The sequence below is a fragment of the Vallicoccus soli genome (assembly GCF_003594885.1).
Taxonomy (GTDB): Bacteria; Actinomycetota; Actinomycetes; order Motilibacterales; family Motilibacteraceae; genus Vallicoccus; species Vallicoccus soli.
In genome coordinates, this window is the sequence record NZ_QZEZ01000013.1 from 1 (window position 1) to 54,133 (window position 54,133).

The following is a 54,133-nucleotide window of genomic DNA, read 5'->3' on the forward strand; positions in this document are numbered from 1 at the left end:
GGGGTCCCCGGAGGCCACCCCGAGGGTGAACGGGTCACCGACCAGCCGCCGCGAACGCGCACCAGCAGCAGCGGCTGTGGCGGGCGTGGAGGCACCGGCGCCCAGCGCGGCCGCGCCGGCGGCGCCGGCACCGGCGACCAGGAGGCCGCGACGGGACAGGGCGCCGGTCGGGGAGGGGACGGACGGGACGGGCTGCGGCATCGCGGGCTCCACCGGAGGGGGGACGGGACGGCCCGTACCGTGGCGCACCGCCCGCAACCGCAGGCCGCGGGCGGGTGTCGCGCAGGTGGACCGGGGGCGTACGGCTCGCGCCCCCGCGCCGGGCGCCGGGCGTTCACCGGCCCGCCACCCGCCCGTGGTGGACCGCGCGGGCCCGCGGCGGCAGCGTGACGGCGCCCCCACCCGCCGACGCACGCCCGACGGAGCCGCCGCCATGACCACCTACCTCGGCCGCCGCAGCCTGCTCGCCGGGGGCCTCGCCCTCGGCGGCGCCGCCCTGCTGGGCGGACCCGCGTCCGCAGCCCCCCGCGCCGGCAGCGCACCCGGCCTGCTGCGCGCCGGGCGGCCCCTGCTGACCTCGGGCGTGCAGAGCGGCGACGTGACCGCCCGCTCGGGCATCGTCTGGGCCCGCTCGGACCGCCCGGCGCGCATGTGGGTCGAGGTCGGGCGCGACCCGTCGTTCCGCCGGGCCCGGGTGGTGCGCGGCCCCGTGGTCACCCCGGCCACCGACGGCACCGGCAAGGTACGGCTCACCGGGCTGCCCTCCGGCACGCAGCTGCACTACCGCACCTGGTTCAGCGACCTCGACACCCACCTGTCGGGGCCCGCCGAGGCCGGCGCCTTCCGCACCGCGCCGACCCGCGCCCAGGACGTGCGCCTCGTCTGGTCCGGCGACCTCGCCGGGCAGGGCTGGGGCATCGACCCGTCCCGCGGCGGCTACCGCATCTTCGACGCCATGCGCCGGCGCGACCCCGACGTCTTCCTCTTCAGCGGCGACACCGTCTACGCCGACGGGCCGCTGCAGGAGAGCGTCGCGCTGCCCGACGGGACGACCTGGCGCAACATCGTCACGCCGGAGAAGTCGAAGGTCGCCGAGACGCTCGACGAGTACCGCGGCCAGTGGCGCTACAACCTGCTCGACGAGGCGTACCGCGCCTTCAACGCCCAGGTGCCGGCCATCGTCCAGTGGGACGACCACGAGGTCACCAACAACTGGTACCCCGGCGAGGTGCTCGAGGACGACCGCTACACCGAGCGCCGGGTCGACGTGCTCGCCGCCCGCGGCAAGCGGGCGTTCCACGAGTACCTGCCGATCGCGCCGCGCGTCGAGGGCGAGCGCGGGCGGGTCTACCGCAAGCTCTCGTACGGCCCCCTGCTCGACGTCTTCGTCCTCGACATGCGCTCGCAGAAGGACGCCAACGACGCCAACGACGAGCGCCGCGGGCAGGTGCTGGGCGCCGAGCAGCTGGCGTGGCTCGAGCGGGAGGCAAGCGCTTCCCGCGCGGTGTGGAAGGTGATGGCCGCCGACCTGCCCATCGGCCTCGTCGTGCCCGACGGGGAGACCGCGCAGGAGGGCGTCGCGCAGGGCCTCGGCGGGCGCCCGCGCGGGCGGGAGAGCGAGGTCGCGCGGCTGCTGCGCACCCTGCACCGCCGCGGCGTGGAGAACGTGGTGTGGCTGACCGCCGACGTGCACTACACCGCGGCGCACCACTACTCGCCCGACCGCGCGGCCTTCCAGGACTTCACGCCGTTCTGGGAGTTCGTCTCGGGGCCGCTCAACGCCGGCGCCTTCGGCCCGAACGCGCTGGACCCGACCTTCGGCCCGCGCGCCGTCTTCGTCGAGGCGCCCCCTGCCGCGGGGACGTCGCCCGCGCAGGGCTACCAGTTCTTCGGCGAGGTCGACGTCGACGCGTCGGACCGCAGCATGACGGTCAGCCTGCGCGGGATCGACGGCTCGGTCCGCTACCGGAAGACCCTGCGCCCCGCCTGAGCCCCCGCGGTGCGAGGATCGGGGCGTGGCCGACCGACCGCTCCCCGTCGTGCTCGACGTCGACACCGGCGTCGACGACGCGCTCGCCCTGCTCCTCGCCGCGCGGCACCCCGGCCTCGACCTGCGGGCGGTGTCGTGCGTCGCCGGCAACGTCGGCGTCGACCAGGTGGTGGCCAACACGCTGCGCGTGCTCGACGCCGCGGGGGCGGGGGACGTCCCCGTCGCCCGCGGCGCCGACCGCCCGCTCGTGGAGCCGGCCCGCGAGGCCCGGCACGTGCACGGCGAGGACGGGCTGGGCGACCTCGGGCTGCCCCGCTCGCACCGCCGCGCCGAGGGCGTGCACGCCGTCGAGCTGCTGCGGCGCGCGGTCCTCGACGCCCCCGAGCCGGTGACGCTCGTGGCGCTCGCGCCCCTCACGAACGTCGCGCTGCTCCTGCGCTCGCACCCGGAGGTGGGGCCCCGCCTCGCCCGGGTCGTCGTCATGGGCGGCGCGGCGACCGGCGGCAACGCCACCGCCGCCGCGGAGTTCAACGTCTGGCACGACCCCGAGGCGGCGGAGGTCGTCCTCGGGGCGGGGCTGCCGGTCACCCTCTACGGCCTCGACGTCTTCTACGAGGTCGCGCTCACCGCGGCCGAGGCGGACGCGCTCGCCGCGTCGGGCGAGCCGGCCGCCGCGCTCGCCGGGCGCCTCGTGCGGCACCAGGTCGCCCGCCTGGGCGGGGTGAGCGGCACGCTGGGCGACGCGGGGGCGGTGGCCGCCGCGCTCGACCCGGGCGGGCTGCGGACCGAGCGGCTGCCGGTGCGCGTGGAGCTGGCCGGGCGCTGGACGCGCGGGCAGACCGTCGTGGACCGCAGGGCGCCGCACGACCGCGCCGCCGACCCGCTCGGGCCGCCCGGGCCGCCGGTCGACGTCGCCCTGCAGGTCGACGCCGACCGCTACCGCCGGCTGTTCCTCGACGCGGTGACGGGGGTGCCGTCGTGGGCCGCGTAGCCGTCGTCGGCAGCCTCAACGTCGACCTCGTCACCGGGGTCGAGCGCCACCCGCGCCCGGGCGAGACCGTGCGCGGCGAGGGCCTGGAGCACCGGCCCGGAGGCAAGGGCGCCAACCAGGCCCTGGCGGCCGCGCGCGCCGGGGCCCGCACGACGCTCGTCGGCCGGGTGGGCGACGACGCGGCCGGGTCGTCGTACCTCATCGGCCTGCGGCGCGAGGACGTCGACGTCTCGCGGGTGCGCCGCACGCGCGGCACGCCGACCGGGCACGCGCTCATCGTCGTGGACGGCAGCGGCGAGAACACCATCGTCATCGCCGCCGGCGCCAACGGCGAGCTCACCCCCGACGACGTCGAGGACTGCGCGGACGTCGTGCGCGAGGCCGACGTCCTGCTGCTGCAGCTCGAGGTGCCGCTCCCGGCGGTCGAGGCGGCCGCCCGGCTGGCCCGCGGGGCCGGCACGCGGGTGCTGCTCAACCCGTCGCCCGTGACCGCCCTCGGGCCGTCCCTGCTCGACCACGTCGACCTCGTCGTCGCGAACGAGGACGAGGCGCGCTCGCTCGGCGGCTGGGACGGCCCGCTCATCACCACGCTGGGTGCCCGGGGCGCCCGCTGGCGCGCTCCACGCGTGGACCTGCACCGCGACGCGCTGCGGGTCGACGTCGTCGACACGACGGGGGCGGGCGACGCCCTGGCCGGCGCCGTCGCGGCCGCGCTCGCGGACGGGCTCGACGAGGCCGCCGCGCTCGAGCGGGGCGTGGCGGCCGGCGCCCGCGCGGCCACGCACGACGGGGCGCAGGACTGGCTCCTCGACTGAGCCCGCGCGCCTACCCGCGCCCGGTGCGCAGGGGGAGCTCGTGCAGCGCCACGTCCCGCAGCGCGCCGTCGGCCGCGACGGCCGTGGCGTAGGTGCAGCGCGGCTGGCGCCGCCGGTCCGTCGGGGAGCCGGGGTTGAGCAGCCGCAGGCCGCCCGGGGCCACGGAGTCCCACGGGATGTGGGAGTGGCCGAAGACGAGCACGTCCACGTCCGGGTAGGCGGCGGCCGCCCGCTCCTCGCGCCCCTTGGCCGCCCCCGTCTCGTGCACCACCGCGAGCCGGACGCCCGCCAGCTCGGCCCGGGCCACCTCCGGCATGACCGCCCGCAGCTCGGGCCCGTCGTTGTTGCCGACCACGCCGACCAGCCGCCGGGCCCGCGCGGACAGCCGCTCCCACGCGTCGAGCGACACCCAGTCCCCGGCGTGCACGACGACGTCGGCGTCGTCGACCGCGCGCCACACCTCGTCGGGCAGGTCCCGGGCGCGCCGGGGCAGGTGGGTGTCGGCGAGCAGCAGGAGGCGCACGGGGGCGTCCTACCCGCGCCGCGCGCCGCTCAGGCGGGGCGGGCGACGAGCGCCCAGGGCTCCCCGGCGACCCGGGTCAGCACGACGGTGGCGGTCCCCGAGCCGGTGAGCCGGAGCTGGCGGCGCAGCTGCTCCGGCTCGAGGGCGGAGCCGCGCTTCTTCACCACCACCGTGCCGACGTCGCGGGCGCGCAGCGCCGCGCGCAGCCGCTTGAGCTGGAAGGGCAGGGCCTCGAGGACCTCGTACGGCCGCGCGAGCGGCGTGGGGACGAGGCCGTCGGCGGCCACGTACGCGATGGTCGGGTCGAGCAGCGACCCGTCGACGGCCGCCACCACGGCGGACACGAGGCCCGCGCGCACCACGGCGCCGTCGGGCTCGTAGAGGAAGCGGCGCACCGGCCCCACCGGTGGCGGCTCCTCCGCGCCGCTGCCGGTGACCGTCGCGCCCGAGGGCAGCAGCGTGGCGCGGTGGCGCACCCCGGAGGCGAGGGCGCCCGCCCAGACGGCGGCCTCCACGACGTCGCCGTCGACCGAGACCCACTCGACCTCCGCGCCGGGCGGGGCGAGGTCGCGCGGGACGCCCGGCGCCACCTTCGCGCCGGCCGCCGGCGACGCGGCGAGCACCCCCTCCACCCAGGACCACGGCGGCGACCAGCCCTCGGGGGCCATGACGCGCCGGCCCCCGGCCCGGCGCGCCGGGTCGCAGAAGGCGCCCCCGTGCGCCCGGACGTCCACCGCGGTCACGTCCGCGGCGAGGACCCGCGCGCGCGCCGCCAGGCCCAGGGCCTCGGCGTTCGCGGCGGCCAGCGCGCAGGCCACCGGGTCGCGGTCGACGCCGAGCACGTCGAGGCCCGCCGCGGCGAGCGGCAGCAGGTCGCCGCCGACGCCGCAGCACAGGTCCACGACGTCGCGCACGCCGGCGTCGACGAAGCGCCGCGCGCGCCGCGCCGCGACCTCCGCGCGCGTGGCCTGCTCCAGCCCGTCGGGGGTGAGGAGCATCGAGGCCGCGGCCGGCCCCAGCCGGGGGGCGGCCCGCGCCCGCAGCCGGGCCTGGGTCATCGCCGCCGCGACGAGCGGGGCCGGGTGCTCGCGGCGCAGCCGCTCGCCGAGCGCGAGGGCGGCGCGCTCGTCGTACCCCTGCAGCGCCGCGAGCAGGGCCCGGCCGGCGGGGGAGCGCAGCGCGTCGACGTCGGCGAGCGTCATCCCGGGCACCCCGCGATCCTGCCCGACGTCGCGTCCCTGGCACTCCGGTTGACCGAGTGCTAACCGGCGGACTACCTTCGGACCTGGCACTCCCGGCCCGGGAGCGCCAAGGTGGCGACGCCGTCCGGCACCCGCGACGACGGCCGGCAGAGCCCCGCCCCAAGCCACAGCGACATCCCGCACAGGGGAGGCAGCAGACGTGTCGGTCTCCATCAAGCCGCTCGAGGACCGGATCCTGGTCCAGACGCTCGACGCCGAGCAGACCACGGCGTCCGGTCTCGTGATCCCGGACACCGCGAAGGAGAAGCCCCAGGAGGGCAAGGTCCTCGCGGTCGGCCCGGGCCGCGTCGACGACAACGGCAACCGCGTCGCGGTCGACGTCAAGGTCGGCGACACCGTCGTCTACAGCAAGTACGGCGGCACCGAGGTCAAGTACGACGGCGAGGAGTACCTCATCCTCTCCGCGCGCGACGTCCTCGCGGTCGTCGAGAAGTGACCCCCGCCGGCGCCTGAGGCGCCGGCACCCGCACGTCCCCGACGTGCGACACCGCCCCGGCGGCCCGACGCACGACCACCGGGCCGACCGGGGCGCTCGTCGTCCGGGGGTGGGCCACGAACCCATGGAACGGAGCAGCTAGCCGCATGGCCAAGACCCTGCAGTTCGAGGAGGGCGCGCGCCGCGCCCTCGAGCGCGGCGTCGACGCGCTCGCCGACGCCGTCAAGGTGACGCTCGGCCCCCGTGGGCGCAACGTCGTCATCGACAAGAAGTTCGGCGCCCCCACGATCACCAACGACGGCGTCACCATCGCCCGCGAGATCGAGCTCCAGGACGCGTACGAGGACCTCGGCGCCCAGCTGGTCAAGGAGGTCGCGACCAAGACGAACGACGTCGCGGGCGACGGCACCACGACCGCGACCGTCCTCGCCCAGGGCCTCGTGCGCGAGGGCCTGCGCAACGTCGCCGCCGGCGCGCAGCCGATGGCCCTCAAGCGCGGCATCGAGAAGGCCGTCGAGGCGGTCTCCGAGCGCCTGCGCGAGGTCGCGCGCGACGTCGACGGCAAGGACGAGGTCGCCCAGGTGGCCGCCATCTCCGCGCAGTCGCAGGAGATCGGCGCGCTCATCGCCGACGCGTTCGACAAGGTCGGCAAGGACGGCGTCATCACGGTGGAGGAGTCGCAGGGCCTGACCCTCGACCTCGACTTCACCGAGGGCATGCAGTTCGACAAGGGCTACGTCTCGCCCTACATGGTCACCGACCAGGAGCGGATGGAGGCGGTCCTCGAGGACCCGTACGTCCTGCTCGTCGCGGGCAAGGTCTCCTCGGTCGCCGAGCTGCTCCCGCTGCTCGAGAAGGTCGTGCAGACCGGCAAGCCGCTGCTCCTCGTGGCCGAGGACGTCGAGGGCGAGGCGCTGTCGACGCTCGTCGTCAACAAGATCCGCGGCCTCTTCACCGGCGTCGCGGTCAAGGCCCCCGGCTTCGGCGACCGCCGCAAGGCGATGCTGCAGGACATGGCCGTGCTCACCGGCGGCCAGGTCGTCAGCCCCGAGGTCGGCCTCAAGCTCGACCAGGTCGGGCTCGAGGTGCTCGGCAGCGCCCGCCGGGTCACCGTCACCGCCGGCGACACGACGATCGTCGACGGCGCCGGCACCAAGGACGAGGTCGAGGGCCGGGTCGCGCAGATCAAGAGCGAGATCGAGCGCACCGACTCCGACTGGGACCGCGAGAAGCTCCAGGAGCGCCTCGCGAAGCTCTCCGGCGGCGTCTGCGTCATCCGCGTCGGCGCGGCCACCGAGGTCGAGCTCAAGGAGAAGAAGCACCGCCTCGAGGACGCGGTCTCCGCGACCCGCGCGGCGATCGAGGAGGGCATCGTCGCCGGCGGCGGCACCGCCCTGGTGCACGCGGTCTCCGCGCTCGACGGCGACCTCGGCCTCACCGGCGACGAGGCGACGGGCGTGGCCATCGTGCGCCGCGCCGCCGTGCAGCCGCTGCGCTGGATCGCCGAGAACGCCGGGCTCGAGGGCTACGTCGTGGTGGCCAGGGTGCAGGACCTGCCGGTCGGCAGCGGCCTGGACGCGGCCACGGGCGAGTACGGCGACCTCGTCGCGCGCGGCGTGCTCGACCCGGTCAAGGTGACCCGCTCGGCGCTGCAGAACGCGGGCTCCATCGCCGGGCTCGTGCTCACCACCGAGGCGCTCGTCGTGGAGAAGAAGGTCCAGGAGCCCGCGGGCGACGGCCACGGGCACGGCCACTCCCACGGGCACGGCCACAGCCACTGACGGCCGCACCCCCGGTACGCACGAGGCGCCCCTCCCGTCGCGGGAGGGGCGCCTCGTGGCGTCCGGGGGCGGTGGTGTCGCCGGGCGGTGGGGCCGGGTCAGCTCGCGGGGGCGAGGCGGCGCGCGGCGAGGATCCGCTCGCGGTCGTCCTCGCTCATGCCGCCCCACACGCCGTACGGCTCGCGCACGGCCAGGGCGTGCGCCGCGCACTGGGCGAGCACCGGGCAGCGGGCGCACACGGCCTTGGCGCGCGCCTCCCGGTTGCGCCGGCTGGGCCCGCGCTCGCCCTCCGGGTGGAAGAAGGTGTCGGGGTCCTCGCCGCGGCAGGCGCCCTGCAGCTGCCAGTCCCACAGGTCGGCGTTCGGACCGGGGAGCCGTGAGATCTCAGCCATGGCAGGTGCCCTTCCTCTGACGGTGGTACGAACCTAGTACCGCGCCAAAGGTTGTTCAAGCCCTCCGGGCCGTGATCTGGGCGACGACACCGGCCGCGCCCCGCCGAGGTGGCGCGCTGCGTACCCGCTCCGGGGCCCGCCCAACCCCCGCCGCGGGGCCGGGCGGGGGCGGCGCGCCGTGCCCCGGGGTCGGCTGGCGCGCGGGGGGCTTGCGAGGACAATCGTCGCCATGGCGAGCCCCGTGGACGACGGCGGCGACCTGCAGGGTCCAGCGCTCACGGTGGCCGCCGTCGCGCGCAGGCTCGGGGTCGCCCCGGCGACGCTGCGCACGTGGGACCGCCGCTACGGCCTCGGGCCCAGCGCGCACACCGCCGGCGCCCACCGCCGCTACACCGCGAGCGACCTGCAGCGGCTGTCGCTCATGCGCCGCCTCACCCACGAGGGGGTGGCGCCGGCCGAGGCGGCGCGCATCGCCCTGGCCGCCCCGGAGGGGGCCGGCGGCACCCTCGGCGGCGTGCCGCTCGAGGCCGCGCCCGCGCCCGCCGCCGCGGCCGCCGGCGTGCTCGCGCAGGCCGGTGCCGAGGCCCCGGAGGCCGCCGCGGGCCGTCGAGCGCCCGGCGGCGGGCGGGTGCTCGCCCTGCCCGACGGCTCGCCGCCCGCCCGGGGGCTCGCCCGGGCCGCCATGGCGCTGGACAGCCACGCGTGCCTGCAGATCGTCACGGCCGCCCTCGAGCGGTCGGGGGTCGTGCAGACCTGGGACGAGCTGCTCGTGCCGGTCCTCGTCGGCGTCGGCGAGCGCTGGAGCGCCAGCGGCCAGGGCATCGAGGTCGAGCACCTGCTCAGCGAGTGCGTCATGGCCGCGATGCGCGGCGTGTCCCTGGGGCTGGCCAGCCCGCGCAACGCCCGCCCGGTGCTGCTCTCCTGCGCTCCCGAGGACCAGCACGTGCTGCCGGTGCACGTCCTCGCCGCCGCCCTCGCCGAGCGCGGGGTCGGGGCGCGGCTGCTCGGCGCCCGCGTCCCCGCCGACGCGCTCGTCGCGGCGGTGCGCCGCTCCGGGCCCGCCGCGGTGTTCGTCTGGGCGCAGATGCCCGCCACCGCCGACCCCGCCGTGCTGTCCGGCCTGCCGGTGCTGCGCCCGCCCGCCGTCGTCGTCGCGGGCGGTCCGGGCTGGGACCGGGCCGCGACCCCGGCGGACGTGGTCGCCGAGGGGCTCGAGCACGCCGTCGACGTCCTCGTCCGCGCCACCGGCGGGTGAGGACGGGGGCCGCGCGCCCCGTACGGCCCCCTCGGGCAGCGCGCGGCGACCGGTCGTGCACGAGGCGCTCACGTCCGGAGCGGGTCCTGCCGATGGTCCGGGAGAGACCCCGACCGAAGGTGGCGCCAGTACCATGCCGACCGTGCTCGTCTGCGACGACTCCAACCTCGCCCGCGAGGCGCTGCGCCACGCCGTGGCCGCCGTGCCCGGCGTCGACCGCGTGGTGGAGGCGTCGAGCGGAGAAGAGGCCCTCAGCCGCTGGGCGGCCGAGCGCCCGGACGTGACCCTCATGGACGTCCGGATGCCCGGGCTCGGGGGCGTGGAGGCGACCCGCCGGCTGCTCGCGCTGCACCCGGACGCCCGCGTCGTCATGCTGACCATGGGCGAGGACGTCGACGGCGTCGCCCGCGCCGTCAAGGCCGGCGCGTCCGGCTACCTCGTCAAGGACTCGTCCAGCGAGGAGCTCGCCGCGGCGCTGTCGTACGTGCTCACCGCGGGGGACGCGCGCCGCGCCGCCGCCCGCGGCGGTGCCGCCGGCGGGGCCCCCGCGCTGTCCGAGCGCGAGCAGCAGGTGCTCGAGGGGATGGCCAAGGGCCAGAGCAACGCGGAGATCGGCCGCGAGCTCTACCTCTCCGAGGACACCGTCAAGACCCACGCCCGCCGCCTGTTCCGCAAGGTCGGTGCCAGCGACCGCGCCCACGCCGTGGCCATCGGCTTCCGGTGGGGGCTGGTGCGGTGACCCCGGCGGCCGGTGGCGGTCGGCCCGCGCCCCCTCGGGACGCGGGCCGTCCGTGACCGACCAGCTGGCCTCACGGGCCGTAACGGAGGACCTCTCCAGCGCGATGGAGGGGGCGACGGCCGTCGGCTTGCAGGAGCTCGCCACCCGGGCGACCGGGGGGGACGCCCGGGCGATGGAGCTCCTGCTCGTCGACGTCCGCCGCATGGTCCTTCGCTACTGCCGGGCCCGCCTCGCGCGGGTGCCCGGCGCCGATCACGCCGCCGACGACGCGGCCCAGGAGGTCTGTCTCGCCGTGGTCAACGCCCTTCCTCGCTACCGCGACGAGGGTCGGCCGTTCGAGTCCTTCGTGTACGGCATCGCCGCGCACAAGGTCGCCGACGTGCACCGCGCCGCCGCCCGCGCGCCCCTCGCGACCGCGGAGCCGCCGGACGCCCCCGACGAGGCCGCCGGGCCGGAGGAGGTCGCGCTGCGCCGCAGCGAGGCCGACCGGGCCCGCGCCCTGCTCGAGCACCTCCCCGACGCCCAGCGCGAGCTCCTCCTGCTGCGCGTCGTCGTCGGGCTCAGCGCCGAGGAGACCGGGCGCGCCCTGGGCATGACCCCCGGCGCGGTGCGCGTCGCGCAGCACCGCGCCCTGGCCAAGCTGCGCACCGTCGCCCAGCGCGAGGACGCCGCCGCGCTCGAGGCCGAGGAGCGCGCCGGAGCGCCCGTCGCCGCCGCGGCGCCCGCCCTGCCCGTGCCCGCCGCGACCACCACCGCGCCGCTGCGCCGCCGCCGGGGGAGGGGGTCGCGGTGAGCGCGCCCGAGGGCCCCGCCGACCTGCGCGCGGTCGCCGCGGACGACGCGCTCGTCGAGCTGCTCCGCGCCGGCCTGGCCGGGCCCGCCGTGGCCGGGCCCGCCGTGGCCGTGCCCGCGCAGGGCGGCGCCGCCGCGCCCGGGCCGTCCGACGGCGGCCCCCGCCCACCCCGCCCCGGCCGGCGCCGACGACGCGGTGCGCGTCGAGGACGCCGCGGTCGAGGACGTCGCGGTCGAGGACGTCGCGACCGCCGGCGTGCGCGCACCCGGGCCCGACCCCGACCAGGACCTGGCCGCGGCGCTCGCCGCCGACCCGGCGATGGCGCTGCTCGCGGCCCTCGCCCGTGATGTGGACGAGGCGCCCGACGCCCTCGTGCTCCCCGGGGCCGCGTCGCTCGTCGCCCCGCTGCGCGCCGTCCCCGCCCAACCCGGGCCGCCGGACGGCTCGGCGCCGCTCGGCGCCGGCGCCTCCGGCGCCGGCACCGGGTCCCCGGCCGCGCCGGGCGGCGCATCCCCGGCCGCGCCGGTGGACGCGACGTCGGCCCCGCCGGGGACCGCACCCGTGCGGCGCCCCCTGCGCCGCGGCGCCGCCGCCCGCGGCCCCGCCCGGCGCACCCGCCGCGGCGTCGCGGGCGGTGCCCTCGTCGCCGGCCTGCTGTCCGTCTCCGGCGTGGCCGCGGCCGTCGGCGGCGACCCGCTCGCGCCGTACACGCGGGCGCTCGCCGGCACGGTCGACTACGTGCGCTCGGTGACGCTCGAGCGCGGGGCCCCTCCCGCCGAGCAGGCCGCCCCCGTGGCGCCCGCGGACGCCGCCGCCCTCGCCGGCGGAGCCGCCGCGGCGGCGGCCCTCCCGCTGGACCCGCCCGCGCGCGCGGACGTGCTCGCCACCCTGTCCACCGCCCCGGTGCCCGAGGACGCGCGCCCCCGGGTCGAGCGGGCGCTGCGCGAGATCGAGGAGCTGCTGCGCCGCGGGCAGCTGCGGGAGGCGGCCGAGCGCGCCCGCGAGCTCGGCGTCGACCTCGCCGGCGTGCTGGAGCGCCTGCCGGGCCCCGAGCGCCTGCGGCTCGAGGAGTGGCTCGGGGGCGTGCAGTCCGTCGTCGTCCGCGGGCAGGGACCCGTGCCGGGCCTGGCCGGCGCCCCGGCCGTCACCGGGCCGGCCGCACCCGCGGCCCCGCCGGACGAGGTCCCGGTCGGTACGGGCCAGGGCGGCGCCCCGTCGTCCGGCGCGCCCGACGGGGCGGTGGCGCCCGCCCCCACGCCGACCGGTGGCGGGCAGCCCACGGCGCCGACGCAGCCGTCCACCGACCCCTCGGCGCAGCCCGGCCCGGTCGCCGGTGCGCCGGGCGGGGCGACGCCCCCGCCGACCGGCGGCGAGCCCGCGGGCGGCGGCAGCACGGGCGGCGGCAGCACGGGCGGCGGCAGCACGGGCGGCGGCAGCACGGGCGGCGGCAGCACGGGCGGCGGCACCGGGACCGACCCCGGCACGGGCGGTCAGCCCGGGACCGGCGGCCAGCCCGGCGAGGGCAGCGGCACGGGCGGGCAGCCCGGCGCGGGCAGCGGCACGGGGGGTCAGCCCGGCACTGGTGGGCAGCCGGGCACCGACCAGGGGACGGGCGGCCAGTCCGGTGGCGGCACCGGCGGGACGGGCGGCTCGGGCGGCGGCTCGGGCGGCGGGACCCAGGGCGAGGGGACCCAGGGCGCGGGGGAGCAGGGCGGCGGCGCCGCGCCGGCCCCGCCGCGCGACGGCGCGTCGGTGCAGCCCCCGGTGCAGCCCCCGGTGCAGCCGCTGGCGCAGTCCCCGGTGCAGCCCGCGGCGCCCGCCGAGGCGGCGCCCGCCGACGCTCCCGCAGCGCAGGCCCTGGACGGCACCGGCGCCGGCGTACCCGGCCCCGGGGGTGCTGCCGACGCTGCCGACGCTGCCGACGCGCCCGGGGCGTGACGCGGGCCTCCCCCGCCCGCGGCCGGGCGGGCGCTGCGCGCCCGTAGGATGGGCCGCGTCCCCGGTGCCCCCGGTGGCCGCGCGCCCACGGCGCGGGCCGCGCCGGACACCCCCGAGGCCCCCAGCGGGAAGGCTGCCGTGACCGACGCTGCCGCGACCGACCAGACGCCCGACGAGCGCACCGGGCCGGCGGGCCTGGAGCTGCCGCCGCCGGAGGTGGCGCCGCTGGACGTCCCCTGGGGCCTGACCTTCGACGACGTGCTGCTGCTGCCCGCCGCGTCCGACGTGGTGCCCAGCGAGGTCGACACGTCGGCGCGCGTCACCCGCGGGATCACCCTGCGGGTGCCGCTGCTGTCCTCGGCGATGGACACGGTCACCGAGGCGCGCATGGCGATCGCCATGGCCCGCCAGGGCGGGCTGGGGGTCCTGCACCGCAACCTCGCGGCCGAGGACCAGGCCCAGCAGGTCGACCTCGTGAAGCGCTCCGAGGCCGGCATGGTCACCCGCCCGATCACCATCGGCCCCGGCGCCACCCTCGCCGAGGCCGACGCGCTCTGCGGGCGCTACCGGATCAGCGGTGTGCCGGTGGTCGACGGCGACGGCGTCCTCGTCGGCATCGTCACCAACCGCGACCTGCGCTTCGAGACCGACTTCTCCCGGCTCGTCCGCGACGTCATGACGCCCCTGCCGCTCGTGACCGCCCCCGAGGGCGTGTCCGGCGACGACGCCATGCAGCTGCTGCGCCGGCACAAGGTGGAGAAGCTGCCGCTCGTCGACGCCGCGGGCCGGCTCAAGGGCCTCATCACCGTCAAGGACTTCGTCAAGAGCGAGCAGTACCCCCTCGCCACCAAGGACGCCGACGGGCGCCTCGTCGTCGGCGCGGCGGTCGGCGTGGGCGACGACGCCTTCGCCCGCGCGGGTCTGCTCGTCGACGCCGGGGTCGACGTGCTCGTCGTCGACACCGCGCACGGGCACTCCCGCGGCGTGCTCGAGATGGTCGCCAAGTGCAAGGCCAACTTCCGGGTCGAGGTCGTCGGCGGCAACGTGGCGACCCGCGCGGGCGCCCAGGCCCTCGTCGACGCGGGCGCCGACGGCGTCAAGGTCGGCGTCGGTCCCGGCTCGATCTGCACCACCCGCGTCGTGGCCGGCGTGGGCGTGCCGCAGGTGACGGCGATCAACGAGGCCGCGCAGGCCGCGCGGCCCGCGGGCGTGCCGGTCATCGGCGACGGCGGCATCCAGTACTCCGGCGACATCGCCAAGGCGCTCATCGCCGGCGCCGACTGCGTGATGCTCGGCTCGCTGCTCGCGGGCGTCGAGGAGAGCCCGGGCGAGCTGCTCTTCATCAACGGCAAGCAGTTCAAGTCCTACCGCGGCATGGGCTCGCTCGGCGCGATGCAGTCGCGGGGGAGCAGCCGCTCCTACTCGCGCGACCGCTACGCGCAGGACGACGTGCTCTCCGACGACAAGCTCGTCCCCGAGGGCGTCGAGGGCCAGGTGCCCTACCGCGGTCCGCTCGCGGCCGTGGCCCACCAGCTCGTCGGCGGGCTGCGCGCCTCGATGGGCTACGCGGGCGCCGCGACGGTCGCGCAGCTGCAGGCGGGCGGGCGGTTCGTGCGCATCACGGCGGCGGGGCTCAAGGAGTCCCACCCGCACGACGTGCAGATGACCGTCGAGGCCCCCAACTACCAGGGACGGTGACCGGGTGACCGAGGTCGAGATCGGGCGCGGCAAGCGCGGCCGGCGGGCGTACTCCTTCGACGACATCGCGATCGTGCCGAGCCGGCGCACCCGCGACCCCGAGGAGGTGTCGGTCGCCTGGCAGATCGACGCGTACCGCTTCGAGCTGCCCATCCTCGCCGCGCCGATGGACTCCGTGGTGTCCCCGCGCACCGCGATCGCCATCGGGCGCCTCGGCGGCGTCGGCGTCCTCGACCTCGAGGGCGTGTGGACGCGGTACGAGGACCCGGAGTCCGTCCTCGCCGAGATCGCCGCGCTCGACGACGTCGAGGCCAACCGGCGGATGCAGGACATCTACGCCGCGCCGATCCGCCCCGAGCTCGTCGTCGAGCGCATCCAGGAGGTGCGCCGGGCGGGCGTCACCGTCGCCGCGGCGCTCTCGCCGCAGCGCACCGCGCAGCTGCACAAGACCGTCGTGGACGCCGGGGTCGACCTGTTCGTGATCCGCGGGACGACGGTCTCCGCGGAGCACGTCAGCTCGGGTGCGGAGCCGCTCAACCTCAAGCAGTTCATCTACGAGCTCGACGTCCCGGTCGTCGTCGGCGGCTGCGCCACCTACACGGCGGCGCTGCACCTCATGCGCACCGGCGCGGCCGGCGTGCTCGTCGGCTTCGGGGGCGGCGCGGCGCACACGACGCGGACCGTCCTCGGCGTCGCCGTGCCCATGGCCTCCGCGGTGGCCGACGTCGCCGCCGCCCGGCGCGACTACATGGACGAGTCGGGCGGGCGCTACGTGCACGTCATCGCCGACGGCGGTGTCGGGCGCTCCGGCGACCTCGCCAGGGCGGTCGCCTGCGGCGCCGACGCGGTGATGATGGGCTCGCCGCTGGCGCGCGCCACCGAGGCGCCGGGCCGCGGCTGGCACTGGGGCTCCGAGGCTCACCACCCCGAGGTGCCGCGCGGCCTGCGCGTGCACGTCGGCACGGCCGGCTCGCTGGAGGAGATCCTCCTCGGCCCGTCCCGGGCGGCCGACGGCTCGATGAACCTCGTGGGCGCCCTGCGGCGGGCGATGGCCACCACCGGCTACTCCGACCTCAAGGAGCTGCAGCGCGTCGAGGTCGTCGTCGCGCCGTACCAGCCGAGCTGAGCGCCACCGGCGCGTGGCCGCGGCGGGTGCTGGCCCGGGGTGCGGCGCCGCCCCCTCGCCCCGCGGTGGCCCTGCGCGGGTGGCGGCCCGTCAGCGGCCGCGCTGGGCCTGCTCGGGCGTGATCCAGCCGAAGGTGCGCTCGACGGCGCGCTGCCAGTTGTCGTACTCCTCGGCGCGCAGCGCGGGGTCCATGCGCGGCGTCCACTGGGCGGCGCGGTGCCAGTTGCGGCGCAGGCCCTCCAGGTCCGGCCAGTAGCCGACGGCGAGCCCGGCGGCGTACGCGGCGCCGAGCGAGACCGTCTCGCTGACCATGGGCCGGACCACGGGGACGTCGAGGACGTCGGCGAGGAACTGCATGAGCAGGTTGTCGGCCGTCATGCCCCCGTCGACGCGCAGCGTGCTCAGCTCGATGCCGGAGTCCGCGTCCATCGCGTCGACGACCTCGCGGGTCTGCCAGCCGGTCGCCTCGAGCACGGCGCGAGCGAGGTGGCCCTTGGTGATGTACGACGTGAGCCCGACGATGATGCCCCGCGCCTCGCTGCGCCAGTGCGGGGCGAAGAGGCCGGAGAAGGCCGGGACGATGTAGCAGCCGCCGTTGTCGTCCACGGTCCGCGCGAGCGTCTCGATCTCCGCCGCGCTCGAGATGAGCCCGAGGCTGTCGCGGAACCACTGCACGAGCGAGCCGGTGATGGCGATCGAGCCCTCGAGGGCGTACACCGCGTCCTCGTCGCCGATCTTGTAGCCCACCGTCGTGAGCAGGCCGTGCGTGGAGCGGACGACCTCCCGGCCGGTGTTGAGCAGCAGGAAGGAGCCGGTGCCGTACGTGCACTTGGCCTCACCGGCCGTGAAGCAGGTCTGCCCGAAGAGCGCGGCCTGCTGGTCGCCGAGGGCGGCGGCGATGCGGGTGCCGGGGACGACGCCGGTGGCCGTGCCGTAGACCTCGGCGGAGGAGCGGATCTCCGGCAGGCAGGCGCGGGGGACGCCGAAGACCGCGAGCAGCTCGTCGTCCCACTGCAGGGTCGCGAGGTCCATGAGCATGGTGCGGCTGGCGTTGGTGACGTCGGTGACGTGGACGCCGCCGCCGGGGCCGCCGGTGAGGTTCCAGACGAGCCAGCTGTCCATCGTGCCGACGAGCACGTCGCCGCGCTCGGCGCGCTCGCGCAGCCCGGGCGTGTGGTCGAGCAGCCAGCGGATCCGCGGCCCGGCGAAGTACGTGGCGAGCGGCAGGCCGCACCGCTCGCGGAACCGGTCGGGGCCGCCGTCCGCGGCGAGCTCCTCGACGATGCCGGCGGTGCGCACGTCCTGCCAGACGAGCGCGCGCCCGACCGGCTTGCCCGTGCGGCGGTCCCACGCCACCGTCGTCTCCCGCTGGTTGGCGATGCCGAGGGCGGTGACCTGCGCGGGCGACGCCCCCGCCTGCGCGACCGCCTCGCCGACGACCCGCTGGGCGTTGCGCCAGATCTCGGCGGCGTCGTGCTCCACCCAGCCGGGCTGCGGGTAGTGCTGCGCGTGCTCGCGCTGGGCGACCGACACCAGGCGGCCCTGGTGGTCGAAGAGGATGCAGCGCGTCGACGTCGTCCCCTGGTCCAGGGCCGCCACGTAGGTCGGGCTCACCACCGGCGGGCACCCAGCTCGCGCGACACGGCCCGCGCGGCGTCGCGCACCTGGGTGACGAGGGCCGTACGGGGCCGCCGTCGCCCGTCGCACACCCGCTCGACCGGTCCGGTCAGGCCGATCGAGCCGACGACGAGGCCGCCCGCGTCGCGGATCGGCGCCGCGATGCCGGCCTGGCCCGTGGTCATCTCCTCCACCTCGCCGGCCCAGCCGACCTCGCGCACCTCGGCCAGGGCGCGGTCGAGGTCGCGCCGGGTGGCGGCGGTCCAGCGCGTGTAGGGCACGGGCCCACCCTCGCGCACCGCCGCGGCCGCCGCAGCGTCGAACGCCAGGATCGCCTTGCCGAGCGCGCAGGCGTGCAGCGGCAGCAGGCTCCCGACCTCCACCGTCTGCAGGGAGTCGTCGGGCCGGAACACGTGGTGCACGACGAGGACCTCGCCGTCGAGGTGGGAGCCGATGCGCACGGCCTCGCCGCTGCGCGCGGCGAGCGAGTCCGCCCAGTTGATCGCCCGCGAGCGCAGCTCGTTGACGTCGAGGTAGCTCGTGCCGAGGTGCAGCAGGGTCGCGCCCAGGTGGTACTTGCCGGAGTCCTTGTCCTGCTCCACGAACCCCACGTGCTGCAGCGTGCGCAGGATGCCGTGGACCGTGCCCTTGGCCAGGCCCAGGGCGTTCGACACGTCGACCAGGCCGAGGCGCCCGCCGGCCAGCAGCCGCAGGATCGCGGCCGCCCGCTCGATCGACTGCACGTTGCCCGGCACGGTTCGTGACGGTACGCCCGCGCCGCGCCGTCGCCCAGCAGGAACGTTCGACGATGTCGACCGGAGTTCGTTGCGTGACGTGCGCGACATCCCTACGTTCCTGCATCGAGGGACGGCGGTGCTGCCGCCCGTCCCCGTCCGCCCACTGTCGTGCGACTCCGGGAGACCGCGCATGGAAACGTCCTTGGGAACCGTGTTCCTCTCCGAGGTGGTCGGCACCGCCTTCCTCCTCCTCCTGGGCTGCGGCGTCGTCGCGAACGTCGCCCTCACCAAGAGCAAGGGGGCCGGCGGCGGCTTCCTCCTCGTGAACTTCGGCTGGGGCCTCGCGGTCTTCGCCGGCGTGTTCGTCGCGTTCCGCTCCGGGGCGCACCTCAACCCCGCGGTCACGCTCGGCCTGCTCTCCAGCGGCGCCGACGAGTACGCGCCGGGCGTGGAGGTCACGTTCGCCTCGACCCTGGTCTACCTCGCCGCCGAGTTCGTCGGCGCCTTCCTCGGCGCGGTCGTCGCGTGGCTGGCCTACCGCGACCACTTCGACCAGGAGCCCGACCCCGAGGCGAAGCTCGGCGTCTTCTCCACCGGCCCGGCGATCCGCGACTACCCCTGGAACGTCGTCACCGAGGTCATCGGCACGTTCGTCCTGGTCTTCGTCGTCCTGCTCTTCGGCAGCACCCCGACCGGGCTCGGGCCGCTGGCCGTGGCGCTGCTCGTCGTCGGCATCGGCGCCTCGCTCGGCGGGCCCACCGGCTACGCCATCAACCCGGCCCGCGACCTGGGCCCCCGCGTCGCGCACGCGGTCCTGCCGATCCGCGGCAAGGGCGGCAGCGACTGGGGCTACGCGTGGGTGCCGGTCGTCGGCCCGGTGATCGGCGGCGTCCTCGCCGGCCTCGCCGCCAACGCGTACTTCTGACGGGGGCGCTGTGAGCACCGCATCCGGGGGCCCCGGGCGCCGGGGCGAGGGCGACTACGCCGACAAGGACGTGCCCGGCGGCGACGTCGAGCCGGGCGAGGGCCAGTACACCGACCAGGAGACGCCGCGGGAGGCCCGCGGCGAGGAGCCGGACCTGCGCGGGCCGGACGACGACGGCGCGTACACCGACCGCGACGTCGCCGGCGAGCACCGCGCGGCGCCGCGCGAGGGGTCGTACGTGCAGAAGGACACCCCGAGCACACCCAGCACACCCACCGATGACGCAGGGGAGAACGAGCATGGCTGAGTACGTCGGAGCGGTCGACCAGGGCACCACCAGCACCCGGTTCATGGTGTTCGACCACGGCGGCAACGAGGTGGGCCGCCACCAGCTCGAGCACCAGCAGATCCTCCCGCAGGCCGGCTGGGTCGAGCACAACCCGGTCGAGATCATGGAGCGGACCAACTCGGTCATCCGCACCACGATGGGCAAGCTCGGCCTGCAGGCCTCGGACCTGGTGGCGCTGGGCATCACGAACCAGCGCGAGACCGCGGTGGTGTGGGACAAGCGCACCGGCCGGCCGTACTACAACGCGATCGTCTGGCAGGACACCCGCACCGACCGGATCGCCTCCGCCCTCGAGCGCGAGGGCAAGGGCGACCTCATCCGGCACCGGGCGGGCCTGCCCCCGGCCACGTACTTCTCCGGCGGCAAGATCCAGTGGATCCTCGAGAACGTCGACGGGGTGCGCGAGGCGGCCGAGCGCGGCGACGCGGTCTTCGGCAACACCGACTCCTGGCTCATCTGGAACCTCACCGGCGGCCCCGACGGCGGCGTGCACGTCACCGACGTGACCAACGCGAGCCGCACGATGCTCATGGACCTCGAGACCCTGCAGTGGGACGACGAGCTCCTCGCGCTGTTCGGCATCCCGCGCCAGATGCTCCCGGAGATCCGCTCCTCGTCCGAGCCGCAGGGGTACGGGCGCACCACCGCCCAGGGCCCGTTCCAGGGCGAGGTGCTCATCACCGGCGACCTCGGCGACCAGCAGGCGGCGACCGTGGGCCAGGTCTGCTTCGCCCCCGGCGAGGCCAAGAACACCTACGGCACCGGCAACTTCATGCTCATCAACACCGGCACCGAGCTCGTCCGCTCGAAGGCCGGGCTGCTCACCACGCCGGCGTACAAGTTCGGCGACCAGCCGGTCGTGTACGCGCTCGAGGGCTCGATCGCGGTCACCGGCTCGGCGGTGCAGTGGCTGCGCGACCAGCTCGGCATCATCAGCGGCGCCGCGCAGAGCGAGGCGCTCGCCCGGCAGGTCGAGGACACCGGCGGCGTCTACTTCGTCCCCGCGTTCTCCGGGCTCTTCGCGCCGTACTGGCGCTCCGACGCCCGCGGGGCGATCGTCGGCCTCTCGCGCTTCAACACCAACGCGCACGTGGCCCGGGCGACCCTCGAGGCGATCTGCTACCAGAGCAAGGACGTCGCCGACGCCATGGAGAAGGACTCCGGGGTGCACCTGGAGGTCCTCAAGGTCGACGGCGGCGTCACCGCCAACGACCTCTGCATGCAGATCCAGGCCGACGTGCTCGGCGTGCCGGTGAGCAAGCCGGTGGTGGCGGAGACGACAGCGCTCGGCGCGGCGTACGCGGCGGGGCTCGCCGTAGGCTTCTGGAAGGACACCGACGAGCTCCGCGCGAACTGGAACGAGGACAAGCGCTGGGAGCCGCACTGGTCCGACGACCAGCGCGCCAAGGGCTACGCCGGGTGGCAGAAGGCCGTGCAGCGCACCCTCGACTGGGTCGACGTCGACTGACGCCCCAGCGGGTAGCAGAGCACGACGGGTCGTCCGCCCCGCCCCCGCCGACCGCGGGGGCGGGGCGCCGGCCGACGACGGAGCGGAGGACCGGAACGTGATCGTCAAGGCACTGGGCCCCGAGGCCCGCAGCGAGGCGCTCGACCGCATGGCGGCGGAGGAGCTCGACGTCCTCGTCGTGGGCGGCGGTGTGGTGGGGGCCGGCGCCGCCCTCGACGCCGCCACGCGGGGCATGAAGGTGGGGATCGTCGAGGCGCGGGACTGGGCGAGCGGCACGTCGAGCCGCTCGAGCAAGCTCGTTCACGGCGGCCTGCGCTACCTGGAGATGCTCGACTTCGGGCTGGTCCGCGAGGCGCTGCGCGAGCGCGGGCTGATCCTGCAGCGGCTCGCGCCGCACCTGACCCGCCCGGTGCCGTTCCTCTACCCCCTCACCCACCGGGTGTGGGAGCGGCCGTACGTCGCGGCGGGCGTCACCCTCTACGACACGATGGGGCTCGAGGGCGGGGCCTCGCGCGGGGTGCCGCACCACCGGCACCTCACCCGCAGCGGCGCGCTCAAGGTCGCGCCGGCGCTGAAGAAGTCCGCGCTCGTCGGCGCGATCCAGTACTACGACGGGCAGATCGACGACGCCCGGCACACCATGACCCTCGTGCGCACCGCGGTGCAGTACGGCGCCCTGGCCGCCTCGCGCGCCCGCGTCGTGGAGTTCCTCCGCGAGGGGGAGCGGGTCACCGGCGCGCGGGTGCGCGACCTCGAGCACGACCGCACCTTCGACGTGCGGGCGAAGCAGGTCATCAACGCCACCGGCGTCTGGACCGACGAGACGCAGGCGATGGTCGGCGAGCGCGGGCAGTACAAGGTGCGCGCGTCCAAGGGCGTGCACCTCGTCGTCCCGCGCGACCGCATCCAGTCCTCCACCGGGATGATCCTGCGGACCGAGAAGAGCGTCCTGTTCGTCATCCCCTGGGGCCGGCACTGGATCGTCGGCACCACCGACACCGACTGGCAGCTCGACAAGGCCCACCCGGCCGCGTCGACGAACGACATCGACTACATCCTCGAGCACGTCAACAAGGTCCTCGTGACCCCGCTGACCCGCGAGGACGTCGAGGGCGTCTACGCGGGGCTGCGCCCCCTGCTGGCCGGCGAGTCCGACGAGACGTCGAAGCTGTCCCGCGAGCACCTCGTCGCCCACGCGGCGCCGGGGCTGGTCGTCGTGGCCGGCGGCAAGTACACGACGTACCGCGTCATGGCCAAGGACGCCGTGGACGCCGCCGTGCACGCGCTCGACGACCACTTCGGCAAGTGCGTCACCGAGCGGGTCCCGTGCGTCGGGGCCGAGGGCTACGAGGCGGCCTGGAACCGCCGGCACGTCATCGCCGAGGAGTCCGGGCTGCACGTCGCGCGGGTCGAGCACCTGCTCGGGCGCTACGGCTCGCTCATCGACGAGGTCCTCGGCATGATCCGCGAGCAGCCCGCGCTCGGCGAGCCGCTGCCGGGCGCCGAGGACTACCTCAAGGTGGAGATCGCGTACGCCGCGTCGCACGAGGGGGCGCGCCACCTCGACGACGTGCTCGCCCGCCGCACCCACATCTCCATCGAGATGTGGGACCGCGGGGTCAGCGCCGCGCCGCACGCCGCCGAGATCATGGGCTCCGTGCTGGGCTGGAGCGAGGACCAGGTCCGCAACGAGGTCGACCACTACCTCAAGCGGGTGGAGGCCGAGCGGCTCTCGCAGCAGCAGCCCGACGACGAGACCGCGGACTCCGCGCGGCTCGGCGCGCCGGAGATCGTGCCGCTGGCCTAGGGCACCCCACCCCGCGCCGCACCCCCGTCCCGCCCTCGGCGGACGGGGGTGCGGCGCGTCCGGGGGCCGGGGAGGATGCCGTCATGGCACGCACCTCCTGGACCGTGGCGGACGCTCCCGACCTCACCGGCCGGGTCGCCGTCGTGACCGGCGCGACGAGCGGGCTCGGCCTGCAGACCGCCCTCGGGCTGGCCTCGCGGGGTGCGCACGTCGTCATGACCGCCCGCGACGAGGCCCGCGGCGAGGAGGCGGTGCGCCGGGTGACCGGGGCCGTGCCCGGGGCCTCGGTCGCCCTCGGGATGCTCGACCTCGCCGACCTGTCGAGCGTCGCGGACCTGGCTGCGCGGGTCGGCGAGCAGCACCCGGACGGCATCAGCGTGCTGGTGAACAACGCCGGGGTGATGGCGACCCCGTACCGGCGGACCGTCGACGGCTTCGAGCTGCAGGTCGGGACCAACCACCTCGGGCACTTCGCGCTCACCGGGCGCCTGCTGCCGGTGCTCCTGCGCCGGCCGGGGTCGCGCGTGGTCACGGTGTCGAGCCAGGCCCACCGCTCGGGCGTGCTTGACCCGGACCTGGCGATGGGCGAGGACGGCTACCGCCCGTGGGCGGCGTACGGGCGCGCCAAGCTCGCCAACCTGTCCTTCGCCCTGGAGCTCGACCGCCGCGCCCGGGCCGCCGGCGCCGACCTGCTCAGCGTCGCCGCGCACCCGGGCTGGGCGACGACGAACCTGCAGCGCACCGGGCCGCGGATGGCCGGCAGCCGGGTGCGCGAGCGCCTCTCCGACGTGGGGAACCTGCTCTTCGGGCAGTCCGACGCCGACGGTGCGCTGCCGCAGCTCTACGCCGCGACGATGCCGGACGTGCGGGGCGGGGAGTACTTCGGGCCCGACGGGCCGTTCGAGGCGCGCGGCGGCCCGCGGCGCGTGGGGACCAGCGCCGCGGCGCGCGACGAGGCCGCGGCCCGGCGGCTGTGGGAGCGCTCGGAGGAGCTGACCGGGGTCGCGTACGACGCCCTGCGCGCCGGCTGAGGGACCGGGCGCGGCGCGGGGGACGCGGCCGGGTCAGCGCCGGTCAGCCCGGGGCGCCGAGGGCGTCGGCGAAGGCGCCGGCGATCGCGGCGTGCCCGGAGCCGTCGGGGTGCAGGCAGTCCGCGCCGCCGACGAGGTCGTCCGGCCCGATGACCGCGGCCGCGTCGACGACGAGCGCCCCGTGCTCGCGGGCGGCGCGGGCGATGACGTCGTCGAGGCCGGGCTCGCCGTCGGCCCCGCGCAGGACCCGCTCGGACAGCGGCGCCAGCGCGGCGAGGGCGCACGAGGGCACCGGGTCGTAGTACGTCATGACGGCCAGCGCGGCGTCCCCGCCGACGGCCGCGCGCACCCCGTCGAGGAGCTCGTCGTAGTCCGCGGCCACCCCGTCGAGGACCTCCGCGACCCGGCGGGTGCACGCGGCGGCGTCGCCCTGGGCGCAGGTGCCCACGACCGGGCCGAAGACGTCGTTGCCGCCGACGTCGAGCGTCACCAGGCCCACGGGCTCGCGGGCCGCCAGGTCCTGCAGGCGCGGCAGCTGCCCCCGGAGCACCGAGCCCGTCGTGGCGCCGAGCCGGGACAGGTCGACGAGCCGGGTCCCGCAGCCGGGCGCGGCCCCCGGCGCGCAGCGGGCCAGGCGCTCGTGCAGCAGGTCGACGTAGCCCGCGCCCTCCGCGGCGCCGACCCCGGCCGCCACCGAGTCGCCCAGCGCGACGTGCAGCGGGGCGCCGGGCGGCGGCGCCGGGGCGGCGGGGGTGGACGGTGCGGGCGCGGGCGTGGTGGGCGTGGTGGGCGCGGGGGCCGGCGTCGTGGGGGCCGGCGTCGTGGCGGCGGGGGCCGGGGGGTTCGGGGCGGCGTCGGGGCCGGGGGACCCGGAGCCGCCGCAGCCCGCGACCAGGGCCGCGAGCAGCCCCGCCGTCAGCGCGCGGCGGAGCACGGCGCCCGGGGCCGCGCGGCGGCGGTCGGCACGGTCCCGCTCGTGGTCGGCCATCCCGGCGAGCGTACGGGCCGGGACGGCGCAGCGCCCCGGGGCGGGGCCGCCGCGACGGGGGGGCCCGCACGGCGCCGATAGACTCGCGGCCGTCCCGCAGCCGACGCCGGAGGGCCCACCCTTGACCGCTCCCGAGGGGCACGACACCGTCCTCGTCGTCGACTTCGGCGCCCAGTACGCGCAGCTCATCGCGCGCCGGGTCCGCGAGGCCCGCGTCTACAGCGAGATCGTGCCGAGCACGACGCCGGTCGAGGAGATCCTCGCGCGCCGGCCCAAGGCGATCGTCCTGTCCGGCGGGCCCTCGTCGGTGTACGCGCCCGGCGCCCCCGTGGTCGACCCGGCGCTCTTCGAGGCCGGGGTGCCGGCGTTCGGCATCTGCTACGGCTTCCAGGCGATGGCCTCGGCGCTCGGCGGCACCGTCGCGCGCACGGGCACCGCCGAGTTCGGCGGCACCCCGCTCGAGGTGGTCGCCGGCGAGTCGACCCTCTTCCACGGCCTGCCCCGGCAGCAGTCGGTCTGGATGTCGCACGGCGACGCGGTGAGCGAGGCCCCGCCCGGGTTCTCCGTCGTCGCGCGCACCGGCGCGACCCCCGTCGCCGCCTTCGAGGACGTCGACCGCGGCCTCGCGGGCGTCCAGTTCCACCCGGAGGTGCTGCACAGCGAGCACGGGCAGGCGGTGCTCGAGCACTTCCTCTACGAGGTCGCCGGCTGCACGCCCTCCTGGACGATGACCGGCGTCATCGAGGACCAGGTCGAGGCGGTGCGCGCCCAGGTCGGGGACGCGCGGGTGGTCTGCGGGCTGTCCGGCGGCGTCGACTCCGCCGTCGCCGCGGCGCTCGTGCAGCGCGCGGTGGGCGACCGGCTCACCTGCGTCTTCGTCGACCACGGGCTGTTGCGCAAGGGCGAGGCCGAGCAGGTCGAGCAGGACTTCGTCGCGGCGACCGGGGTGTCGCTCAAGGTCGTGGACGCCAGCGAGCGCTTCCTCGCGGCGCTCGCGGGGCTCACCGACCCGGAGGAGAAGCGCAAGGCCATCGGCCGCGAGTTCATCCGGGTCTTCGAGGCCGCGGCGCTCGAGGTCGTCGCCGAGGCGGGGGCGCACGGCGAGCAGGTGGAGTTCCTCGTCCAGGGCACGCTCTACCCCGACGTCGTGGAGTCCGGCGGCGGCAGCGGCACCGCGAACATCAAGAGCCACCACAACGTCGGCGGGCTCCCCGAGGACCTGCAGTTCCGGCTCGTCGAGCCGCTGCGCACCCTCTTCAAGGACGAGGTGCGCCGCGTCGGCCTCGAGCTCGGCCTGCCCGAGGCCATCGTCTGGCGCCAGCCGTTCCCGGGCCCCGGCCTCGGCATCCGCATCATCGGCGAGGTCACCCGGGACCGCCTCGAGCTGCTCCGCGAGGCCGACGCGATCGCCCGCGAGGAGCTCAGCGCGGCGGGCCTCGACCGCGACATCTGGCAGTGCCCGGTCGTGCTGCTCGCCGACGTGCGCTCGGTCGGCGTGCAGGGCGACGGGCGGACGTACGGCCACCCCGTCGTCCTGCGCCCGGTGTCCTCCGAGGACGCGATGACGGCGGACTGGTCGCGCGTCCCGTACGACGTCCTGGCACGCATCTCGACCCGCATCACCAACGAGGTGCGGGAGGTCAACCGGGTCGTCCTCGACGTCACGAGCAAGCCGCCGGGGACCATCGAGTGGGAGTGAGCGCCCACCGCTAGCCTCCGCCGCATGGACGTGCTGCTCGTCGGGGGCCGCGAGCCCGGGCCGGTGGACCTGCGGATCGCCGGTGGCCGGGTCGTGGAGCGCGGCCCGCGGCTGGCGCCGCGCGAGGGTGAGCGCGTGCTCGACCTCGGCGGGCGGCTGGTCCGCCGCGGGTTCCACGACGCGCACGTGCACGTGGCGGAGTGGGTGCGCAGCCGCGGCGAGCTCGACCTCTCCGGTGCGGCGTCGCCGCAGGGGGCCGCCGACGTCGTGGCGGCGGCGGCGCGCACGGCGCCCGCGGGGGCGGCGCTGCGGGGGAGCGGCTTCCCGTACGCGCGCTGGACCGCGCCCGCCCGCGCCGCGATGCTCGCGGCAGCCGCACCCGACCGGGTCGTCGTGCTGACTAGCCAGGACATCCACACCGTCTGGCTCTCGCCGCCCGCCCTCGCGCTGCTCGGGCTCGGGGACCACCCGACCGGGGTCCTGCAGGAGCGCGAGGCGTGGGACGTCCTGGACCGGCTGCCCGTACCGCCGCGGGACGAGACCGAGCGCGCGACCCGCGACGCGGTGCGCGCGGCGCGGGGCCGCGGCGTCGTCGCCCTGCGGGACTTCGACTTCGACGACCCGTACGGGCGGTGGGACGCCCGGCGCGACGGGGAGGGCCGGCTGCCGCTGCGCGTCGAGGCCGTGGTGCAGCCCGACGCCCTGGAGGCCCTGGCCGCCCGCGGGCTGCGGACCGGGGACGGTGACCCGTGGCTGCGCGTGGGGCCGGTGAAGCTGTTCATGGACGGGGCGCTGGGGTCGCGGACGGCGCGGTGCCTCGAGCCGTACCCCGGCGGGCAGGACCGCGGCCTGCAGGTGCTGACGCCCGACGCGCTGCGGCAAGCGCTGTCCCGCATCGTGGGCCACGGCTTCACCGCCGCGGTGCACGCCATCGGCGACGAGGCGGGGCGGGACGCCCTGCAGGTCCTGGCGGGGACGGGGTGCCCCGCGACGCTGGAGCACGCGCAACTGCTGCGCCGCGAGGACGTCCCGCTGCTGCGCCGCGCGGGGGTCACCGCGTCGATCCAGCCGGCGCACCTGCTGGGCGACCGGCACCTCGTCGACGACCTGTGGGCGGCCAGCCGCTCGGTGCCGTACGCCTTCCGCTCGCTCCTCGACGCCGGCGCGGACGTGGTGCTCGGCAGCGACGCCCCCGTGGTGCCGCTCGACCCGTGGCCCGGTCTCGCCGCGGCGGTGCACCGCACCGACGGCGCGCTGCCGCCGTGGCGGGCGGAGGAGGCGGTCGGGCTCGAGGAGGCGCTGCGGGCGTACGGCGCCCGCCCCCTCGCCGCCGGCGACCTCGCCGACCTCGTCGTCGCGGACGTCCCCGCCCTGGACGCGCTCGCGCCCGCCGAGCTCGCCGCGGTGCCGGTGCAAGCGACGATGCTCGACGGGCGCTGGGTGCACGGCCCGTGGCAGGAGGGCTGACGGGCGCGTGACCGGCGCCGGGGGGGCGCACGACCACGGCCAGGGGTCAGGCGGAGGCGTCGGTGAGGCGGCGGAGCTGGTCGTGGGAGAGCTGCAGGCGGGCGCCGGCGAGCAGGTCGGGGAGCTGCTCGGCGGTGCGGGCGCTGGCGATGGGCGCGACGACCGTGGGCTGGGCGGCGAGCCAGGCGATGGACACCGCGCCCACGCTCCGGCCGGTCTCCGCCGCGACGGCGTCGAGGGCCGCGAGCACCCGCCGGCCCCGCTCGTCGAGCAGCTGCGAGGCCTTGGCCGCGCGCGGGCTGTCCACCGCGTCCGCCCCGTCGCGGTACTTGCCCGCGAGGAAGCCGCCGGCCAGGGCGGCGTACGGGACGCAGGAGAGGCCCTCGTCGGCGACGAGCCCGGTTAGCTCGCCCTCGTACTCCTCGCGGTGCACCAGGTTGTAGTGCGGCTGCAGGGCGACGAAGCGCGCGAAGCCCTCCCGGTCGGACACGGCGAGCGCCTCCCGGAGCCGAGCGGGGGAGTAGTTCGACGCCGCCACGTACCGCACCTTGCCCTCGCGCACGAGCTCGTCGAACGCCCCGAGCGTCTCCTCGAGCGGCGTCGAGGGGTCGTCGCGGTGGGCGTAGTAGAGGTCGATGACGTCGGTGCCGAGCCGGCGCAGCGAGGCCTCCGCGCCGCGGCGGATGCTCTCGCGCGACAGGCCGGGAGCGCCGCTCCACGAGCCCACCTTGGTGGCGACGAGGAGCCGGTCGCGCCCGCGCGAGGCCATCCAGCGCCCGAGCACCTCCTCGGACTCGCCGCCGGCGTGCCCGTCGGCCCACTCGGAGTAGACGTCCGCGGTGTCGACGAAGCTGCCGCCCGCGTCGACGAAGGCGTCGAGCACGGCGGTCGAGTCCCGCTCGTCGGCCGTCCAGCCGAACACGTTGCCGCCGAGGTTGAGCGGCAGGTCGATCTCGAGGTCGGTCGTCCCGATGCGTCCCATGACGGGTGGCAACGACGGGACGTCCGGGATGTTCCCGGCGGACCGGGGACCCGCGGCGCCCTGCCGGACCAGGCGCACGGGTGCCGGACCAGGCGTGCGGGCCTGGTCCGGCACCCGTACGGGTGCCCCGCGTGGTCGGCAGGGGCGGCGGGGCCGGGACGGGGTCAGGCGGCGCTGCGCCCCGCGATCATGCCGTGCGGGTCGATGACGTACTTCTTCGGCGCGCCCTGGTCGAAGTCGGCGTAGCCCTGGGGGGCCTGGTCGAGGGGGATCGGGGTGGCGCCGACGGCGTCGGCGATGTGCACCTTGTCGTGCAGGATCGCCATCATGAGCTGGCGGTTGTACTTCATCACCGGGCACTGCCCCGTGGTGAAGGAGAGCGACTTGGCCCAGCCCGTGCCGAGGGAGAGCGAGAGGGAGCCCTTCTTGGCCGCCTCGTCGATGCCGCCGGGGTCGCCGGTGACGTAGAGGCCGGGGATGCCGATGGCGCCGCCCGCCGCGGTGAGCTCCATCAGCGAGTTGAGCACCGTCGCCGGGGCCTCCTGCTGCGCGCCGGCGCCGTGCCCGCGGGCCTCGAAGCCGACCGCGTCGACGCCGCAGTCGACCTCGGGGACGCCGAGGATCTGCTCGATCTGGTCCTTCGGGTCGCCCTTCGACACGTCGACGGTCTCGCAGCCGAAGCTGCGGGCCCGCTCGAGCCTCTCGGCGTTGAGGTCGCCGACGATGACGACGGCCGCGCCGAGCAGCTGCGCCCCCGCGGCCGCGGCGAGGCCCACGGGCCCGGCCCCGGCGATGTAGACGGTGGACCCGACGCCCACGCCAGCGGTCACGCAGCCGTGGAAGCCCGTCGGGAAGATGTCCGAGAGCATGGTCAGGTCGAGGATCTTCTCCATCGCCTGGTCCTTGTCGGGGAAGACCAGGCAGTTCCAGTCGGCGTACGGCACGAGGACGTACTCCGCCTGCCCGCCGGCCCAGCCGCCCATGTCGACGTAGCCGTACGCCGAGCCGGGGCGGTCGGGGTTGACGTTGAGGCAGATCCCCGTCTTGCGCTCCTTGCAGTTGCGGCAGCGCCCGCAGGCGATGTTGAACGGCACCGACACCAGGTCGCCGACCTTGACGAACTCCACGCCGGGGCCGGCCTCGACGACCTCGCCGGTGATCTCGTGGCCCAGGAGGAGCCCCTCGGGCGCCGTGGTGCGCCCGCGCACCATGTGCTGGTCGCTGCCGCAGATGTTCGTCGCCACCGCCTTGACGACGACCCCGTGCGGCACGGGTCGCCCGACGTTCGCCGGGTTCACGCCCGGCCCGTCCTTGAGGACGAGCTCGGGGTAGGGCACGTCGAGGACCTCGACCTTGCCCGGACCCATGTACGCGACCGCCCTGTTGCCCGCCATGCGCGTCTCCTCCCGGTCCCGCGGCGCCTCGTCGCGCCGCACGGCCACGCTAGGACCCGGCCGTTGCCGGGGCAACGGCTAGAGGAACAGGCTCAGCAGCCAGGCGAGGGCGAAGCCCAGGGTGCCGAGGATGGTCTCCATGACGGTCCAGGTGCGCAGCGTCGTCCGCTCGTCCATGCCGAGGAAGCGCCCGACGAGCCAGAAGCCGGAGTCGTTGACGTGCGAGAGCACCGTCGCGCCACCGGCGATCGCGATGACGATGAGGGCGAGGTCGATGCTGGACAGGCCGCTGGTCGCCTCCACGACGGGCGCGACGAGCCCGGCCGCCGTGGTGAGGGCGACGGTGGCCGAGCCCTGCGCCACGCGGAGCGCGACCGAGATGACGAAGGCCGCCACGATGACCGGCAGGCCGGTGTCCTCGAGCGCCGAGGCGAGCGCGGAGCCGATGCCGCTCTCGCGGAGCACGGCGCCGAACATGCCGCCCGCCCCGGTGATGAGGATGATCGCGCACACCGGGCCGAGGGCGCTGTTGACGATCGACTCGGCCTCGCCCGCGGACCTGCCGCGGCGCAGCGCGAGCAGCCAGGTGGCCACCAGCACGCTGATGAGCAGCGCGATCGGGGTCTGCCCGAGCATGCGGCCCACCTGGACCCAGCCCGCCTCCTCGTCGACCGTCCCGTTGGTGGCGAGCGTGTTGAGGCCCGTGTTGAGGAAGATGAGCACGAGCGGCAGCAGGAGCACCAGGATCACCGTGCCGAACGACGGGTGCGCGCCGACCCCGGTCCGCTCGCGCTGGGCCGTGGCCTGCGCGCCGCCCGTGCCCGGGCTCGTCCCGGTCACCGCCGCGCCGCCGTCGGCCGGGCCCCCGCCGCCCATCGTGCTCGGCACCGGGACGTCGTAGCGCCGGCCCGCCCAGGTGCCGAAGAGGTACCCGCCGACGTACCAGGTGGGCAGGCCGATGAGGAGGCCGAAGACGAGGACCAGGCCGATGTCCGCGCCCAGCAGCTCCGCCGCCGCCACCGGGCCGGGGTGCGGCGGGACGAAGGCGTGCATGACGGCGAAGGCGCCCGCCGTCGGGAGCGCGTAGAGCAGGACGCTGCCGCCGAGGCGGGTCGCGACGGTGAAGACGATCGGCAGCAGGACGACGAGCCCGGCGTCGAAGAAGATCGGGAAGCCGAAGAGCAGCGCCGCGACGCCGAGGGCGAGGGGGGCGCGCCGCTCGCCGAAGCGCCGGATCAGGGTGTCGGCGAGCACCTGCGCGCCGCCGCTCACCTCCAGCAGGCGCCCGAGCATCGCGCCGAGGCCGACGAGCAGGGCGACGTTGCCGAGCGTGGTGCCGAAGCCCCCGACCAGCGTGTCGACGACGTCGGCGACCGGGATCCGCGCCGCGAGCGCCGTGAGCAGGCTGACCAGGATGAGGGCGAGGAAGGCGTGCAGCTTGAAGCGGATGATGAGCACGAGCAGGACGAGGACGGCCGCCAGCGCGATGAGCAGCAGCGGGGCCGTCCCCAGGGCCGGCTCCGGCGGCGCGTCCGCCGCCAGCAGCACCGGCCCGCTCAGGGCTGTCGTCAGGGCCATCGGTCGCCTCCGGGAGGGGTGGGGGACGGGCGGGCGGGGGTCGGGTCGGGCCGGTCCAGGCCGGGGTCAGGCCGGGGGCAGCGCCTCGCGGGCGGCCTCGAGCGGCAGGAGCGGGCCGAGGCGCCGCAGGGAGGCGAAGGCCGGGACGAGCGCGTCGTACAGGCCGTCGAAGACCGGCTGCAGCGCGGCGTACGTCGCCGCGACCGCCGGCTGCGGGCGGACCTCGTCGGCGATGCGCACGAGGTCCGCGGCCACGTCGACGCTCTCGACGAGGCCCAGGGCCTCCATGCCGAGCAGCGCCGCGCCGAAGCTGGAGCCCTCGTGGCCCTGCGGGAAGTGCACCGTCGTGCCGAGCACGTCGGCGAGCAGCTGGCGCCAGAACGCGCTGCGGGCGAAGCCGCCGGTGGCCCGCACCTCGGTGACCTCGAGCCCGGCCGCGCGCAGCGAGGCCAGCACGAGGCCGAGCTGCTGGCAGACGCCCTCGAGGGCGGCGCGCAGGAGGTGCTCGCGGCGGTGGGCGCGGGTGAGGCCGACGTACGCCCCGCGCGGCAGCGAGCTCCAGTGCGGGGCGCGCTCGCTGAGCAGGTACGGCAGCATGAGCAGCCCGCCGCTGCCCGGCGGTGCGGTCTCGGCGAGCGCGAGGAGCTCCTCCTCGGAGCCCTCCCCGAGCTCGGGCGCCAGCGCGTCCCCGGCCCACTGGAGCACCACGCCGCCGTTGTTGATCGCACCGCCGACGGCCCACCGCTGCTCGGTGAGGGCGTAGCAGAAGACGCCGCCGAGCGGGTCCACCGCGGGCGCGTCGACCATGACGCGCAGCGCGCCGCTCGTGCCGATGGAGACCGCGGCGACCCCGGGGCGCACCGCGCCGAGCCCGAGGTTGGCCAGCGGCCCGTCGCCCGCGCCCACGACCACCGGGACGTCGCGCGGCAGCCCGGTGGCCGCCGCGGCGGCCTCCGTGACGCCGGGCAGCACGTGCCGGGTGGGGACGAGCTCGGGCAGCTGCTCGGGCAGCACCGAGGCCAGCTGCAGCGCCTCGGCGTCCCACTGCAGGGCGCCGATGTCCATGAGGCCGGTGCCGGACGCGACCGAGTGGTCGGTCACGAGCGCGTCGCACAGCCGCCAGAGCACCCAGTCCTTGATGCCGACCCAGTACGCGACCCGCTCGGCCAGCTTGGGCTCCTGCTCGCGGAACCACACGAGCTTGACCAGCGGCGACATCGGGTGGACGGGGGTGCCCGTGCGCCGGTGCAGCGCGAGCCCCGCCCGCCCCGCGCGCAGCCGCTCGGCCTGCGTCGTCGCCCGGGTGTCGGCCCAGGTGATGCTGGGGGTGAGCGGCTCGCCGTCGGCGTCGACCCCGAGCAGGCTGTGCATGGCCGTGCTGAACGACAGGCCGGCGACCCGCTCGGCGCCCACCTCCGCGACGACGGCGCGCAGCGAGGCGAGGGCCGCGTCGAGGATGAGGCGGGGGTCCTGCACCGCGTGGCCGGGCTCCGGCTCCTCGAGCGGGTAGCCCTCCCCGTGCTGCGCGACGGCCGTGCCGTCCACCGCGTGGGCGACCACCTTGGTGCTCGTGGTCCCGAGGTCGACGCCCAGCACGACGTCCCCCGCACGGTCGGCCACGGCTCCTCCTCGGCTCGGGTCCGGCGACCGTACCGCGGACCCGGCGGGCCGCCTCAGACGACCGGCCGGTACGGCGTGAGGAGCTGGTCGACCGGCGCGCGGTCGTCCGTGAGCACGGGGGCGCCCTCGACGAGGTCCTCGTACGCCGCCGGGCCGAGCACCGAGCCCGGCTCGCCCCGCTCGCCGGCGCGGGCCGCGAGGGCGTCGCGGTCGAGCGGGCGGTCCGCGGCGGCCACGACGAAGTTCCCGCCGCCGTCGTCCTCCAGCTGCTCCGGCCGACCGAGCACGACGACGTCGTCGAGGACCGCGTCGACCGTGCGGGTCTCCGCGGCGAGGAACGCCCGCGGGGCGTTGTCGATGACGTTGAGCACGAGCACGCCGCCGGGGCGCAGCACGCGGTCGACGTCGGCGAGGAACTCCCGCGTGGCCAGGTGCCAGGGCACGCTCAGCGAGCCGAACGCGTCGCCCACGACGAGGTCGGCGGAGTCGTGGGGCAGCGCCGCGAGGGAGACGCGCGCGTCGCCGGTGCGCACCCGCAGGCCGGGGATCGCGTCGACGCCCAGCTCGCGCCGGCCGAGCTCGACGACGCCCTCGTCGAGCTCGAGCACCACCGAGCTGCTGCCCGGGCGGGTCGCGGCGAGCCAGCGCGGCATGGTGAAGCCGCCGCCGCCCACGTGCACCGCGTCGAGCGGCTCGCCGGCGGGGAACGCGCTGTCGACGACGTCCGCGAAGCGCTGCACGTAGGCGAACTCCAGGTGCGCGGGGTCGTCGAGGTCCACGTACGAGTGCCGCAGGTCGTCGAGGACCAGGACCCGGCCGCCGTCGCGCCCCTCGTCGCCGGGGTCGGCCACGACCCGGGCGCAGTAGTACGTCGTCTCCTCCTCGCAGGGGCCGTCCACGAGGACGACGAGCCCGCCGGCGACGACCGCGGCGCCGGCCGCCGGCAGCGCGAGCGAGCGCGCCCGGTCCGCGCCGGCCACGGCGCCGAGCGCGAGGCAGGCGAGCGCGGTGACGAGCAGGATCCCGCCGGTCGGCAGCGCGGCGACGAAGACGAACCCGGTGAGGAAGGTCCCGGCGAGCGCGCCGAGCGTGCCGAGCGCGGACATGGAGCCCACGACCGAGCCGGCCCCGTCGACCGTGCGCAGCCGCGCCTTGACCGCGGCGGGGGCGGTCATCGACAGCACCGTGACCGCGGGCAGCGTCGAGACGGCCACGAGGAGCACCGCGGACGCCGCCCCGGGCGGCACCGCGGGTCCCACGAGGTGCACCAGCGGGCGCACCGCGAGCACGAGGAGGCCGCCCGCGGCGAGCGCCCCGGCGAGGACGGTCCGCGGCTCGACCCGGTCGGCGAGCCGCCCGCCCCAGCGGGCGCCGGCGGCGATGCCGAGCAGGGCCACCCCGATCGCCGACGTCTGCGACTCCAGGGTCAGGCCGACGTACGGCGCGACGAGCCGCGCGGCCAGCGTCTCGACGACGAGGACCGCGGCGCCCGACACGAGGACCGCGGCGGCGAGGAGCCAGGGGGGTGCGGCGCGGCCGGGCGGCGGCGCGGGCGGGCGGGGGCCGGCGGAGGGGGGAGGTGCGGGCACCGGACCATCCTGGCGGCAGGGGCGAGCGGACGCGCGCGCGTCGCGCCGGCGTACCGCTGCGTTGCCCTTGACGACACCTGGGGCCGTGACAGTCTGCTCCGTGACGGCGACGAAGCCGGCGAGGGCCGCAGGCTGCAGCCGCGCCGTCGCCGGAGGACCCCAGTGCCCCTTCCCACCCGCCGCGGGCTGCTCGCCCGTGCCGCGGCCCCCGTCGTCCTGCTCGCGCTCGTCGCGGTGCCCGGAGCGCCCGCCACGGCCGAGGAGCGGCCCGCGCAGCGGAGCGCCGCGCAGGTGAGCGAGCCCCTCGTCTTCGGCCACCGCGGTGCGAGCGGCTACCGCCCCGAGCACACCCTGGCGTCGTACCAGCTTGCGATCCGGCTGGGCGCGGACGTCATCGAGCCCGACCTCGTCTCGACCAAGGACGGCGTCCTCGTCGCCCGGCACGAGAACGAGATCAGCGGCACGACCGACGTCGCCGACCGCCCGGAGTTCGCCGACCGCCGCGCCACGAAGACCATCGACGGCGTCGAGCTGACCGGCTGGTTCACCGAGGACTTCACGCTGCGCGAGCTCAAGACGCTGCGCGCGAAGGAGCGGATCCCCGAGATCCGCCAGGAGAACACGATCTACGACGGGCGCTACCAGGTGCCGACGCTGCAGGAGGTCATCGACCTCGCCAAGCGGGCCTCGCGCGAGACCGGCCGGCGCATCGCCATCGCGCCGGAGACCAAGCACCCGACGTACTTCGACTCCATCGGCCTCTCGCTCGAGGAGCCGCTGGTGCGCGCGCTGCGCCGCAACGGCTGGGCCGGCCCGAAGGCGCCGGTGTGGGTGCAGTCCTTCGAGGTCTCCAACCTCAAGGAGCTCGACCGGAGGGTCGGCGTGCGCCTGGTGCAGCTGCTCAGCGGCTCCGGGGCGCCGTACGACGTGGTCGCGGCCGGCGGCAGCACGACGTACGCCGACCTGGTCACCCGCCAGGGCCTGCGCGGCATCGCCCGCTACGCGGACGTCATCGGGCCGGACAAGAACCTCATCGTGCCGCGCGACGCGGACGCCGAGCTCCTGCCGCCCACGACGCTCGTGCGCGACGCGCACCGGGCGGGCCTGCAGGTCGTGCCCTACACGTTCCGCAACGAGAACGCGTTCCTGCCCGCGGACTTCCGCCGCGGCGACGACCCGTCGGCGTACGGGGACGCGTTCGCCGAGTACCGCCTCTTCCTCGCCCTCGGGGTCGACGGGCTCTTCAGCGACAACCCGGACACCGCCGTCGAGGCCCGTGACGCCTGGGTCGAGGGCCGCCCGGCCCGCGCCGCCGCCCAGGCGGCCGCCGCCGGCTGACCGGCGGGGCAGCGCGCCCGCATGACCCCGGCCCGGCCGGGGTAGCGGCGCGATCATGGACGGACGACGCACGCGCGCGGCGGCCGGGGCGGGCGCACCCGCCCTGGCCGCCGCGCTGCTGCTCGGGGGCTGCGGCACCCCGGTGGAGCAGGACGCCGCGCGGGCGGCGGGGGAGGGCTTCGCCGCCGCGCTGCGCGCCGGTGACGGCGAGCGGGCCTGCGCCCTGCTGGCGCCGCGCACGCTCGAGGAGCTCGAGTCCTCCGCCGGGCGCCCGTGCCCCGCGGCCGTGCTGTCCGAGGGGCTGCCGGTGCCCGGCGCGCTCGTCGCGTCCGACGTGTGGGGCCGGCAGGCGCGCCTGGAGATGGCCCGCGACGTGCTCTTCGTCGCGGTGGCGCCGGGCGGCTGGCGGGTCACCGCCGCCGGGTGCTCCTGGCGGGGCGAGGACGTCCCGTACGACTGCTCGGTGCAGGGCGGCTGACGTGCGCGCCGTCTTCGCGGGCTACCTGCTCGTCGTCGTCGCCGGCACGGTCGGGGCGATCGTCCTGGGGCTGCTGCACCGGTGAGGCGCTACCTGCACCACAACGGCCTCGGGCTCTTCTTCGGCCTGCTCTTCCTGCTCGCCGTCGTCGGGCAGGTCGTCTCCGGGCGCGCGCTGCGCAACCAGGAGCTCGTCGCGGCCGGGCTCGCGCCGCTCGACGTCGGCCGCTACCTCACCTCGTCCTCGTTCGCCGTGGACCTGCTGGAGAACTGGCAGTCCGAGTACCTGCAGTTCCTGCTCTACCTCATGGCGACGGTGTGGCTCGTCCAGCGCGGGTCGCCCGAGTCCAAGGAGCTCGACCAGGTCGGGCGCGAGTCCGACGAGGACCAGGAGGTCGGGGCGGCCGCCCACCCGTGGTCGCCGGGGCCGGCCCGGCGCGGCCCCGGCCCGCTGCGGTGGGCGTACGAGAACTCGCTCGGCCTCGTCATGGGCACGGTCTTCCTCGGCACCTGGCTCGCGCAGTCCGTCGCGGGCGTCGTCGCCTACAACGAGGAGCAGCTGCAGGACCTCCTGCCGCCGCTGTCCTGGCGCGAGTACCTCGTGTCCCCGGACTTCTGGAGCCGCACGCTGCAGAACTGGCAGTCCGAGTTCCTCGCCGTCGGGTCGATGGCGGTGCTGTCGGTCTACCTGCGCCAGCGGGGGTCGCCGGAGTCCAAGCCGGTCGGCGCCGCGCACGACGACACCGCCGCCGAGGGGTGAGGGCGGCGCCGTCACCCCCCGGCGGTGCGCAGCGGCGCCGTCAGACGCGCCCGCGCCCGGCGCGGTAGCGGGCGACGAGCGCGGCGGTGGACGGGTCGTGCTCGTCGAGCCCGGCCTCGCCCGTGAGGGCGGGCACGAGCTGCCTGGCCATGGTCTTGCCCAGCTCGACGCCCCACTGGTCGAACGAGTCGATGCCCCACACGACGCCCTGCACGAAGGTCGTGTGCTCGTAGAGCGCGACGAGCTGGCCGAGGACCGACGGGGTCAGCCGCTGGGCCAGGATCGAGGTGGTCGGGCGGTTGCCCGGCATGACCTTGTGCGGGACGACCGCCGGGTCGGTGCCGTCGGCGGCCACCTCCTCGGCGGTCTTGCCGAACGCCAGCGCCGCGGTCTGGGCGAAGTAGTTCGACATGAAGAGGTCGTGCACGTCCGCCGCGCCGCCCTCGGGGTCGGCCAGCGGCTGGACCGGCTCGACGAAGCCGATGAAGTCCGCCGGGACGATGCGGGTGCCCTGGTGCAGCAGCTGGTAGAACGCGTGCTGCCCGTTGGTGCCCGGCTCGCCCCACCAGACCTCGCCGGTGGCCGCCCGCACCGGCGACCCGTCGAGCCGCACGGACTTGCCGTTGCTCTCCATCGTCAGCTGCTGCAGGTAGGCCGGGAAGCGGTGGAGGTACTGCGAGTAGGGCAGCACCGCGTGCGTCTCGGCGCCGAACAGGTCCGTGTACCAGACGTCGAGCAGGCCGAGCAGCACGGGCGCGTTGGCGTCGAACGGCGCGGTGCGGAAGTGCTCGTCCATCGCGTGGAAGCCGTCGAGCATCTCGCGGAAGGCCGTCGGGCCGATCGCGACCATGAGGGACAGGCCGACCGCGGAGGCGTACGAGTAGCGGCCGCCGACCCAGTCCCAGAAGCCGTACATGTTCTGCGGGTCGATGCCGAAGTCGGCGACCTTCTCCGCAGCCGTCGACACGGCGACGAAGTGCTGGGCCACCGCGGCCTGCGCGTCCTCGGGGGACAGGCCGTGCCGCTCCTGCAGCCCCTCGACGAGCCAGGCCCGGGCCAGGCGCGCGTTGGTGAGCGTCTCGAGCGTGGTGAAGGTCTTGCTCGCCACGACGAACAGCGTGGTCGCGGGGTCGAGGTCGCGAGTGCTCTCGTGGACGTCGGTGGGGTCGATGTTCGACACGAACCGGCACGTGAGGTCGCGGTCGGAGACGTGCTTCAGCGCCTCGTACGCCATGACGGGGCCGAGGTCGGAGCCGCCGATGCCGATGTTCACCACGGTGCGGATGCGCTGCCCGGTGGCGCCGGTCCAGGAGCCGCCGCGCACGGCGTCGGCGAAGGAGGCCATCCGGTCGAGCACCTCGTGCACGTCGGCGACGACGTCCTGCCCGTCGACGACGAGCCGGGCGTCGCGGGGGAGCCGCAGCGCGGTGTGCAGGACCGCGCGGTCCTCCGTGGTGTTGATGCGCTCGCCGGCGAACATCGCGTCGATGCGCTCGCGCAGGCCGGCCGCCTCCGCCACCTCGACGAGCAGCCGCAGCGTCTCGCGGGTCGCCCGGTGCTTGCTGAGGTCGAGGTGCAGGTCGGCCGCGTCGACGACCATCTCGCGGGCCCGGGACGGGTCCTGCGCGAAGAGGTCGCGCAGGTGCGCGCCCGCCACGTCGTCGTGGTGCCGGGACAGCGCTTCCCATGCGGGCGTCCCCACGGCGCCGAGCGGGCGCGGCGGGACCTCGTCGACGGGCACGTCGGGCGGCGTCGGGTCGCTCACTGCTCCGCCTGCGGCTGGTCGTGGTCACCGGGCTTCGCCAGCGGCTTCTTCTCCAGGTGCCCGCCGAAGCCCTTGCGCTGCGCCGAGAGCACCTTGTTGGCGAAGAGGTCGAGGCCGCGCGAGGCGAAGCGGGAGTAGAGCGCGCCGGTGAGCAGCGGCGCCGGCACGCCCTCGTCGATCGCCGCGATCGAGGTCCAGCGGCCCTCGCCCGAGTCGGCGACCCGGCCCTCGAACCGGGACAGGTCCGGGTCCTCGAAGAGGGCCTGCGCGGTGAGGTCGAGCAGCCACGACTCGACCACGCTGCCGCGGCGCCAGACCTCGGCGACCTCGGTGGTGTCGATGTCGTACTGGTAGTACTTCGGCTCCGACAGCGGGGCGGTCTCGGCGTCGATCTCGACGTCGCTGCGCCCGGCGTTGGCGTGCTTGATGATGTTCAGGCCCTCGCCGAAGGCCGCCATCATCGCGTACTCGATGCCGTTGTGGACCATCTTCACGAAGTGCCCGGCGCCGGCCGGCCCGCAGTGCAGCCAGCCCTCCTCGGCCGGGGTGGGCTCGCCGGTTCGGCCCGGCGTGCGGGCCACGTCGCCGACGCCCGGGGCGAGCGAGGAGAAGATCGGCCGCAGCCGGGTGACCGCGTCCTCGTCGCCGCCGATCATGAGGCAGTAGCCGCGCTCGAGGCCCCAGACGCCGCCGCTCGTGCCGCAGTCGACGTGGTGGATGCCGCGCTCGCGCAGCGCCTCCTGCCGGTCGACCGCGTGGCGGTAGTAGGAGTTGCCGCCGTCGATGATCGTGTCGTCGGCCTCGAGGACCCGGGCCAGCTCCTCCGCGACCGCGCCGGTGATGCCGGCCGGGACCATGAGCCACACCGACCGGGGCGCCTGCAGCTTCGCCGCGAGGTCCTCCAGCGAATCGGCCGGTGTCGCCCCCTCGGCCGCGAGCTCCTGCACCGCCTGGGCGTTCCGGTCGTAGACGACGCACTCGTGGCCGGCCCGCGTCAGGCGGCGCACCATGTTGGCGCCCATCCGGCCGAGTCCGATCATGCCGAGCTGCACGGGGTCCTCCCAGGGGCGGGACGGCGGCGGTCGGGATCGACGCTAGCGCCCGGCGGGCGGCCCGTCGTCGCGGGGGCGCCCCGCCTCCCGGCCCAGCCGTGACAGCGAGCCCAGCAGGCCGACCGCGCCCACGACGAGCAGCAGGACGGGCAGCACCCAGTCCGCGTCGGCCTCGAGCCCGAGGACGCCGTCGGCGAGCGCCACGCCGGCCGTGGCGAGGAAGGCGGCCCCGAAGAGCAGGGCGACGAGGTCGAGCGGGTGCCGGGTCACCGGTGCACCTCCACCACGCCGAGGCCGACGTGCAGGTCGAGCACCAGCGTGACCCCCCGGCCGGGCGCGGGTGCCGGGCGCTGGGGGCGCGACCACGTGGCGTCCACGCCACGCCCCCCGCTCGGGTCCTGCCCGGGCAGGTAGACCTCGCCGGCCGAGGCGTGGGCCACGACCTCCACCGCCGCGACCGCGGGCGAGGGGAGCTGCACCTCGAGCTCGCCGGCGCCGACCTCCGCGCCGAGCCGCACCGTCGAGCCCGGCGCGATGTTGGGCAGCGAGCGCAGGTCCAGCAGGGCGCTGCCGAGGCCCAGCTCGTACACGGGGACCTCCTCGAGGGCCAGCGCGCTCGACGGGGTCCACACCCGCTCGCCCACGCCGCCGGAGGGCACCCTGGCGCCGTCCAGCGCGGCGGCGCCCCCCAGCAGCAGCGACAGCAGCACGCCGAGCGGGACGAGCCCGCGCGCCCGGCCGACGAAGGCCGAGACGACCAGGCCGAGGCCCACGACCGCGAGGGCGGTGCCGAGCAGGACCACCGGCTGCGGGGTCCCGCCGGCGGCCACGGTGAGGCCGCCGACCGCGCCCACCGCGAGCAGCGCGGCGGAGACCGTGAGGAGCCCGAGCACGGAGCGGCGGCGCCGCTCGCGGCGACGCTCCGGTCGCAGCGCCGTCGCCCCGCGGCCGTACGGGGCGCGGGGGTCGTACGCGCCGTAGGGGCCCCCGGTGCCGGGGGGCGGCGCGTAGAGCGGTGCCGCCGGCATGGCGTAGGGCCCGTGGGGGGCGAAGGCCTCGGCCACGCGCGCCTGCTCGGGGGGCGGCGGGGTCGCCGCGGCGGCGGGCGCCGGGCGCGGCGGGGCCGCCGCGGGGGCGGGAGCGGCGTGCGCCGCCACCGCCTCGGCGGCGGGCCCGCGGGTGGCCGCGGGCGGGACGGCCGGGACCGGCGGGGGCTCGGGGGCGTACCGGTCGACGAGGCCGCCGTGGCGCAGCGCGAGCACGGCCGCCGTGCCGACGAGGCCGAGCAGGACCAGGCCCTGCAGGTCGCCCGAGCGGAGCTGGCCGAGGGCGAAGCTCGTCCCGGCGATGACGGCGACCACGGCCACGACCGCGCCCGCGCTGCCGCGCCCGCGCAGGAGCCGCTGGCCCTCGGAGCGCAGCCGCCCCTCCTCGGGCACGAGCAGCCAGGCGAGCCCGTAGAGCACGAGGCCCGCGCCGCCGAAGAGGGTGAGCACGACCGCCGTGACCCGCAGGAGCAGCGGGTCGACGCCCACCCAGGCCCCCGCGCCGCCGCAGACGCCCGCGACGCGGCGGTCCTCGCGGGACCGGCGCAGCCGGTGGACGTCCGGGCGCCACGGGGGCGGCGCGGTGCCGGCGTGACCGGCTCCGCCGGCGCCGGCGGTGTCGTGCGGGGTGGCCATGCCCCCATGCTGCGCCGTGCGCCCGCCCCGGGGCCACGGGGACCGACCCGGACCCGACCCTGAGCCGGACCCTGGGAACACCCCGAGGGTGGTGCGCGGCGGCGGTCCCGCGTGTGACGATCGGTGGCGTGAGCAGGCTGGAGGACCTCGACGCGCCGGCCGCGGGGAGCGTGCTGCCCCCGGCGCCGCCGCTGCCCGCGGCACCCCCGGTCGCGCCGGTCGAGGCGCCGGCGCCCGCTCCGGTGGGGGCGGTGCCTCCCGTGCCGGCCGCCCGCCCGCCCCTGCAGCGGGCCAGCGGCGGCCGGGTCGTCGCGGGCGTCTGCCGCGGCGTCGCGGACCACCTCGGCGTCGACGTCCTCTGGGTGCGCCTCGTCCTCGTCGCGGCGGCGCTGCTCAGCGGCGCCGGCATCCTCGCGTACGCCGCCCTGTGGGTCTTCGCGCCGCTGCGGGTCGACCCGGAGCCCGAGGAGGAGGGCGGCAGCGAGCTCGGCTTCGTCGCGGCGCTCGGCGCCATCGCCGTCGGGGGCCTGCTGCTCGTGGACCGCGTCGGCCTGGGCCTGTCGCCCGGCAGCGTGTGGCCGGTCGTCGTGGCCGGGCTCGGCGTCGTCGTGCTGTGGCGGCACAGCGACGACGTGCAGCGCGCGCGGCTGCGCCAGGCCACGGGCGCGACGCGGCGCAGCGGCGCGGTGCGCGTGCTCGCCGGGCTGGTGCTCGTCCTCGTCGGCCTCGCGCTGTTCCTGTCCCCCCGCGGCGCGGCCTCCGGCTGGCAGCAGGGGCTGCTCGTGCTGGCGGTCGTCGTCGGGCTGGTGCTGGTGTCCGGGCCGTGGTGGCTGCGCATGGTGCGCGACCTGTCGGCCGAGCGCGCCGCGCGCATCCGCGAGCAGGAGCGCGCCGAGATCGCCGCGCACGTGCACGACTCGGTCCTGCACACCCTCACCCTCATCCAGCGCAGCGTCGACGACCCGCGCGAGGTGGCCCGGCTGGCGCGCTCCCAGGAGCGCGAGCTGCGCACCTGGCTCTACCGCCCCGTGGCCGACCCGGAGACCACGCTCACCGCCGCCGTGGAGCGGGTCGCCGCGGAGGTCGAGGACGCGCACGGCGTCGCGGTGGAGGTCGTCGTCGTCGGCGACCGCGCCCTCGACGAGCACCTGCGCGCCATGCTCCTCGCCACCCGCGAGGCGCTCGTCAACGCCGCCAAGTACGCGGGGGGCGCGGCGATCTCGGTCTACGCGGAGGTCGAGCCCGACCAGGTCACGGTGTTCGTCCGCGACCGCGGCCCGGGCTTCGACCTCGACGCGGTGCCGGAGGACCGGCTGGGCGTGCGCCAGTCGGTGATCGGCAGGATGGACCGGCACGGCGGGACCGCCGTGGTCCGTACGGCGAGGGGCGAGGGGACCGAGGTGCAGCTGCAGATGCCGGTCGCGGACGACGGGAGCGCCGCGTGAGCGCCGCCCCGCCCCCCGTCCCGCCGCCCGCCCCGCCCGCCGCACCGCCGGCCGGCCCCGGGGGGCGGACCCGGGTCGTGCTCGTCGACGACCACCGGATGTTCCGCAGCGGGGTGCGCGCCGAGCTCGCCGTCGCCGCCGACCGGTTGGAGATCGTCGGCGAGGCCGAGGACGTCGAGAGCGCGGTCCGGGTCGTCACCGCCACCCTGCCGGACGTCGTGCTCCTCGACGTGCACCTGCCGGGCGGCGGCGGGCAGGCGGTGCTGTCCCGGCTCGTCGGGGTGCTGCCGGGCACCCGGTTCCTCGCGCTGAGCGTGTCCGACGCGGCCGAGGACGTCATCGGGGTCATCCGCGGGGGCGCCCGCGGGTACGTCACCAAGTCGATCACGGGGGCCGAGCTCGCCGACGCCGTGCGCCGGGTCGCCGAGGGCGACGCCGTGTTCAGCCCGCGCCTGGCCGGCTTCGTGCTGGACGCGTTCCGGGGCGCCGACGCCGCCCCCGCGGTCGACGAGGACCTCGACCGGCTCACCCAGCGCGAGCGGGAGGTCCTGCGCCTCATCGCGCGCGGGTACGCGTACAAGGAGATCGCCAAGCAGCTCTTCATCAGCGTCAAGACCGTCGAGACCCACGTGTCGGCGGTGCTGCGCAAGCTGCAGGTCTCGAACCGCCACGAGCTCACCCGCTGGGCCACCGACCGCCGGCTGGTCTGAGCCGGGGTGTGACGGGGGGTGCCACCGGGCACCAGGAGGGCAGCCCGTCCCTTGGAGGTCGTCCGTGCACCGCACCGCCCGCCCCGCCCGCACCCGCGCCGCCGGCGCCGCCCGCGTGCCCGTCCTCGCGGCGGTCGCCGCGCTGCACGTGCTCGTGCTCGGCGCCCTCACGGCGCTGCCGGCCGCGGCCGGCGAGGGCGGCGGCCCCGAGCCGGGCGAGTCCGGCGGCGGCCCGAAGTCCAACACCACGCTCTCCGGCGACTGGGGCTGGCTCTTCGTGCTGCTCCTGGTCGCCGTGGCCCTGGGCGTCGCGCTCATCGCGTTCTTCGTGCACAACCGCGCCCGCAAGCGCCCCGCGGACCGCAGCGACCGCGGCGCGCGCACGGGCGACGGGCAGGGGCACGCGCAGTAGCGCCCAGCGCCGGGGTCAGGGGATCGTCGTGGCCCGGAACGCCTCGGCGAGCCGGCCGGGCGGCAGGCCCGCCTCGGCGGCGGTGCGGCGCATCCAGTCCCCGACGAAGCCCTCGACGTCGAGGTGGGCCGTCTGGCTCGCGTGGGCGCGCAGGGCCGCGTACTTGGTCCCCGCGTGGTCGGTGACGTCCACGGCGCGGGTGCTGACCGGCGAGCCCATGAGCCAGAGCTCGCGCACCTCCCACGGCTCGAGGCCCTCGTCGCGCAGCAGCCCGGGGTGGGCGAAGGCGTTGCGCGCGTCCGGGTAGACCGCGATCGTCGCCGCCTCGCCCGCGGCGAGGTGGTCGGGGTGGCTGGCCGGCAGGCGCTCCCAGTTGCGCTCCGGGCTCTGGGTGATGACGCGCTGCGGGCGCACCTGGCGGACCACCCGGCTGATGTCGCGGCGCAGGTCCTGCGTCACCTCGAGCGCCCCGTCGCGGTAGCCGAGGAACCGCACGTCGGCGACCCCCACGGCCCGCGCCGCCGCCGTCTGCTCCGCGCGCCGCAGCGCCGGGACGTCCGCCCGGTCGACCGAGCGGTCGAAGCCCCCGGCGTCGCCGTCGGTGCAGACGCAGTACGTCACCTCCACGCCCTCGGCGACGAGGCGGGCCACCGTGCCGGCGGCGCCGAAGTCGACGTCGTCGGGGTGCGCGGTCACGACGAGGACCCGCTCGAGCGGCGCGGCGCCGTCGACGGCGGTGCCCTCGGGCAGCGCGCTCACGCCTGCGCCTGCCGGTCCGGGCGCGCGAGCGCGACCCACGCGGACCACGACAGGTCGCGCCCGACGTACCGGGGGCGCTGCAGCGGCCAGTCCTCGGCGAGCCAGCGCGGGACGAGCTCGTCGAGCGCCCGCTCGACGTCGGTGCCGACGAGCCGGTCCACGACCCACCACGACACCTCCGCGTCGGCGCCCGGCGCCTCCGGCGGGTCGACGTACACGCACCCGAGCAGCTCGGTCTCGCCCTCGTCGAGCAGCGCGTAGTTGAACGACGCGTGCGCCTCGACCTCGCGCTCGTGGCGCGCCAGGTCCTCGCGGTCCTCCTCGCGGGTCATGTCCGCGGGCGGCCACCCCCACGCCTCGCCGTACGTCGCCCACAGCCGCTCGCGGCTGCCCATGACGGCGGGCAGGTCGATGTCGACGTCGTCGGCGCGGATCGGGCGCAGGTGCTGACCGGTGGGCAGGTCGACCCGCAGCGGGTGGTCCCAGCCCGCGGGGAGCCACGGCGCGGTGGCGCCGGGCGCGGTGCCGGGGGCGGTGGTGTCGTCGGTGGTGTCGTCGGTGGTGTCGTCGGGCACGTGGCGGGACGCTAGCGCTGTCGGTCGCGCGACGTAGGCTCGTCGCCGAGATGAGCACCCTCTTCGACGGCGACGCGCTGCTGCCCACGCTCCCGCCCGCGACCCCGACCGCGCGGGGGGACGGCCCGGACGGCGCGGACGGGCCCGGCGCAGGCGGCGACGGCGCCCGCGGCGGGCGCGCGGGGCGGCGGCAGGACCCGGCCGCGCTGCTCGAGGGGCTCAACGAGCAGCAGCGCGCCGCGGTCACGCACCAGGGGTCGCCCCTGCTCATCGTGGCCGGGGCGGGCTCGGGCAAGACGCGGGTGCTGACCCACCGGATCGCGTACCTGCTGGCCGCGCGCGACGTGCACCCGGGCTCGGTGCTGGCGATCACGTTCACCAACAAGGCCGCCGGCGAGATGAAGGCCCGGGTGGCCGACCTCGTCGGCCCCCGCTCGAAGGCCATGTGGGTGTCCACGTTCCACTCCGCCTGCGTGCGCATCCTGCGCCGCGAGGCGAAGCAGGTGGGGCTGTCGACGAGCTTCTCGATCTACGACGCGGCCGACAGCCAGCGGCTCATGGCGCTGTGCTGCCGCGAGCTCGACCTCGACCCCAAGCGCTACCCGCCGAAGTCGTTCAGCGCCCAGGTGTCCAACCTCAAGAACGAGCTCGTCGACGCGGAGGACTTCGCCGCGCGCGCCGAGACCTCGCTCGAGCGGACGCTGGCCGACGCGTACGCGCTCTACCAGCGCCGGCTGCGCGAGGCGAACGCGCTGGACTTCGACGACCTCATCATGACGACCGTCCACCTGCTCCAGGCGTTCCCCGACGTCGCGGAGCACTACCGGCGCCGGTTCCGGCACGTCCTCGTCGACGAGTACCAGGACACCAACCACGCGCAGTACGTCCTCGTGCGCGAGCTGACCCGGGCCGCGACGGGGGAGGGGCCGGCGGTGCCACCGGCCGAGCTGTGCGTGGTCGGCGACGCGGACCAGTCGATCTACGCCTTCCGCGGGGCGACGATCCGCAACATCCTGCAGTTCGAGGAGGACTACCCCGACGCGCGCACGATCCTGCTCGAGCAGAACTACCGCTCCACGCAGACGATCCTGTCGGCGGCCAACGCCGTCATCGCGCGCAACACCGCCCGCAAGCCGAAGGACCTGTGGTCCGACGCGGGCGACGGGGCGCGGGTCGTGGGCTACGTCGCCGACAACGAGCACGACGAGGCCTCGTTCGTCGCCAACGAGGTCGACCGGCTGCACGACGAGGGCCTGGCGACGCCGGGGCAGGTCGCGGTCTTCTACCGGACCAACGCCCAGTCCCGCGTGTTCGAGGAGGTGTTCATCCGGGTCGGCCTGCCCTACAAGGTGGTCGGCGGCGTGCGCTTCTACGAGCGGCGCGAGGTGCGCGACGCGGTGGCGTACCTGCGGGTGGTGGCCAACCCCGACGACACCGTCTCGCTGCGGCGGGTCCTCAACACGCCCAAGCGCGGCATCGGCGACCGGGCGCAGGCCTGCGTCGAGGCGCTGGCCGACCGCGAGCGCATCTCCTTCACCGCGGCCCTGGCCCGCTGCGACGAGGCGCCCGGCGTGGCCACCCGCAGCCTCACGGCGATGAAGGGCTTCCTCACCCTGCTCGAGGACCTGCGCACGGTGGCCGAGAGCGAGGGGCCGGCGACGGTGCTGGAGGCGGTGCTCGAGCAGACCGGCTACCTGGCCGAGCTGCGCGCCTCGAGCGACCCGCAGGACGAGACCCGGGTCGAGAACCTCCAGGAGCTCGTGTCGGTGGCGCGCGAGTTCGAGCAGGCCTCGCCGGAGGGGACGCTGGCGGACTTCCTCGAGCAGGTGTCCCTCGTCGCCGACTCCGACCAGATCCCCGAGGGCGAGGACCACGGCGGCGTCGTCACGCTCATGACGCTGCACACCGCCAAGGGGCTGGAGTTCCCCGTCGTCTTCCTCACCGGCCTGGAGGACGGGGTCTTCCCGCACCTGCGCACCCTCGGCGACGAGAAGGAGCTCGAGGAGGAGCGCCGGCTGGCGTACGTCGGGATCACCCGGGCCGAGCAGCGCCTCTACGTCTCGCGCGCCCTGGTGCGCACGACGTGGGGCGCGCCGTCGTACAACCCGCCCTCGCGCTTCCTCGACGAGCTGCCCGGCGAGCTCGTCGAGTGGCAGCGGCTGGAGTCGGTGCTGTCCTCCGCGGTGTCCACGCCCGCCGTGGCGCAGGCGGCGGCCCGGCCCACGGCGAGGACGCCGGGCAACCGCGCCGTCGTGCACCTCGAGCCGGGCGACCGGGTCAGCCACGACACCTTCGGCCTCGGCTCGGTCGTCGCCGTCGAGGGCGCCGGGGAGCGCGCCATGGCGCACGTGGACTTCCGCGGCGAGGTGAAGCGGCTGCTGCTGCGCTACGCGCCGCTGGAGAAGCTCTAGGCCCGCACCGCCACCACCTCGAGGTAGGGCACGTCCATCGCCAGCGTCCCGTCGGTCGCCGTGGAGTGCGCCCGGTAGACCTCGGCGAGCTCGGCGGCCAGGTCGTCCGCGCCCTCCTCGCCGACCGCGCGGAACGCGGCCACGGTGGGGCCGTACCAGGTGCGGAAGTGCTCGACGCAGTGCTCGGCCGAGCGGAACCGGAACGCGCAGGTGCGCCGCGCCGCCCGCAGGTCGCGGACGTACGGGCCGAGGAGCCCGCGCACGTGCTCCTCGTCACCCCAGGTCACCGGCGGCAGGACGCCGGGCGGCGGCGGGACCCGCGCCGACACCGCGCGCAGCATGCCGCCCACCATGCTGTCCGGCGTCCAGGCGGCCACCCCGATGCGCCCGCCACCGCGGCAGACCCGGGCGAGCTCGCGCGCCGCCGCCTGCTGGTCGGGGGCGAACATGACGCCGATGGTGGACAGGACGACGTCGAAGGACCCGTCCCCGAACGGCAGGTCCTGCGCGTCCGCGACCTGCGTGCGCAGCTCGACGCAGTCCGCCTCGGCCCGGCGCCGCGCCTCCTCGAGCAGGGCCGGCACGTAGTCGGTCGCGAGCACGTCGGCGAAGCGCCGCGCCGCGGGCAGCGACGCGCTGCCGTTGCCGGCGGCGACGTCGAGGACCCGCTCGCCCGCGCGCACGTCCACCTCGCGCACGAGCGACTCGCCGATCCAGGTCAGCAGGCTGCCGACCCTGCCGTAGTCGCCCAGCCCCCAGACCGCCCGCTGCTTCTCGGTCACCGCCGCGAGGTCGACGCCCATGGTCCCTCCCTGCTCCGTCCCCTGGGACGGTGCGCCCGTCGGGCCGGTCCTGGCAAGGGACAGAACCTGACCGGATGCGGGTCTAGCGTCAGGAGTACCCGACCGGAGGAGCCCCGCGATGACCCAGGACACCGCCACCACGAGCACGAGCGGGCTGGACCAGGAGCGCGCCGACCTGCTCGAGGCGCTCGCGCACCACCGCAACCTGCTGCGCCGGGCGCTGCGCGACCTCGACCAGGAGCAGGCGACGCGGCGCACGACCGCGAGCGAGCTGTGCCTCGCGGGGATCGTCAAGCACGTCGCGGCGACCGAGAGCGAGTGGGTCGACTTCATCCTCGAGGGCGCCTCGAGCATGGCGGCGCCGGAGGACGCGGCGGCGTGGGAGGCGTACGCCGACACGTTCCGGCTCGTGGGGGACGAGACGCTGGAGGGGGTGCTGCGCCGCTACGAGGAGGTCGAGGCGCGCACGACCGAGGTGCTCCGCTCGCTGCCCGACCTGGACGCGTCGCACGAGCTCCCCGAGGCGCCGTGGTTCGAGCCGGGGGCGCGGTGGTCGGCCCGGCGGGTGCTGCTGCACGTCGTCGCCGAGACGGCGCAGCACGCCGGGCACGCCGACATCATCCGCGAGTCGCTCGACGGGGCGAAGACCATGGGGTGACGGGCGACCCGGCCGCGCCGGGCTAGGTTCGACCGCGCACGCCCCGAGGACGAGACCGCGGAGGACCCGGTGACGAGCACGACGACGACCAGCGCGACCCTCGACGTGGAGCTGCTGGCGGCCGTCGAGCGGCGCGTCCTCTGGCTCGCGGCGTCGGTCGTGCACCACGCCAACCGCGTGCGGCCCAACCCGTCGGGGCTGAAGGTCGGCGGGCACCAGGCGTCGAGCGCGTCGTTGACGACGATCATGACGGCGCTGTGGCTGCACCAGCTGCGCAGCGGGGACCGGGTCTCGGTGAAGCCGCACGCCTCGCCGGTGCTGCACGCCCTGCAGTACCTCCTGGGCGACCTGGACGAGCGCCACCTCACCACGCTGCGCGAGTTCGGCGGGCTGCAGAGCTACCCCAGCCGCACCAAGGACCCCGGCACGGTCGACTACTCCACCGGGTCGGTCGGCATCGGGGCGACAGCCACGGTCTGGGGCGCCATCGCGCGCCGCTACGCCGGCGGCCTCACCGCTACCCCGGCCGCGACGGGGCGGCAGTGGGCGCTGGTGGGGGACGCGGAGCTCGACGAGGGCGCCGTCTGGGAGGCCATCCTCGACCCCGCCGTCGCCGAGCTCGGCGAGGTCGTGTGGGTCGTCGACCTCAACCGCCAGTCGCTCGACCGCGTCGTGCCGGGCATCGCGGCGGGTCGGCTCACCGGCATGTTCGAGGCCGCCGGCTGGCAGGTGCTGCAGGTGAAGTACGGGCGCGTCCTCGAGGAGCTCTTCGCCCGGCCCGGCGGTACGGCGCTGCGCGAGCGCATCGACGGCATGCCGAACCCCGAGTACCAGCGGCTGCTGCGCTGCGACGCAGCGACACTGCGCAAGCGCTTGCCCGGCGACAGCGCGGACGTCGCGGCCCTCGTGGAGGGGCTCGACGACGCGACGCTGCTCGCGGCGGTGCGCAACCTCGGGGGCCACGACCACAGCGCCCTGCTCGACGCGTTCGCGCGGATCGACGACACGCGCCCCACGCTCGTGCTGGCGTGGACGGTCAAGGGGAACGGGCTGGCGACCGAGGGCCACCCGCAGAACCACTCGGCGCTCCTCACGCACGAGCAGATGGACGTGCTGGCGCAGCGCTGCGGCACGGACCCGGCCGACCCGTGGAAGCGCTTCCCGGAGGGCAGCGCGGAGGACGACCTGTGCCGCCGGGCGGCGGACCGGCTGCGCCGGGAGCCGGTACCCGCAGCTGTGCCGCCCCCGGTCCCGGCGGACTTCGGCCGCACCCCGACGGGCACGGCGACCACCCAGGCCGCGCTGGGGCGAGCGCTGCTCGACCTGACGCGCGCCGCGCCGGAGGCGGCCCGGCGGGTCGTCACGGTGAGCCCCGACGTGAGCTCGTCGACCAACCTCGGCGGCTGGCTGAACAAGGTGGGCGTCTGGTCGGCGACGGAGCGCACCGACTGGTTCGCCGACGACCGCGAGACGATCCTGCACTGGCGGGAGCGCCCCGACGGCCAGCACGTGGAGCTCGGCATCGCCGAGACGAACCTGGTCGGCCTCATCGGCGAGCTCGGCGCGACCTGGAGCCGCTGGGGCGAGCCGCTGCTGCCGGTGGGGGTGCTGTACGACCCCTTCGTCGAGCGCGCGCTCGAGCCGTGGTCCTTCGGCATGTACGCCGGTGGGCAGTCGATCCTCGTCGGCACCCCGTCGGGCGTCAGCCTCGCGCCGGAGGGCGGTGCGCACCAGTCGGTGAAGACGCCGAGCATCGGCATCGAGCAGCCGGGGTGCGTGGCGTTCGAGCCGGCGTTCGCGATCGACGCCGAGTGGTGCCTCCTCGACGGGCTCGCCCGGCTCGGGCGGCCGGGCGGGAGCTCGACGTACCTGAGGCTGTCGACGCGGCCGGTCGACCAGTCGCTCGCCGCGGTGCCGGAGGACCCGGCGGCGCGCGAGCGCCGGCGCCGGCAAGTGGTCGCCGGTGCGTACGCGCTGCGCCGCCACCCGGACCCGCAGGTGACCGTCGCCGCCATGGGGGCGGTCGTGCCGGAAGCGCTTTCCGCGGTCGCGCGCCTGGACGGGCTGGGGATCGGCGCGGACCTCGTCGTGGTGACCAGCCCCGGTCGGCTGCACGAGGCCCACCGGGCGCGGCAGGGCCGGGGGGACGCGCCGACGTGGGTGCTCGACCGGGTCCTGCCGGCGGACCGTGCCCGCCCGCTGGTCACGGTGCTCGACGGGCACCCGCACGCGCTGTCCTTCCTGGCTGCGGTGAACCGCGTCCGCTCGGTCGACCTGGGCGTCACGGCCTTCGGGCAGTCGGGCGACCTCGCCGACGTGCTGAGGCACCACGGGATCGACGCCGACGGGATCGTGGCGGGTGCCCTGGACGTGCTCGGGCGGTGAGGGCCGCGTGAGCGGGGGCGGGGCCGGGACGCGTGACGGGGTGGAGCGGGCGCGGCTCGACCTCGAGCGCGGTCACCCGCGACGCGCCCGGGAGCGGCTCCAGGGGGTGCTCGTCGCGCGACCGTACGACCTGCAGGCGCGGGCGCTGCTGGGCGAGGCGTACCGGCGCGACGGGCAGTGGGCGGAGGCAGGCCGCTGGGGCTACCTCGTCCGTCCTGCTGCGTCGGAGTGCGAGCGCGTCGCCTTCGAGCGGCACGCCGCCTTCGGCTGGCGCCGGCGCATCGAGCGGTCCCGGCTGCGCCACCTGCTGCGGGTGGACGAGCTGGAGTCCGTGGCGGACGAGGCGGGGATCGTGCGGCTGCGGACGCTGGGCGACTGGCGGCGACCGGGGGACCCCGGCCCGCTGGTGGAGCGCCTCGGCCTGGCTCGGTGGGTCGGGAGCGTGGTCCGGGGCTGACCGGTGTCGGCGCGTGCCGGTCTCGAGGCTCGTCGTCCTCGGTTGGGCCGTACGGGTGGTCGTGGGGTAGGCCGTGCTGGATAACGCTCTCCCAGTCGTGAAGTTGTCGGTGCTCGAACGTAGGTTCGAGTCGTGGCAGCGGGGGTGGAGCAGGTGGTGGGGTCGCCGGTGGCGGCTGCGCTGGGCGAGGTCGCGGCGGTGCTGGGGTCGGTGTCGTTGGTGACGTCGGACCCGCGCTCGGTCACCGCTTGCGACGGGCTCCCTGGTGGTGCGGGCGGTGCGGGTGCTGGTGGTGCGGTGTGGCAGGTGCCGACGGGGGAGTTGTCGCAGGTGGCGGCGGCGGTGCTGGGGTTGCGGGCGCGGTTGGACGCGGTGCTGCTGGCGGTGGTGCGTGAGGCGGACGTGCGGGGGTTGCACGCGGCGGTGGGTGCGGGGTCGACGGCGCGGTGGTTGGCCGGGGTGGCGCGGTGGGAGCCGGCGGAGGCGCGGGGGTTCGTCGCGGACGCGGCGGCGCTGGCGCCGGGGTTCGGCGCCGCGCCGCTGCAGGTCGACGCACCTGGCGTCGAGAGCGACGAGCGAGTCGAGGGTGAGTCCGAGTCGGAGTTAGCGGAGGGGGTGCTGCCGCCGGAGGGTGCGGTGGTGGGGGCGCAGCTGGCCCTGGGTCGGGTGGACCGGTCGCGGGCGCAGGCGGTGCTGCGGGCGGTGCGGGCGTTGCCGCACGACGCGTCGCCGGTGGAGCGGGTGCGCGCGGAGGTGCTGTTGGCGGACTGCGCGCGGGACCTGACGGTGCGCCAGGTCGGTCGGGCCGGGCGGCGCCTGGCGGAGGCGCTGGCCGGGCGCCGCCCGGACCGCGACGACCCGGGCGACGACCCGGCCGGTGCGCTGCCCAGTGAGGGGCCGTTGGACGAGGGGGAGCGGGTGGCGGCGCGGCGGGCGGAGGAGCTGGCTGCGGAGCTGTACGAGCAGCGGCGGGTGTGGTGGCGCCGTCGGGGTGATGGCAGCGTGGAGGGCGGGTTCCGGCTCGATCCGGTGTCCGCCGCGCCGGTGGTGGTGCTGCTGGAGGCCGCCGCCCGCCGCCCCGACACCGCCGCCGACGGCACGAGCGGAGCCGACGCGGACGGGGTGGGTGACGGGGGTGACGCGGGCGACGCGGGCGACGCGGACGTTCCGGGCGGCGGCTGCGCCACCTCCAGTTCGGGGCGGGCGCGCGAGTCAGGGCAGGCGGGACAGGGCGGCCCGCCCGACCCGCAGCAGGAGCGGCGCCCACCTGATCACCACGTCGACGACGACGACGACGGCGACGAGAGCGAGCAACGGGACAGCGGGGGCCGGGACAGCAGGGACGGAGACGGAGACGACGGCGAGGCCGTTGACGGCGGGTCGGGTGTGCTGGACCGGCGTACGCGGGCGCAGCGGGCGGCGGACGTGCTGGTGCAGCTGTGCACCTGGGCGCT

General features: G+C 76.6%; 45 protein-coding genes and 3 pseudogenes. 29 read left to right on the forward strand and 19 right to left on the reverse strand.

The window, feature by feature from the left end; all coding sequences use genetic code 11:
* Window positions 1-201 (reverse strand): annotated as a pseudogene (locus D5H78_RS19880) (alkaline phosphatase D family protein); the annotation flags it as partial.
* A 232-nt stretch (window positions 202-433) separates the two neighbouring features.
* Between D5H78_RS19880 and D5H78_RS18420 the strand changes: the two are divergent.
* Genes D5H78_RS18420 through D5H78_RS18430 form a run of 3 tightly spaced genes read left to right on the forward strand, consistent with a single transcriptional unit; the run spans window position 434 to window position 3,796 of the window.
* Window positions 434-1,990, forward strand: coding sequence for an alkaline phosphatase D family protein (locus D5H78_RS18420; RefSeq protein WP_119951977.1), 1,557 nt, complete (start codon window positions 434-436; stop codon window positions 1,988-1,990).
* Between the two features lie 25 nt (window positions 1,991-2,015).
* Window positions 2,016-2,981, forward strand: a complete 966-nt coding sequence (locus D5H78_RS18425; RefSeq protein ID WP_119951978.1) for a nucleoside hydrolase — start codon at window positions 2,016-2,018, stop codon at window positions 2,979-2,981.
* Window positions 2,969-3,796 (forward strand): ribokinase, encoded by an 828-nt coding sequence (locus D5H78_RS18430; protein ID WP_119951979.1) that lies wholly within the window; start codon window positions 2,969-2,971, stop codon window positions 3,794-3,796. Before D5H78_RS18425 ends, D5H78_RS18430 begins: the two co-directional genes overlap by 13 nt.
* 10 nt (window positions 3,797-3,806) lie before the next feature.
* Here the strand turns inward: D5H78_RS18430 and D5H78_RS18435 are convergent, their stop codons facing one another.
* A complete protein-coding gene (locus D5H78_RS18435) occupies window positions 3,807-4,319 on the reverse strand; it encodes a metallophosphoesterase family protein (protein WP_119951980.1) in 513 nt (170 codons plus the stop codon).
* 29 nt (window positions 4,320-4,348) lie between these two features.
* Window positions 4,349-5,521: a class I SAM-dependent methyltransferase gene (locus tag D5H78_RS18440; protein ID WP_119952015.1), complete on the reverse strand. Its 1,173-nt coding sequence runs from the start codon at window positions 5,519-5,521 to the stop codon at window positions 4,349-4,351.
* A 199-nt stretch (window positions 5,522-5,720) separates the two neighbouring features.
* Between D5H78_RS18440 and groES the strand changes: the two genes are divergently transcribed.
* On the forward strand, window positions 5,721-6,017 hold the full coding sequence (groES, locus tag D5H78_RS18445; protein WP_119951981.1) for a co-chaperone GroES: 297 nt from the start codon (window positions 5,721-5,723) through the stop codon (window positions 6,015-6,017).
* 146 nt (window positions 6,018-6,163) lie between these two features.
* Window positions 6,164-7,798: a chaperonin GroEL gene (groL, locus tag D5H78_RS18450; RefSeq protein WP_119951982.1), complete on the forward strand. Its 1,635-nt coding sequence runs from the start codon at window positions 6,164-6,166 to the stop codon at window positions 7,796-7,798.
* A gap of 98 nt (window positions 7,799-7,896) precedes the next feature.
* On the opposite strand, the gene D5H78_RS18455 is transcribed toward groL, so the two are convergent.
* Window positions 7,897-8,190 (reverse strand): WhiB family transcriptional regulator, encoded by a 294-nt coding sequence (locus D5H78_RS18455; protein ID WP_119951983.1) that lies wholly within the window; start codon window positions 8,188-8,190, stop codon window positions 7,897-7,899.
* Between the two features lie 229 nt (window positions 8,191-8,419).
* On the opposite strand from D5H78_RS18455, the gene D5H78_RS18460 reads away from it, so the two are divergent.
* From D5H78_RS18460 to D5H78_RS18485, 6 genes and pseudogenes are all read left to right on the forward strand, one after another.
* Window positions 8,420-9,445: a MerR family transcriptional regulator gene (locus D5H78_RS18460; protein WP_119951984.1), complete on the forward strand. Its 1,026-nt coding sequence runs from the start codon at window positions 8,420-8,422 to the stop codon at window positions 9,443-9,445.
* 133 nt (window positions 9,446-9,578) lie between these two features.
* Complete coding sequence (locus D5H78_RS18465) at window positions 9,579-10,184, forward strand: response regulator transcription factor (protein ID WP_119951985.1); 606 nt, start codon at window positions 9,579-9,581, stop codon at window positions 10,182-10,184.
* Between the two features lie 103 nt (window positions 10,185-10,287).
* Window positions 10,288-10,848, forward strand: a pseudogene (gene shbA, locus D5H78_RS18470) (RNA polymerase sigma factor ShbA); the annotation flags it as partial.
* Between the two features lie 324 nt (window positions 10,849-11,172).
* Window positions 11,173-12,915, forward strand: a complete 1,743-nt coding sequence (locus D5H78_RS18475) for a hypothetical protein (RefSeq protein WP_119951987.1) — start codon at window positions 11,173-11,175, stop codon at window positions 12,913-12,915.
* Between the two features lie 48 nt (window positions 12,916-12,963).
* Complete coding sequence (gene guaB / locus D5H78_RS18480) at window positions 12,964-14,613, forward strand: IMP dehydrogenase (protein WP_218566799.1); 1,650 nt, start codon at window positions 12,964-12,966, stop codon at window positions 14,611-14,613.
* 4 nt (window positions 14,614-14,617) lie between these two features.
* Entirely contained in the window at window positions 14,618-15,739 is a 1,122-nt protein-coding gene (locus D5H78_RS18485) for a GuaB3 family IMP dehydrogenase-related protein (RefSeq protein ID WP_119951989.1), read from the forward strand.
* Window positions 15,740-15,829: 90 nt separating this feature from the next.
* On the opposite strand, the gene glpK (D5H78_RS18490) is transcribed toward D5H78_RS18485, so the two are convergent.
* Together glpK (D5H78_RS18490) and D5H78_RS18495 are read right to left on the reverse strand one after the other, a co-directional pair.
* Complete coding sequence (gene glpK / locus D5H78_RS18490) at window positions 15,830-17,353, reverse strand: glycerol kinase GlpK (RefSeq protein WP_119952016.1); 1,524 nt, start codon at window positions 17,351-17,353, stop codon at window positions 15,830-15,832.
* The gene (locus D5H78_RS18495) at window positions 17,350-18,111 is read right to left on the reverse strand and encodes an IclR family transcriptional regulator (protein ID WP_119951990.1); all 762 of its coding nucleotides are present in this window, start codon (window positions 18,109-18,111) and stop codon (window positions 17,350-17,352) included. Before D5H78_RS18495 ends, glpK (D5H78_RS18490) begins: the two co-directional genes overlap by 4 nt.
* Before the next feature lie 172 nt (window positions 18,112-18,283).
* Here D5H78_RS18495 and D5H78_RS18500 point away from each other — a divergent pair, with 172 nt between their 5' ends.
* The 5 genes from D5H78_RS18500 (at window position 18,284) to D5H78_RS18520 (ending at window position 23,673) form a co-directional block, all read left to right on the forward strand.
* A complete protein-coding gene (locus tag D5H78_RS18500) occupies window positions 18,284-19,018 on the forward strand; it encodes an MIP/aquaporin family protein (RefSeq protein WP_119951991.1) in 735 nt (244 codons plus the stop codon).
* A 10-nt stretch (window positions 19,019-19,028) separates the two neighbouring features.
* On the forward strand, window positions 19,029-19,325 hold the full coding sequence (locus tag D5H78_RS18505) for a hypothetical protein (protein ID WP_119951992.1): 297 nt from the start codon (window positions 19,029-19,031) through the stop codon (window positions 19,323-19,325).
* A complete protein-coding gene (glpK, locus tag D5H78_RS18510) occupies window positions 19,318-20,835 on the forward strand; it encodes a glycerol kinase GlpK (RefSeq protein WP_119951993.1) in 1,518 nt (505 codons plus the stop codon). Before D5H78_RS18505 ends, glpK (D5H78_RS18510) begins: the two co-directional genes overlap by 8 nt.
* Before the next feature lie 148 nt (window positions 20,836-20,983).
* Window positions 20,984-22,642 carry a glycerol-3-phosphate dehydrogenase/oxidase gene (locus D5H78_RS18515; RefSeq protein ID WP_119952017.1) on the forward strand — a complete coding sequence of 553 codons (1,659 nt, stop codon included), beginning with the start codon at window positions 20,984-20,986 and terminating at the stop codon, window positions 22,640-22,642.
* 83 nt (window positions 22,643-22,725) lie between these two features.
* Window positions 22,726-23,673 (forward strand): oxidoreductase, encoded by a 948-nt coding sequence (locus D5H78_RS18520; RefSeq protein WP_119951994.1) that lies wholly within the window; start codon window positions 22,726-22,728, stop codon window positions 23,671-23,673.
* 43 nt (window positions 23,674-23,716) lie between these two features.
* Here D5H78_RS18520 and D5H78_RS18525 read toward each other — a convergent pair whose 3' ends face one another.
* Complete coding sequence (locus tag D5H78_RS18525) at window positions 23,717-24,661, reverse strand: SGNH/GDSL hydrolase family protein (protein ID WP_165865799.1); 945 nt, start codon at window positions 24,659-24,661, stop codon at window positions 23,717-23,719.
* A gap of 121 nt (window positions 24,662-24,782) precedes the next feature.
* On the opposite strand from D5H78_RS18525, the gene guaA reads away from it, so the two are divergent.
* Entirely contained in the window at window positions 24,783-26,360 is a 1,578-nt protein-coding gene (gene guaA / locus D5H78_RS18530) for a glutamine-hydrolyzing GMP synthase (RefSeq protein WP_119951995.1), read from the forward strand.
* Between the two features lie 24 nt (window positions 26,361-26,384).
* The gene (locus D5H78_RS18535; protein ID WP_119951996.1) at window positions 26,385-27,827 is read left to right on the forward strand and encodes an amidohydrolase; all 1,443 of its coding nucleotides are present in this window, start codon (window positions 26,385-26,387) and stop codon (window positions 27,825-27,827) included.
* A 46-nt stretch (window positions 27,828-27,873) separates the two neighbouring features.
* Here D5H78_RS18535 and D5H78_RS18540 read toward each other — a convergent pair whose 3' ends face one another.
* The 5 genes from D5H78_RS18540 to D5H78_RS18560 form a co-directional block, all read right to left on the reverse strand.
* Complete coding sequence (locus D5H78_RS18540) at window positions 27,874-28,809, reverse strand: aldo/keto reductase (RefSeq protein WP_119951997.1); 936 nt, start codon at window positions 28,807-28,809, stop codon at window positions 27,874-27,876.
* 164 nt (window positions 28,810-28,973) lie between these two features.
* Window positions 28,974-30,203 (reverse strand): formaldehyde dehydrogenase, glutathione-independent, encoded by a 1,230-nt coding sequence (gene fdhA / locus D5H78_RS18545; RefSeq protein ID WP_119952019.1) that lies wholly within the window; start codon window positions 30,201-30,203, stop codon window positions 28,974-28,976.
* 78 nt (window positions 30,204-30,281) lie between these two features.
* Complete coding sequence (locus D5H78_RS18550) at window positions 30,282-31,781, reverse strand: GntP family permease (protein WP_119951998.1); 1,500 nt, start codon at window positions 31,779-31,781, stop codon at window positions 30,282-30,284.
* Between the two features lie 66 nt (window positions 31,782-31,847).
* Window positions 31,848-33,401 carry a gluconokinase gene (locus D5H78_RS18555; RefSeq protein ID WP_119951999.1) on the reverse strand — a complete coding sequence of 518 codons (1,554 nt, stop codon included), beginning with the start codon at window positions 33,399-33,401 and terminating at the stop codon, window positions 31,848-31,850.
* A gap of 53 nt (window positions 33,402-33,454) precedes the next feature.
* The gene (locus D5H78_RS18560) at window positions 33,455-34,990 is read right to left on the reverse strand and encodes a fused MFS/spermidine synthase (protein WP_119952000.1); all 1,536 of its coding nucleotides are present in this window, start codon (window positions 34,988-34,990) and stop codon (window positions 33,455-33,457) included.
* Window positions 34,991-35,152: 162 nt separating this feature from the next.
* Here D5H78_RS18560 and D5H78_RS18565 point away from each other — a divergent pair, with 162 nt between their 5' ends.
* The 3 genes from D5H78_RS18565 (at window position 35,153) to D5H78_RS18575 (ending at window position 37,565) form a co-directional block, all read left to right on the forward strand.
* Window positions 35,153-36,328, forward strand: a complete 1,176-nt coding sequence (locus tag D5H78_RS18565; RefSeq protein WP_119952001.1) for a glycerophosphodiester phosphodiesterase — start codon at window positions 35,153-35,155, stop codon at window positions 36,326-36,328.
* Window positions 36,329-36,383: 55 nt separating this feature from the next.
* A complete protein-coding gene (locus D5H78_RS18570) occupies window positions 36,384-36,806 on the forward strand; it encodes a hypothetical protein (protein WP_119952002.1) in 423 nt (140 codons plus the stop codon).
* A gap of 81 nt (window positions 36,807-36,887) precedes the next feature.
* Window positions 36,888-37,565, forward strand: a complete 678-nt coding sequence (locus tag D5H78_RS18575) for a DUF6766 family protein (RefSeq protein ID WP_119952003.1) — start codon at window positions 36,888-36,890, stop codon at window positions 37,563-37,565.
* A gap of 40 nt (window positions 37,566-37,605) precedes the next feature.
* Here the strand turns inward: D5H78_RS18575 and pgi are convergent, their stop codons facing one another.
* From pgi to D5H78_RS18595, 4 genes are read right to left on the reverse strand one after another with little or no spacing between them, the layout of a single operon-like run.
* A complete protein-coding gene (pgi, locus tag D5H78_RS18580; RefSeq protein WP_165865800.1) occupies window positions 37,606-39,306 on the reverse strand; it encodes a glucose-6-phosphate isomerase in 1,701 nt (566 codons plus the stop codon).
* 20 nt (window positions 39,307-39,326) lie between these two features.
* Complete coding sequence (gene gnd, locus D5H78_RS18585; protein ID WP_119952004.1) at window positions 39,327-40,382, reverse strand: phosphogluconate dehydrogenase (NAD(+)-dependent, decarboxylating); 1,056 nt, start codon at window positions 40,380-40,382, stop codon at window positions 39,327-39,329.
* Window positions 40,383-40,424: 42 nt separating this feature from the next.
* A complete protein-coding gene (locus D5H78_RS18590) occupies window positions 40,425-40,652 on the reverse strand; it encodes a hypothetical protein (RefSeq protein WP_119952005.1) in 228 nt (75 codons plus the stop codon).
* Complete coding sequence (locus D5H78_RS18595) at window positions 40,649-42,064, reverse strand: PspC domain-containing protein (RefSeq protein WP_119952006.1); 1,416 nt, start codon at window positions 42,062-42,064, stop codon at window positions 40,649-40,651. The genes D5H78_RS18590 and D5H78_RS18595 overlap by 4 nt, the downstream gene beginning before the upstream one ends.
* Before the next feature lie 128 nt (window positions 42,065-42,192).
* Here D5H78_RS18595 and D5H78_RS18600 point away from each other — a divergent pair, with 128 nt between their 5' ends.
* The 3 genes from D5H78_RS18600 (at window position 42,193) to D5H78_RS18610 (ending at window position 44,631) form a co-directional block, all read left to right on the forward strand.
* Window positions 42,193-43,509 (forward strand): ATP-binding protein, encoded by a 1,317-nt coding sequence (locus tag D5H78_RS18600; RefSeq protein ID WP_245941712.1) that lies wholly within the window; start codon window positions 42,193-42,195, stop codon window positions 43,507-43,509.
* A complete protein-coding gene (locus D5H78_RS18605) occupies window positions 43,506-44,219 on the forward strand; it encodes a LuxR C-terminal-related transcriptional regulator (RefSeq protein ID WP_119952007.1) in 714 nt (237 codons plus the stop codon). The genes D5H78_RS18600 and D5H78_RS18605 overlap by 4 nt, the downstream gene beginning before the upstream one ends.
* 64 nt (window positions 44,220-44,283) lie before the next feature.
* Window positions 44,284-44,631, forward strand: a complete 348-nt coding sequence (locus tag D5H78_RS18610; protein ID WP_119952008.1) for a hypothetical protein — start codon at window positions 44,284-44,286, stop codon at window positions 44,629-44,631.
* Window positions 44,632-44,646: 15 nt separating this feature from the next.
* Here the strand turns inward: D5H78_RS18610 and D5H78_RS18615 are convergent, their stop codons facing one another.
* A complete protein-coding gene (locus tag D5H78_RS18615; RefSeq protein WP_218566802.1) occupies window positions 44,647-45,390 on the reverse strand; it encodes a PIG-L deacetylase family protein in 744 nt (247 codons plus the stop codon).
* Entirely contained in the window at window positions 45,387-45,863 is a 477-nt protein-coding gene (locus D5H78_RS18620; RefSeq protein WP_119952023.1) for a GNAT family N-acetyltransferase, read from the reverse strand. The genes D5H78_RS18615 and D5H78_RS18620 overlap by 4 nt, the downstream gene beginning before the upstream one ends.
* 152 nt (window positions 45,864-46,015) lie before the next feature.
* On the opposite strand from D5H78_RS18620, the gene pcrA reads away from it, so the two are divergent.
* Window positions 46,016-48,376: a DNA helicase PcrA gene (gene pcrA / locus D5H78_RS18625; protein ID WP_119952009.1), complete on the forward strand. Its 2,361-nt coding sequence runs from the start codon at window positions 46,016-46,018 to the stop codon at window positions 48,374-48,376.
* Here the strand turns inward: pcrA and D5H78_RS18630 are convergent.
* The gene (locus tag D5H78_RS18630) at window positions 48,373-49,179 is read right to left on the reverse strand and encodes a class I SAM-dependent methyltransferase (protein ID WP_119952010.1); all 807 of its coding nucleotides are present in this window, start codon (window positions 49,177-49,179) and stop codon (window positions 48,373-48,375) included. The genes pcrA and D5H78_RS18630 overlap by 4 nt on opposite strands.
* 118 nt (window positions 49,180-49,297) lie before the next feature.
* Here D5H78_RS18630 and D5H78_RS18635 point away from each other — a divergent pair, with 118 nt between their 5' ends.
* The 4 genes and pseudogenes from D5H78_RS18635 to D5H78_RS18650 all read left to right on the forward strand — a co-directional run.
* Window positions 49,298-49,837 (forward strand): DinB family protein, encoded by a 540-nt coding sequence (locus D5H78_RS18635; RefSeq protein WP_119952011.1) that lies wholly within the window; start codon window positions 49,298-49,300, stop codon window positions 49,835-49,837.
* Between the two features lie 69 nt (window positions 49,838-49,906).
* On the forward strand, window positions 49,907-52,222 hold the full coding sequence (locus D5H78_RS18640; protein WP_119952012.1) for a transketolase-like TK C-terminal-containing protein: 2,316 nt from the start codon (window positions 49,907-49,909) through the stop codon (window positions 52,220-52,222).
* A gap of 7 nt (window positions 52,223-52,229) precedes the next feature.
* The gene (locus D5H78_RS18645) at window positions 52,230-52,679 is read left to right on the forward strand and encodes a DUF6584 family protein (RefSeq protein WP_133412095.1); all 450 of its coding nucleotides are present in this window, start codon (window positions 52,230-52,232) and stop codon (window positions 52,677-52,679) included.
* Between the two features lie 132 nt (window positions 52,680-52,811).
* A pseudogene (locus D5H78_RS18650) lies at window positions 52,812-54,133 on the forward strand (DUF222 domain-containing protein); the annotation flags it as partial.

Coding starts and splice junctions, on each gene's coding strand:
- D5H78_RS18420 (WP_119951977.1), top strand. CDS start 434: ATGACCACCTACCTCGGCCGCCGCAGCCTGCTCGCCGGGGGCCTCGCC.
- D5H78_RS18440 (WP_119952015.1), bottom strand. CDS start 5,521: ATGACGCTCGCCGACGTCGACGCGCTGCGCTCCCCCGCCGGCCGGGCC.
- groL (WP_119951982.1), top strand. CDS start 6,164: ATGGCCAAGACCCTGCAGTTCGAGGAGGGCGCGCGCCGCGCCCTCGAG.
- D5H78_RS18455 (WP_119951983.1), bottom strand. CDS start 8,190: ATGGCTGAGATCTCACGGCTCCCCGGTCCGAACGCCGACCTGTGGGAC.
- D5H78_RS18460 (WP_119951984.1), top strand. CDS start 8,420: ATGGCGAGCCCCGTGGACGACGGCGGCGACCTGCAGGGTCCAGCGCTC.
- D5H78_RS18465 (WP_119951985.1), top strand. CDS start 9,579: ATGCCGACCGTGCTCGTCTGCGACGACTCCAACCTCGCCCGCGAGGCG.
- guaB (WP_218566799.1), top strand. CDS start 12,964: ATGGGCCGCGTCCCCGGTGCCCCCGGTGGCCGCGCGCCCACGGCGCGG.
- D5H78_RS18500 (WP_119951991.1), top strand. CDS start 18,284: ATGGAAACGTCCTTGGGAACCGTGTTCCTCTCCGAGGTGGTCGGCACC.
- glpK (WP_119951993.1), top strand. CDS start 19,318: ATGGCTGAGTACGTCGGAGCGGTCGACCAGGGCACCACCAGCACCCGG.
- D5H78_RS18515 (WP_119952017.1), top strand. CDS start 20,984: ATGGCGGCGGAGGAGCTCGACGTCCTCGTCGTGGGCGGCGGTGTGGTG.
- D5H78_RS18520 (WP_119951994.1), top strand. CDS start 22,726: ATGGCACGCACCTCCTGGACCGTGGCGGACGCTCCCGACCTCACCGGC.
- D5H78_RS18525 (WP_165865799.1), bottom strand. CDS start 24,661: ATGGCCGACCACGAGCGGGACCGTGCCGACCGCCGCCGCGCGGCCCCG.
- D5H78_RS18535 (WP_119951996.1), top strand. CDS start 26,385: ATGGACGTGCTGCTCGTCGGGGGCCGCGAGCCCGGGCCGGTGGACCTG.
- D5H78_RS18540 (WP_119951997.1), bottom strand. CDS start 28,809: ATGGGACGCATCGGGACGACCGACCTCGAGATCGACCTGCCGCTCAAC.
- fdhA (WP_119952019.1), bottom strand. CDS start 30,203: ATGGCGGGCAACAGGGCGGTCGCGTACATGGGTCCGGGCAAGGTCGAG.
- D5H78_RS18550 (WP_119951998.1), bottom strand. CDS start 31,781: ATGGCCCTGACGACAGCCCTGAGCGGGCCGGTGCTGCTGGCGGCGGAC.
- D5H78_RS18570 (WP_119952002.1), top strand. CDS start 36,384: ATGGACGGACGACGCACGCGCGCGGCGGCCGGGGCGGGCGCACCCGCC.
- D5H78_RS18595 (WP_119952006.1), bottom strand. CDS start 42,064: ATGGCCACCCCGCACGACACCGCCGGCGCCGGCGGAGCCGGTCACGCC.
- pcrA (WP_119952009.1), top strand. CDS start 46,016: ATGAGCACCCTCTTCGACGGCGACGCGCTGCTGCCCACGCTCCCGCCC.
- D5H78_RS18630 (WP_119952010.1), bottom strand. CDS start 49,179: ATGGGCGTCGACCTCGCGGCGGTGACCGAGAAGCAGCGGGCGGTCTGG.
- D5H78_RS18635 (WP_119952011.1), top strand. CDS start 49,298: ATGACCCAGGACACCGCCACCACGAGCACGAGCGGGCTGGACCAGGAG.